This is a genomic window from Streptomyces arenae, from assembly GCF_022343545.1.
Taxonomy (GTDB): Bacteria; Actinomycetota; Actinomycetes; order Streptomycetales; family Streptomycetaceae; genus Streptomyces; species Streptomyces humi.
This window is the reverse complement of the sequence record NZ_JAKQYH010000026.1, coordinates 1-41,772: the sequence shown is the minus strand read 5'-3', so window position 1 is coordinate 41,772 and position 41,772 is coordinate 1. Positions and strand designations below refer to the sequence as shown.

Genomic DNA, 41,772 nt, shown 5'->3' with positions numbered 1-41,772 from the left:
TGGGTGGCCACGGACTTGGAGCTGTCGGAGCCGGAGTCGGAACCGCCGCAGGCGGTCAGAGCGAACGCCAGCACGGCGATGGGAGCGGCGAGCAGGGCACGACGGGGCAGAACACGCATCAGGGGTGTCTCCAAACACGGGGCATCACTGGAGAGTTCGCAGAACCGTGGGGCCCGCTCTCCGGGGGACGACAACAACCCTAGAAACCCGCTGTCGAGAGGCAGACCAGCAGATGGACAGAGGCAGACCAGCAGGGCACCAATGTTTCGCCACCGACACACCGCCCACCCACAGCGCCACACCCACCCCGGATGAACTCCAGGACCAGCGAAGACACCGGCCTCGTCCAGAGAAGTCACCACGCCAAAGCTGATCGCACCCGCCCAGACACTCCGAGGTGGTCAGCCAGTGGGATCGGGAGAGCTTGCCCACCCCATGGCGGTCCCCGCAAGCAGACATCTGCTGCCAGGGGTGCTGTCTGCGGCCCGCATGCATCCAGCTGCGTCAACGGGGTAGAGGCATCCGGCTGGGGCTGTGCTTGAGGGAAGCCGGACGGGCCGGATGGACTACAGAGCGGGGGACGACGAGCGGAAATCACTGGTCGGCGAGTTCATCTCGGTTTCCGAGGCGTTCGAGGGCAGTGCGGACATCGCTGCCGCCCGTGCCCTCGCCCGGTCCTTCCTGACCGACGTGCAGGCCGTTCACGGGCTCCCGGTGTCCGGCCGCGCCATGGGCATGGTGCAGCTGGTGGTGAGCGAACTGGTGACCAACGCCCGCAAGTACGCGCCCAGGCCGTGTCTGCTGACCCTGGACATCAGGAACGGCGCCGTCGAGGTGAGCGTCTGGGACAGCAGCACCGCCATGCCCGCCGTCCTGGGCCCCGACCCCGCCCGGGTCGGCCAGCACGGACTGGAGATCGTCATGGCCGTCTCCCAGAGCTTTAAGATCCACCGCGAGCCGGTGGGCAAGCGGATCACCGCGGCCCTCCAACTCGCCGACGACCCGGGCGGAGACCCGGCCGGCCGCCAGCCCTGAGCTTGTCTCTTAACGCCTCGAAGGCGGCTGCGGTCGACGAGGCTCTCAGAACGTCTGCCCGTTTGCCCACGTCGTAGCGGGTCGCGGGCTTGCCCAGTAGCCTCACGGCATGGTCTCGGACACGGTCGCCGTCGGCATTCTTACCTTCATCGGTACCGGGTTAGCCACGGTCGCTGGGCTGTGGCAGTGGCAACGAGCTCAGGCCCGCGACACACGCGCGACCTTTCGCGCCCAGCGGGTGGAGGCGCTGAGGGAGGTATGGGAGGCGTTGTCCGCCCTTGAGGAAGCCCAGCGCACCTCGATCGCTCGCCGAGACCCCTCTGCCGCGCCTGGGGCGAACAAGGTGACGCAGGTCAATCTGCTCCTTCTCCGCCGGTCCCCCTTCCTCCGCCCAGAGGAGCAGGAGTGGGCACAGGCTTTTGCGCAGCACGTCGTACAAATTGACACTTTGATCCGGTCGGCACGGAATAGCCGCCTTGATCGAACTTGGTGGGAAGACTCCAGGGTTCAGCCCGACTCAACGCACCTTGCAGCTACCGCCGCGCATCAACTCAGGGTGCTGCGAACCAAGTTAGGCGAGCGTTACGCGGCAGTCGTGCGAGGAGACAGCGAATGAGCGCACGTGGTCGGCTACCCGACGGCCGCTTACTCGAATCACACCCGAACATGATCGCTCGTACGGGGATTTCAGAGAGGTGAACACGGTCTTCGCCTGATCATGTACTCCGACCAAGGTGCACCGATCGAGACGAAAGCCGTGAAGATGGGTCGGCTGCCTGACGCCGGTCCCGGGGAAGCGTTCGCGAAAGCGCCACGTTTCCGGGAGAACTTATTCGACTGCCTGGCCGCGCACGGGGACGAACTGTTCGAACTCGTGGACGCGCTGCTGTGTGCGGACGGACCGCGAGCTGCCGACGGGCGCCTGGTCCTCGCGGTCGACGTCAGCAACTGGCTCCGCCCCGACGTGCCGACCGGCGCGGATCGCCTGTTCTGCCACGTCTACGGGCGCAGCGGACAGTCCTCGGACCAGTTCATCCCCGGCTGGCCGTACTCCTTCGTCGCTGCCCTCGAATCAGGCCGGACGTCCTGGTGCCAGCTGCCGGACGCCGTCCGTCTCGGGCCCGGCGACGACGTCGCCGAGGCCACTGCCACCCAACTCCGCCGTGTGGTCACGGACCTGATCGAGATGGGCCGCTGGCACGTCGGCGACCGCGACATCCTCATCGTCTTCGACGCCGGCTACGACGCACCGCGCATGGCCCACCTCCTGGCCGACCTCCCGGTCGAGGTACTCGGACGGATGCGCTCCGACCGCGTCATGCGACGGCCGACACCCACGCTCAAGGAGTAGGCCCTGGCCTATCCCCAGGGCGGTCGCCCAAGCACGGAAAGGAGCTCCGCTTCGCCAAGCCGGACACCTGGAGGAAGCCGGACGAGGCCACCGTGCAGGTCACCGACCGGTACGGCACCGCCCGCGCGATGGCCTGGGACCGCATCCACCCACGCCTGACCACCCGCTGCGCCTGGATCGACCACACCGGCGAACTCCCCATCATCGAAGGCACGCTGATCCGCCTCCAGGTCGACCGCCTGCCCGGCGGAGGCGACCCGCTCCCGCTCTGGCTCTGGTCGTCCGCCACCGGCCTGAACAGCGAGGACGTCGACGTGCGCTGGCAGGCGTTCCTGAGGAGGTCCGACATCGAGCACCTCTCCAGGCTGATGAAACAGACCCTCGGGTGGACCCATCCGAAGCTGCGAACCCCCGAGGCCGGCGAGCGCTGGACCTGGCTGATCATCGCCGCGCACACCCAGATCCGCCTTCTGCGCGGGGCCGTCGCCGACTTGCGGCAGCCGTGGGAGAAGCCCGCCGAGCCCGGCCGACTGACCCCGGCCCGAGTCCGCCGGGGGTTTCGCAACCTCCGCCCGCACCTGCACTGTCCGGCCCGTGCACCGAAACCCTCAACTCCCGGACCTGGATAGCCACCTGGCTCGAAGAACCGGCGGCCTGCCACCCGCTACGACGTGGGCAAGGCCGCGAAACGACCCGAGAGCATCATCGAACGAAACCGACTCAGCCCATAAGGAACAAGCTGAGCGCGGCCCGGCATCCGCACGCGTGCAGCCGTCAGCCCTCCCGTGGGGAGACCGGGAGGGACGGCGAGCCCCGCCGTCACATGAGCGGGACGGCAGGGCCCAACAGGGGCCCTCACCTGGGGGATTGGATCGCGCCCGCCTGCACACCATGCACCACAAACCGGCCATGCGGATAGATCCCTGACCGAAAGCATTCGATCCGGCTGCACCAACTCGGACGGGTGAACTCCCCCAATCTGTCAAATTTATTGACTGGTTCGCGCTACGGTGGGCGCATGACCGTATCCACCGAGAACTCCCCTGATCTGATCGCCGGGGACCTCGCCGTCGCCATCCATCGGGGGTCCATCCGTGACGGGGAACGGCTCCCGTCGCAGGCCAAGCTGGCGCAGTCCTACGGGGTGTCGTCGGGCACCGCGGCCGCCGCGCTGGCCAAGCTCGCGGCCGCCGGCCTCATCCGGACCGCGCCGGGCAGCGGCACCTACGCCACCGCGCGCCCGGAGGCGTCCGAGCCGAACCCGGTCTTGGACGTCATGGCGGCGGCCTCGGTCTGCCGGACGCTCGCAGGCCGGGAGTTCGCCCCCGGCGAACCCGACCCGCCGACCCTTCCCGTCGGCGGCAGCCCGCGCTGGGGGACGGTGTGGGAGGACGAGGAGACCATGCCGCCCCGCCGGCTCGACGTCGGCGTCCTGACCGTGCTCGACCGGCACGTCCTGCGCTGGATGAGCGAGGCGTACCTGTCCGCCGCCCGCCGCCTGGTGGCGCACGGCGTGAGCGATGCCGACCGGCACCTGATCGAGTCGGCCCGCGCGATCCTCCGCGACGGCGGCCGGCGCCCCGAGGGCCAGCCCGGCATCGCCCTGTCCGGCGGCCCGACACCGGCCGAGGAGGACGTGACCCTGCGGATCTGGCCCGAACGCGGCGAGCCCCGCGACCCGGACGGCCCGCCGTTCTAGCCCCCGCCCGGCATGTCCCTGCTGGGCGGCCGTCCACTTCCCGGCGCACGGCCGCCCACCCACCCAGTCACCAGAGCAACCGAGACCAGGAGGACCCCCATCGTGACCGTCACTCTCCGCCCGCATCAAGTCGAAGCCGTCGACGCGGTCCTGCGCCATCTCTCCGAACAGCCCGGACGGGGCATTCCGCCCGACGGGCTGCGCACCCAGGTCATCGCCGCTACCGGGTCTGGGAAGACGCTGATCGGGGTGGCGGCAGCCGGCCGTCTGTCCGCGCGCCGGGTGCTGGTCCTGGTCCCGACCCTGGACCTGCTCTTGCAGATGGCCACCGCGTGGCGGGCGGGTGGCCGGCGCGGCGCGATGATCGGTGTCTGCTCGCTGCGGGGCGCGGACAGCCAGGAACTGCCGTGCACGACCGACCCGGACGAACTGATCGCCTGGACCGCCGGCCCCGAGACCGTCACCGTGTTCGCGACCTACGCGTCGGTCGGCATGGGCACCCTCCAGCGCGCGCACGCCGCCGGGCTCAGGGTGTGGGACCTGATGGTGGTGGACGAAGCCCACCGGGTCAGCGGCGACGGTATGAAGCCGTGGGCGGCCGTGCACGACCAGACCCAAGTCCCCGCCGTGCGGCGGCTGTACATGACCGCCACCGCGCGCATCTGGGAGACCGACGGAGAGGGGGAGCGGCCGCGGCTGGTGGCCTCCATGGACGACGACTCCGAGGTCTTCGGGCCGGTCGCCTACAAGCTCAAGCTCAGCGAAGCGATCCGCATGGGGCTGGTGGCGCCGTACCAGGTGCTGTGCCTGGACATCCGCGACCCCGAGCTGTACGCCGCGATGACGACCGAGGCGACCGGCTCCGACGCTGTACGCGGGGCGCGGCTGGCGGCCGTGCAGACCGGACTCATGCGCGCCGCGGTTGAGGAGCGGTTCCGGCGGGTGCTCAGCTTCCACAGCCGCGTCGGGGAGGCGGAGGCCATGGCGGCCGCCGTGCCGGTGACGGCGGCCCGCCTCGCCGAGGACGACCCCGAGACGTTCCCGCCGCCGGCGCAGGTGTGGTCGGCATGGCTATACGGCGAGCACCCTCCCGCCCACCGTCGGGCCGTGCTGGAAGAGTTCGCCTCCGACTACCTCGGGAGTCCCGGCCTGGACGGGACGGACGTGCGCGCCGAGCTGCGGGTGCTGTCCTCGGTCCGGGTGCTGGGTGAGGGCGTCGACACGGCCGAGTGCGACGCTGTGCTGTTCGCGGATGCCCGCGGTTCGATGGTGGACATCGTGCAGATGGTCGGGCGCGCGCTGCGGATCCGGCCCGGGGTCGGCAAGCTCGCCACACTGATCGTGCCGGTGTTCCTCGGGGAGGACGAGGACGCGAACGAACTGCTCACCTCCGACGCCTACGGCACCCTCGCCAAGATCCTCGGAGCACTGAGGGCCCAGGACACGGACACGATCGAAGCACTCGCCGACCCCCGTATCCGCAACGCCCGACCGGCACCGGACACGGACATCGACCACGACCAGGACCAGAACGACGACGGCCAGGACCAGGACGTCGTCCAGGTCGGCGCCGCGGCGGCCGGGGTGCTCAGGTTCAGCGAGGAACGCGACCCCGCCGCCCTCGCCCAGTTCGTCCGGCTGCGGGTCATCGACCCCGAAGCCGCGTACTGGCTGCGCGGCATCGAAGCCGCCACCCGGTGGCTGCGCGAGACCGGCAACACCGAACTGCGCGTGCCCTACACGTACGTCACGCCGGAAGACTGGGGCGCGGCCGGCTCGCATCCGCTGGGGGTGTGGGTCGCGGATCAGCGCCGGTACTACGCGGCCGGGACGCTGGAGGCGGCGCGCGTCGAGCAGCTGGAGACGCTCGGGATGGTGTGGTCCGTACAGGCGTCCGCGTGGGAGGCCGGCCTCGCCGTCGCCCGCGCCTACGCCGACACACACGGCCACCTCCTCCCGCCCACCACCGCCGTCTTCGGCGGGGACAACTTCCCCATCGGGGTGTGGCTGAAGAACCAGCGCGCAGCGGCCCGGAAGGCGACGGAGAACGCCGAACGGCGCGCTGCCGGGGAAACGGGCGTCTCCTATGCCGGAGAGCTGTCACAGGCCCGTATGGAGGCTCTGGCCGACCTGGACCCGGGATGGTGCCCGGTGTGGGACATCTCCTGGCAACGCTGCCTGCGCCTCACCCTCGCCCACGTGAAAGCCGGAGACGCACTCCCAGTCCGACCGGGCGAACTCATCGTCCAAGGCGAAGACCTCGGGGTGTGGGTGGCTGGCCAGCGGGCCGGGTGGGACAAGCTCATGCCCACGCAGCAGTGGCTCCTGGAGTCGATGGGGATCGTGCCCCCGGCCGAGGGCGAGCCGACGGCGGGTGCGCCCCGGTCACAGGACGCCCGGTGGGCTATCAACCTCACCGCCGCCCGCCAGTTCCACGCACGGGAGGGACATCTCCAGGTACCCCGGCAACACATCGAGATCACTGGGAACGGCGACGGGAGCCACGGGCCAGCGGCCGTGAAGCTCGGGGCATGGCTCGACAACACCCGGCGCAGGGCCGCCAAGCTCAGCCCGGAACGCCGCGCGGCGCTCGACCAGCTGGGGATGCGCTGGTCCTAGACCGGCCGTACGCGGACGGCCCGCCCCGAGATCGGGACGGGCCGTCGACATGTGCGTGGCCGTGAAGGGGCGGTCGCCTACGCGGCGAAAGACTCCACGAGGCATCGCCGAACGATCACCCTCATGAGCAATAGGTGAGGCCCAGGGACACCGTCCGTACCTTCTCTTCGTGGGTCTGAACTGATCTTTCGTAGGACCGGTGGGCCCAGGAACCCTGGGTATGGCTGTCACTGTCGTGCCGCTGTCGTGGCTTGAGGGGAATGGCCGCCCAGGGTTCCGCGACGACTCGGCCACTCCTCGGCTGCGGTCACCGCCGCGTCCGCGCCGTTCCTGGAAGACCAGAATCGAAACCCCGAGCGGGCCCCGCGTCTGTTTCGAGGCCCGCATCGAACGGAAGAACAGGAAGCCACTGGTGGCCCGGTTCGGTGGAATACCCCTCCAGCGGCAGCGGTCGGCGAAAGTCACCGATCGACGGCCTGTTCGGGTGGACTGTCCACACAAGGAGCTGATTACTCGGCTCTTGGCGGACACCTGCGAGATCTGTGGAGCCACGGGCGATGTCCAGGTACATCACATCCGTGCCCTCGCCGACCTCGCACATGCCGGACAGCCGCCGTCCGACCGGGCACGAGTCATGCTGGATCGGCGCCGCAAGACCGTCGTGGCCTGCGACGCCTGCCATGACCGCATCCATGAAGCGCAGACGGCCAGATCATTCACGCCGTGATCACGCCGTGATCACGGGAGAGCCGGATGACCGGGAAACCGTCATGTCCGGTTCGGCGACCCAGCCTCCTGGCTGATGCACCACCGCCGTCTCGCCCGCGACTACGAGACTCACCCGCACCGATCAGAGGCCATGATCCACGTCGCGATGATCGACAGCCCTCAAAGAAAACTGGCGCGTGCTGAAAGAGCGTTTGTCCCGGCGAGGTTGTTTGGTTCGAGGTTCAGGTGGCGCGCCGGTTCGGGGTGGATTCGCTCGTGAGTCGTCGGCTTATGAACTCAAGGCCCGGATCAACGGGGGACGCCGTGCTGACGCCGGCGGCCGACATCGATCCGGCGTCGGCCCGCCGGTGAGCGGCGAGTTCGTGCTGTTCCAGCAGCCCGGCTACTGACGGCATCCGCGACCTCCCGGGGGGGCGACGACACGGTACGCCGCCACTCCCACTGGATCACCGACCCTGCGCCTGACCGGCGAAAACGCCGTCCGCGGATTCGGAACGGCAACGGCCGCCGAGTCGACATCACCGGATCAGGGTCGCGTCCCGAGATGAAACAACGGGTGAAAAGGACCCGCCTCTCAGAGCAGTTGGGGCTCCGCCGGGTGAGAGGCCTCGTTGTCCGGGTCGTGCAGGGGCGGGATGAACAGGGAGAGCAGCAGGGCTGCCGCGGTGACCAGGGATCCGAGCCAGAAGATCCAGGTGTAGCCGGTGTCGAGGTAGAAGGCGGTGCCGTCGACGACCGTGCTGTCCGCGGCGAGGATGGCGTAGGCGCCGGCGGTGACGACGGCTCCGAACAGGCTGATGAGCATGTTGAGCATGCCGCTGCCCAGGCCCTGTTCGTCGCGTGAGACGACGCCGACCACGAGTGCCGGGGCTCCCGCGACGACGATGCCCGCGCCGACGTTGGCGATGCAGGAGGTGACGATGAGTTGGAGTTCGTTGCCGTGGTAGACGCCGACGAGGCCGTAGCCGATGGCCATCACGGCCAGGCCGGCGCACCAGATTCTGCGTACGTCGAGGTGGCGCAGGCTGCGGCTGATGAGCAGGCCGGTGCCGAACATCACGAGGTTCCAGCTGACGCTGACGACGGCGTTGTGGTGTGCCGTCCAGCCCAGGCCGGCCGATACGCCGGGGATGTGCGGGTAGAGGGCGAGCAGGATGGCCAGGCCGGGCATCGTGAAGGCGACGGTCTGAGCGAGTCCGCCCGCGGTCAGCGCGAGGGCGACCGGGCGGCGACGCAGCACACTCAGGTCGAGGATGGGGTGGTCACTGGCGCGTTCCACGAAGAAGAAGGCGGTCAGGGCGATGGCACCGGCCAGGAGCCAGCCCAGGGTTCGTATGTCCGTCCAGCCCCAGCTCTGCGCCTGGCTGACGGCGTAGACCACGGAGGTCAGGCCGCCGCCGAGGACGAGGCCGCCCAGCCAGTCGAAGCCGGAGTCGGAGGCGTGCCGTGGTGTCTCCGGGATCAGGAACGCGATCAGGGTGAAGGCGAGGGCGGTGGCCGCGGCGAGGAACCACAGCACGCCGCGGTAGCCCCAGTGGTCGACGAGCCAGCCCGCGAGGAACGGGGAGATGAGGGCGACCAGCCCGACGCTGCTGCCCATGATGCCGCTGGCGGGTTTGACCAGCCGGGAAGGGAAGACGTCGCGCACCGCGGCGAAGGACAGGGCTCCGAACGGTCCGTAGCAGCCGGCCACCGCGCGGCCGGCGAGCACGAGCCAGAAGCTCCCGGCCAGGGCTGCGAGGGTCTCGCCGAGCGCCCCCAGGGCGGTCATCGCGAGCATGACGCGCCTCTTGCCGTAGAGGTCACCCAGCTTGATCACGAAGGGCGTGAGGAGCGTGGACACCAGTGTCAGAGTCAGTCCGAACCAGACCACCTGGGTGGTGTGGAACGCCTGAGCGACGCCGGCGGTGGCGTTGGCGCCGAGGATGCCGCCGGCGGCCAGGAGCTGGGTCGGCCAGGCGAGTGCGACCAGCAGCAGCACGAGGCGGGGAGTCCACCGCCCGTCCGCGGGGGCCCGGACTGCGCGGTCGGCTGAGGGGCTTGATGACATCGGCGTCATGCCAGCCCTCCTTTCACGGAGGTACCGAGGGAGGAGAGAGAAGCGCGGGGGGTGTACGCAGGAGGGAGGGTCGGCGTAACGCGCATCTCATATGGACGTGACCGCGCGGCAACCCGTCATCGCGTGACGTCGATGATGACCCGAATACCTAGTACTCGCTAGGTATCCGGGTTATGACCCACGTCACACAGAGAAACCACAGGCGGACAGTGGCCGGCGGCCCTCACGCGGGTCGCCGGTACTGTTCTGGCATGGCGACACCCAGGGGGCCGCGCGGCCACTACACGGCGGGCCGGGCGCGGCGGACGCAGATCCTGGAAGCGGCCCTGCTCCGCTTCGGCCAGGACGGCTACCGCAAGACGCCGCTGGCCCGCATCGCACGCGACGCCGGTGTCACCGACGCCGGGCTCCTGCACCACTTCCGTGACAAGCAGCAGCTGCTGCTCGCGGTGATCGAGTTCTGGCACGAACGCATGGATGTGCGATGGGAGCGCGTCTCGGACTCCGTACGGGACGCCTTCCGCTGCCACCTGGAGGACACGGCCGAGACACTGGCCATGCCCGGCATGGTCGAACTCGCCGTCGTCCTCACCGCCGAGGCCACCGCGCCCGACCATCCGGCCCACACGCACTTCACCACCTGGCAGGAGAAGGGCGTGGCGGAACTCGCCGACCGCCTGCGGGCCGGAAGCCGCAACGGTGAGCTGCAACCCGATCTGGACCACGAGAGCATCGCCCGCGAGTGCGCCGCGCTGGATGCGGGGCTGATGCAGCAGTGGCTGGCCGGAGGGCGGTCCTTCGACCTCATCGCCGTCATGCGCGGCCACCTCGACCGCCTCCTGCGGGCCATCTCCACCGACGGGCAGGGGCTGTAATCCGACCGGCCTTCACGCTCCGGTCCTCACGCTCCGGCCTTCACGTTTGCCGTACCGAGCACGCCGCTGCTTGTCATGCGCATGACATTCACCTCGCGGCATCCACATCCGCGTGACGCATGTCACCCACCTCAATGCCTAGTAATCACTAAGTGTTCGCCGCATGATCGAGCCTGCTCACCCCCGGCGCTGAGAAAGGCCGCCCATGCATCACCGCTGGACCGCACACGTCGTCAGCCCCCGCCTCGCCACCCCCGCCGAAGGACCCCGCCCGGCCGCACTGCTGCGCGGCGAGTTCACGGTGCGGGCGCCCGTGCGGTCGGCCCGGCTCCTGGTCACCGCGCTCGGCGTCTACGAACCGGAGCTCAACGGCACCCCGGTCGGCGACCACGTCCTGGCCCCGGGCTGGACGAGTTACCGCCACCGGCACCGCTACCAGTCCTTCGACGTCACCTCCCAGGTCCGCCAGGGCCGCAACGCCTGGGGTGCCCACCTGGCCGACGGCTGGTACCGGGGGCTGCTCGGCTTCAACGGCGGCACCCGGGACATCTACGGCGAACGCACCGGGCTCCTGGCCGAGCTGCGCATCGACTACGCCGACGGCACCACCGAAACCGTCACGACCGGGGACGACTGGCGCTGGAGTCCCGGGCCCGTCCTCGCCTGCGGCCTGTACGAGGGCGAGGAGTACGACGCCCGCCGCGAGCAGGCGGACTTCAGCACGGCCGGCTTCGACGACTCGGCATGGCAGCCCGTCGACATCCTCGACTTCGACACCGCCGTCCTCTTCCCGGCCGACAGCCCGCCGGTGCGCCGCACCCGGCGCATCGCACCCGTCGCCGTGACCGCCTCCCCCACCGGCCGCACGGTCCTCGACTTCGGCCAGAACCTCGTCGGACGACTGCGCATCCGCGTGCGCGGCGCGGCCGGTGACACCGTCACCCTCCGCCACGCCGAGGCCCTCCAGGACGGCGACCTCTGCACACGTCCGCTGCGGCACGCCGCCGCCACCGACCGCTACGTCCTGCGCGGCGACCCGGCGGGCGAGGAGTGGGAACCCCGCTTCACCTTCCACGGCTTCCGCCACGCCGACGTCGAGGCCCGGCCCGGCGTCCTCGATCCCGCCGATGTCACCGCCGTGGTCCTCCACAGCGATCTGCGCCGCACGGGCTGGTTCTCCTGTTCCGACGCCTCCTTGAACCGCCTGCACGAGAACGTGGTGTGGGGCATGCGCGGCAACTTCGTCGACGTGCCCACCGACTGCCCGCAACGCGACGAACGGCTCGGCTGGACCGGCGACGTCCAGGTCTTCGCCCCGACCGCCGCCTTCCTCTACGACGTGCGGGACTTCCTGCGCTCCTGGCTGCGCGACCTCGCCGCCGACCAGAGCGTCGACGAACGCCGTATACCCCCGGTGTTCAGCCCCGACATCCCCGTCATCACCCCGGTGCCCCTTCCGCCCGGCAACCCGCCGATGGCCGGCTGGTGCGACGCCGCCGTCATCGTGCCCTGGGTGCTGTACGAGCGCTACGGCGACACCGACGTGCTGCGCGACCAGTACCCCTCCATGCGGGCCTGGGTCGAGGCCGTCGACCGCCTCGCCGGACCCGACCGGATCTGGGGCGAGGGGTTCCAGTTCGGCGACTGGCTGGACCCGACGGCGCCGGCGGACGACCCCGGGCGCGCGACGACCTCGTCCGCCCTGGTCGCCACCGCCTACTTCGCGCACGCCGCACGCCTGCTGGCCCGCACCGCGGAGGTCCTGGACGACCACACCGAGGCCGCGCGCCACCACGCCCTGGCCGACGCGGTCCGCGACGCGTTCCGCGCCCGTTTCCACACCGGCGGCGGGCGCCTGTCGCAGGACACACAGACCGCCTACGCCCTCGCCCTGTGCTTCCGGCTCCTCGACGACGACGCCGAGCGCGCGGCAGCCGGACGCCGGCTGGCGGGCCTCGTGGCCGACCGCGGCCATCGCATCGGCACCGGCTTCCTCGGCACCCCCCTGGTCTGCGACGCGCTGACCGACACCGGGCACGTGGACACCGCCTACCGGCTGCTCACCCAGCGGTCCTGCCCGTCCTGGCTGTACCAGGTCGACATGGGCGCCACCACCGTGTGGGAACGCTGGGACAGCATGCTTCCCGACGGCACCGTCAACCCCGGCGAGATGACCTCCTTCAACCACTACGCCCTCGGCGCCGTCGCCGACTGGATCCACCGCACCGTCGCCGGCCTCGCCCCCGCGGAGCCCGGCTACCGTCGGCTCCTCGTCCGCCCCCGTCCCGGCGGCGGCCTCACCTGGGCCCGGGCCGAGCACGACACTCCGTACGGCCGTGCCGAGACCGCCTGGCGCATCGAAGGCAAGTCGCTGCGCGTCGACCTCCTCGTACCCCCACAGGCCACCGCACTGGTCGACCTGCCGGGGGCGCGGAACAAGGAAGTCGGCCCCGGCCGTCACACCTTCTTCACCCCGTTGCCCGCAGCCACGCGCTGACACCCGGCCGGCCCCGCAGAAACACCCCCCTCACCGCATGCCTCTTCAGCTCAAGGAACACACATGACACACTTCAGGCTGCCCGACACCTTCCTGTGGGGCGTCGCCACCGCGGGACACCAGAACGAGGGCGGCAACAGCGCCAGCGACACCTGGTTCCTGGAACACACCGCCCCCTCCCTGTTCCGTGAGCCGAGCGGACAGGCCTGCCGCGGCTACGAGCACTGGGCGGCGGACCTCGATCTGGCCGCCGGGCTCGGTCTCAACGCCTTCCGGTTCTCCGTCGAATGGGCGCGCGTCGAACCCGAGCGCGGGGTCGTCGACCCGGACTCCCTCGACCACTACGAACGCATGGTCGACGGCTGCCTGGAGCGGGGGCTCTCGCCCCTCGTGACGTTCAATCACTTCACCGCACCGCACTGGTTCGCCGCCGGCGGCTCCTGGACCGCGGCCGACGCACCGGCCCGATTCGCCGAACAGTGCGATCGTGTCATGGCGCGCTTCGGCGACCGCATCGCGTATGCCGTCACCCTCAACGAACCCAACCTCGAACAGCTGCTCCAGGCCGGTGCGAAACTCCCGGCCGAGGCCGAGGCACTCAAGGTCCAGATGCTGGCAGCCGCGGCACGCGCCGCCGGCAGCGACACCTACGCCAGTGCCAACGTCATCCCGGCCGACCGGCAGGACGAGTTCCAGGCGGCGTTCACCCGTGCCCACCGCGCGGCCCGCGAGGCGATCAAGGCCCGCCGCGGGGACCTTCCCGTAGGCGTCTCGATCGCCATCGCCGACGAAGTGGCCCTCCCCGGCGGTGAAGAACGCCGGGACGCCAAGCGTGCCGCCGTGTACGACCACTGGCTGCGCGAGGCACGCCACGACGACTTCATCGGCGTACAGAACTACGAGCGAATCGTCCACGGTCCCGACGGCGAGGTGGCCGTCGAGGGCGAACGCAACGGCATGGGCACCGCCATCGCACCCGGCTCACTCGCGGGCGCGGTGCGCTACGCCCACGAGGTGTCCCAGGTGCCCGTGCTCGTCACCGAGCACGGCATCCAGACCGCCGACGACACCCAGCGGGCCGCCTTCGTCCCGGCCGCCGTCCAGGAGCTCGCGGCCGAGGCCGGCGCGGGCACGCCCGTACTGGGCTACTGCCACTGGACACTGCTGGACAACTTCGAGTGGATCTTCGGATACGGCGCCCAGCTCGGGCTCCACACCGTCGACCGCGAGACCTTCCAGCGCCACCCGAAACCGAGCGCGAAGGCCTACGCGAAGGTGGTGCGAAGCCACCGGGAGGCCATGGCCGGACCCGGCAGCAGCTGACCGGCCCCAGAAAACCGCGGCACACCACGGTGTGCCCACCCGGCCTCGCGCACGGGCATGCGCCGCCGGCTCCACACCATGCACGGAGCCCGTCAGCTCACAGACGGTCCCCTCCCCCCCGTTGGTCCACCAAAGCCCCGACGGCCCCTCTGTCCCGTGGAACCGCAGGCGGCCGCCCCGATCCGATCCTGGACCTGCGCATGCCGGGACGCCGGCCGCCGGCCGCCGTGCTGCTCGGCTCCTGCGTCCCCCAGGCTGCCCTCTCCGCCTCGCAGGCGACCCTGAGGCGTCTCCGTCTTCGCCGGTGGTGGGAGGTGCGGCCCGCCCCGGCCGTCCGGGCCATCCGGCCCGTCCGGGCCGTCCGGCCCGTCCGGGCCGTCCGGGCCGTCCGGGGCGGAAGCGCCGTCACGACCGGACGGGTGCGGGACGGGTAAGTGCGGGCCTGGCGTGGCCAGCGCGGCCAGGGAAGCAGGGGTGCGCCAGCCGGCCGGGGGGCGCCGCGGGCGGGATGAGGCCGGCATCGCGAGCTGCGCGAGGTTGGTGTCGGCACTCTGGGCGAGTTCGGCCTCGGCCTGCGCGGTGGTCAGCGCGCCGAGCCACTGGGGTGCGCCAGTCTGGTTCACGGCGGCGTAGCGCTCGCACTTGACCGCCTGAAGGTCCTTCTTCAGGCGGCGGGAGCGGGCCGCCCGCGCCCACCGTACGGCGCTGATCTGTTCGCCAGTCGCCTGGCCGGCCAGGTCCGCACAGCCCAGGTAGCGGCCGGTGGCCGGGTGGCAGGCCTCAATGCGGTGATCGTGGCGGGGCATGAAACGGACACGGACACGGACCTGGATCCCGGCCTGGCCTGGTCATCCACGCACCCGCATCGTCGCGTTTCCGGAAGCGGATACCGCGGGTGGTCAGCGTGCGGATGCCGGCGTCCTGCAGGGTGAACGTCCACAGATCCGCCGCGGGCACACCCCGCAGCGGGGGGGATCGTCCTGCCACGCCCGGTCGGACGACTCCAGCGGGGCCCGCGGCCTGGGCTCCAGGCGGCCCTCCGTCCGCGCCGCATCCAGCCAACGCCACACCGTGCGCACATTCACCCCGCCGACCCGGGCGCCCGCACGCACATGCGCCGTCGTCAACGCCCCCGCCGCATCCAGCTCCAGCAACCGCGCAACCAACACCGGCCGGGACATCCTCAACCCGGCCGTGATCTCATCCCACGCACCCGGCTCCCCCACCCCACACCCCTCCGGACGCGCACCACCGACACCGACCGCCGCGCCGCCACCTCCCCCCGGGAAGAATCAGAAGTGCCGTTCCCGAGACAGCGCAGTGCAGCGCAGCGCAGCGGGGTATACCGGCCCCACGACAGCCGCGACCGCCACATACACCGCCCCACGACAGCGACCGCACCCCCACTCGACACCCCACCAGCGGCAACAACCCGACCTGACCAGCCGTCACCGACACCAACCCGCTGACCCCGACCCGGCACATCGCAATGTGGCACTTCACCGTCACCCGGATCCGCATCTCCCCGATGCGCCGGCCTCACCTGCGCCGGCCCGAAGCCGCCCGAAGCCGCAACTGCGCTTCATGACGGCAGGCTTGGGCGTGCCGGCCATGTGGGCCACGACCTACGCCCCGCCGCTTTTCCACTGAGTTCCCTACCGAAGAGCACCCTTGCGGGGCCGCCGAGCTTCTGCCCGGTGACCCCGCCGCATTCGGGTGTCTTCCGGACTTGGCCAGCGGCCCCGGCCAGGGCCTGCGCGCCTTCCGTGACCCCTACGCCGCCGAGGACGATGCGCAAGAGGCCTGACGTCCTGGGCGTATCGGGGGCGTCAGGCCCTTCGTTCGCTGCTTGTCACCGGGCCCCGGGACCGGGGGCGGGCGGGGTGCGCGGCCGCAGGCGCTCTCCCTGCGGCCCGAACATGATCAGGTACTCGACCGGGCCGCCTGGGCCGGCGTTCGCGACCCCGTGGGGACTGCGGGTGTCGAACTCGGCGACGTCCCCGGCACTCAGGACGAGGTCCTGGCCGCCGAGTGCGAGCCACAGCCGCCCGTACAGGACGCACAGCCATTCCCAGCCGTCGTGGGAGACCTGCCGGGGCCGCGCGGGCGGCTCCCCGACGGCGGGCAGGACGTGTTTGTGGGCGTGCAGGCCCCCGACGTACCGGGTCAGCGGCAGCACCGCCTTGTCGTCGCCGAAACGCCGGAGCGCGGAGGTGCGGGGCTCGGCGGCGAAAGCGGTGCCGGCCAGTTCGTCCAGGGAGACGCCGTACTCCTTCGCCAACTGCAGCACCACTTCCAGGGTGGGCTTGCGCCGGCCGGTCTCGATCCGCGACAGCGTGCTCGGGGAGATGCCGGTCGCGCAGCTGACGGCGGTGAGCGTGGAGCCGCGGTGTTCGCGTGCGGCCCGCAGCCGGGGGCCCATCGCCGCCAGCGTGTCGGCCACGGTTTCGCCTGTCACCCGCTCTGCCCCCCTTGCGGACGTGCCGCTGCGCCATCCTGTCCTGCACGTTTGCCAGAGTGGCAAGGGTAGTCGCGGTGGACGGCCGCCGCGCCGCATGATCGATGCGTGCCTGTGTCCACCCGCGAACCGGGAGAAGAGCCCATGCAGAGCGAGCCGTCCGCCGCACTCCGCCACCGCACCGTCGAGGCCCCTGCCGGGCGCCTGCACCTGGTCGAGCAGGGCACCGGCCCGCTGGTCCTGCTCGTGCACGGCTTCCCCGAGTCCTGGTACTCCTGGCGCCGCCAGCTCCCGGCCCTCGCCGCGGCCGGCTACCGGGCGGTGGCGATCGACGTGCGCGGCTACGGCCGCTCCTCCAAGCCTGCGCAGAGCGATGCCTACCGGATGCTGGACCTGGTGGCGGACAACGTCGCCCTCGTGCACGCCCTCGGTGAGGAGAACGCGGTGGTCGTCGGCCACGACTGGGGCTCCAACATCGCCGCCACCTCCGCCCTGCTCCACCCCGAGGTCTTTTGGGCCGTCGCGCTGCTGAGCGTCCCCTACGCGCCGCCCGGCGGCCCCCGCCCCACCGACATCTTCGGCCGGATCGGCGGCCCCGAGCAGGAGTTCTACGTCTCCTACTTCCAGGAGCCCGGCCGCGCCGAGACGGAGATCGAGCCCGACGTGCGGGGCTGGCTCGCGGGCTTCTACGCCGCCCTGTCCGCCGACACCATGCCCGCCCCGGGCGAGCCCGACCCCCACTTCGTCGCCCACGGCGGCCGGCTGCGTGACCGATTTCCCGCCGGCATCCTCCCGGCCTGGCTGACCGAGGACGACCTCGACGTCTACGCCGGAGAGTTCGAGCGCACGGGCCTGACGGGCGCCCTCAACCGCTATCGCACCATGGACCGCGACTGGGAGGACCTCGCTCCCCACCGCGGCGCCCCGATCAAGCAGCCGTCCCTGTTCATCGGCGGCGCCCTGGACGCCTCCACCACCTGGATGTCCGACGCCATCGACGCCTTCCCCACCACCCTCCCCGGCCTGACCGCCTCCCACCTCGTCGAGGGCTGCGGCCACTGGATCCAGCAGGAACGCCCCGAGGAGATCAACCGCCTGCTGACCGGCTGGCTCGACACCCTCACGGGCTGAACCGCCCGGCGCGGCCGGGGCCCCCGCACACGGAACAGTTCGGCCCACGTACCCGAGCGCAGCGGCTACGGCCGGATGCCACGCGATTCTCACAAATGACCAGTAATGACCAGTAACGACCAGGTGCGGGAGGTCTGCGAACACACCGGTGCCGCTCACGAATCCACCGGTGGCCGTTCGCAGAACCCCTCTCACAAACCGGCATGCTGGGCGAGACAGTTCTGACAGAGGGTGGCCCCGACGCCCGATCAAGCAGCGAACGCGGTAGAACGAAACGACTGCCCGAAGTGTGCAGCCCCGGGCGGGCAACGCCTGCCGCACTCGGAACGGGAAATACGCAACGAAATACCACACCGCCCGCTTCATCCTCGTCCCCGCGCTCCGCGAGGAACGGGAGGTGCCGTCCCCGGGGACCGCGACCCGGGGCGGCCGTGGAAGGCGGGCCTGCCCGTCGAAGCCCCGCCGGCCGCCGCGACGGCCCTGCCGACCCGGACCGGGTACGCCCGCTGTTCGACCGCCCAGCAGGAACTCGCCTCCCAACTCGCCGCGCTCGAACCGGTCCGCAAGCGGATCTCCCCCGAGAAGGTCCCCACCCGGATCAGGATGCGGCCGGACCAGGAAGCGGCCGCTGCTGGATGCGGCCGCTGCTGGATGCGGCCGCAGCTGGAGAAGGCGTCGAAGCCCGCGTACGACACCAAGGAGGCCGCCCCCGACCAGGAGGACATCCAGGTCGTCCTCACCGTCCACGAACTCAAGGCGCCCTTGCCCGCACCGCCGCCGCGCCGATGACCCCCTCCGGCCGGCCTCAGGACGCCGGCGTCCAGCTCGAACTCCGCACCGGCCCGCTCGCCGGCATCTGCGACCCCGACGGCAAGGGCGCGGTGTCCTTCGCCGTACCCGCCGTCGCCGCCCAGCTCGACCGTAACTGCATCCGGGACAAGACCCTGAAGGGCCTGCAGACCGCCGCTGCCGAAGGCAACCACGGCGGACGTCCCAAGGCCGTCGACGGCGACCCGCTCACCTTCACCGCGGCGCCGAAGAACAAGGGTGTCCCCGACCCCGGCATCGCGAAGAAGCCGACGATCAAGGCGGGCAGGAACGCGGGACGCCACCCCTTGGCCGCCTCGCTGTACCGGGCGCTCGCCGAAGCCGAAGAAGCCGACACGTCCGACGACGACGCACAGGTCATCGGCCCCCGGCCGCCCGGTCCGCGCCCGCATCACCGGCCGCGGAACCGGCACCGGACCGGAGCTGACGGATCGGCTCACCGCACAAGTCCTGGACGGCGCCACCGTGAGCCTCCGCCACCTTGAAGACGCAGGTCAAAGGGCTGGCGTGACGGCCGCCCCCGGCTCTCACGCCGGTCGCAGGCGGCAGTGTCCGAAGTGGATCGCCTGTCAGCGGTCGACTCCCGCCCGGAACCGGTCCCGATGTTCTGCCCGTGCTTGTTCTTCAGGGCCGGTGACCCGGCACCGGCGTCTCAAGACCAGGCGATCTCGCCATGGCGGTCGACGAAGCGTCCGGTGCCGGCCCCAGGCCCCTCGGTGGCGAGGGCGACGATCGCGTCCGTGCCCTCGGTGACGCTCTGGAAGCCGCTGTGACCGTTGATGTCGGTCGCGGTGTAGCCGGGGTCGGCGGCGTTGACGCGAATGCCCTTGAGCCCCTTGGCGTACTGCGTGGTCAACATCGTCAGCGCCGCCTTCGAGGCGGCGTACAGCGGCACGGCGACGAGCGACTCGGACCGGCCGGGGTCATGGGTGAAGGCGAGGGAGCCCATACCGCTGCTGACGTTGATGATCACAGGGTCGTCCGAACGGCGCAGCAGCGGCAGGAACGCGGCGGTGGTGCGGACCACGCCGATGACGTTGACGTCGAGGACGGCGCGGGCGTCGGCGGCGGTGAGGTCGCCGGGATCACCGAAGGGACCCTGTACACCCGCGTTGTTGACCAGGACGTCGATCCTGCCCTCGTGCTCGGCGACGTCCGCGGCGGCGGCGGCCACCGACGCGTCGTCGGTCACGTCGACGGGGACGAAGCGCGCGCCCAGCGCGGCGGCTGCCTCCTCACCCCGCTCACGGTCACGCGCTCCCAGGACAACGGTGTGACCGCACGCGATGAGGCGGCGGGCGGTCTCGCGGCCGATGCCCTTGTTGGCTCCGGTGATGAAAGTGATCGTCATGCCTTCGATGGTCGCCCGGACGAGGGAGCCGGACCAGGGACGCCTCGACGGTGGGAAGACCAGTACCACCCTCGCGCCCCCGCATGTGATCAGGGACGCGGGAGGATGAAGAGCATGACGACGACACCCCACCAGGCCGGACTGGGCGCGATGATCCGCACGTGGCGCAACCGGCTGCCCCCGTCGGCCGCCGGGCTGCCGGTCGTCCGCAAGCGCCGGACGGTCGGGCTGCGGCGCGAGGAACTGGCCGACCTGGCCGGAGTGTCGGTCGACTACGTCGTACGTCTGGAGCAGGGACGGGCCACGACACCCTCGGCGTCGGTCGTGGCGTCCCTGGCACGCGCCCTCCAACTGTCCACCGCCGAGCGGGACCACCTCTACCGGCTGGCCCGGATCGTGCCGCCGACGGACGGCACGATCAGCGACCATCTCCCGCCCGGTATGCAACGAGTGCTCGTCCGCCTCGCAGACGCACCCGTTGCCGTGTTCGCGGCGGACTGGCAACTGGTGCGGTGGAACCACAGGTGGGCCGCCCTGCTGGGCGACCCCTTGGCCTCGCCGCCACGGATGCGCAACTTCGCCCGCGACAGGTTCCCGGTGGGCACCGATCACACCCCCCCTCGTGCTGTGGCCAGTCACCGATACGGACCCCGACACCACCAACGCCGCCCTCGTCTGCGACCTGCGCCGCGCCACCGGCCGCTTCCCCCGTGACAGCCGCCTGGCCGCGCTGGTCCGCGACCTGAACGCAGGCAACAAAAAGTTCGCCGAGCTGTGGGCGAAGGGAGAGGTGACCGCGCACCGCGAGGTCCGCAAAACCGTCGACCACCCATCGACGGGACCGGTCACCGTCGACTGCGATGTCCTGACCGACGGCGACACCGAACTCAAGATCGTCATCATGACCGCCGCGCCGGACAGTGAGGACGAGACCAGACTCCAGCTCACCACCGTCGTCGGCCCACCAGCCGGCACGCGCAACTGAACCGCCCCACACCGTCGGCCGACCGACACCTCACAACTCCCTGTCACATCCCCCCACCTCACGGCGAAACACCTCAAACAACCAACCCCACGAAGAAACCGGCAACGGCACACACCGCGACGACACGCCAGACTCAGCACCACACCGATGACGTCATGACCCAGCCGCCCTCGGAACAAATCCAGCTGTCTTTCTTTCCCACGTACGTGGGAGTCTGTCCGCGGGGCCGCTGGCGAGCGCAGCCTCTACCCGGTACCCGCCGCGCGTGCGGGGGTCAGTCCCAGCACCTCAACACCGCGCCAGCCCCGCTGTCGTCTTCCCTACACCCGTAGGGGTTCATCGTTCCAGGACTGGGCGCGCCTGACCGCCCAAAGGCATCCTCCTCAGTCACATGAGGGCCTGTCCGGGCCAGACGACACCGCACTGACGCGCCGACCGCCGCTCCCATGTGACGTGCTTGGGCTACCGTCGAGTTCCGCGTCCTACCGTGTGACTGGCGCTGCCCTTCGTCCGACCAGCAAGGAGCCCCAGGCTGTGAACGTCGAGATTCCCCCGCACGTGCGGGACACCGCCTTACAGTTCGGCGCCGGCGTGCCCTATGCCCTGAAGGTTCTGGCCGGTCAACTCGTCGACAGCCCGGACTTGGGCAGTCCCTCGCGGTTGCCTGGCATCCTCACCGTGTTGATCGACGGCGATCTGTTCGAGGACTGTCCCGCCCTGGCTGTCGGCTACATTCGCGAGAGCGACCGGATCGAGATCCGGTACGTGAACCTGGCACCCCACACCGAACCCGCCGCGGACGACGCCCAGGACGAGGATCGGAGCCAGGACCAGGGCGACCTTGCCGCAGCGTGCGCTGAGGAGGTCACGGGACGACAGATCGCCGACGCGTGGCAGCGCATCACCCGCTGGCTCCGGCAGCACGCCCCGGAATCCCATGCCGCACTCCGTCCCGGAGCGAGCCTGTCGCTCCTCACCGGCCTGGAGCAGGGGCTCGGCGTTCGGATACCTGCCGACCTGCGCGCCCTGTGGTCTCTGGCTGCGGGTGACGACGGGGTCGACGGCGCGGGATGCCTGCCCGGCAATCAGGCTCTGATGGCCCTGGACGACGTAGCGGATTTCCACCGGCAGCAGATGGACGCCCAGGTACATGAGGACACCCTCAACGTCCGGCGCCCCGAGTACGACCGGATCACCGTGTGGACGGCTGCCTGGATTCCCGTGATCTCCTATGGCGTGGCCGACCGCACCTCGGGCCTGTATCTGGACACCGTAAGCGGCTACTTGGGGCGTTGGTCCCGTTACAACGAAGGCCCCGGCGAGGAACTCGACACGCTGGCGACCTACCTGGAAGAGGCCGCGGACATGCTGGAGACCCCTGCTCTGGCGACACGGGACAAGCCCGGTCTGGTGGGCGGGGCACTGGTGTGGGGCAGCAGGCTCGATCCGGCGCAGGAAGAGCGGTGGCAACCTCTGACCGGATGACCTCCTCGCGCGCGCGAGAGAGGGCCGGTCCTTTTTACCCCGCCCTCTCCGCACTTCGCCTGCCGGCGTGCTGCTGCGTCAGCTGATCTTGCTCCATGTGCAGGTGGTGGCAACCGACGTGCAGTGCTCGAAGCCGGGAAGCGTCACGAAGAAACCGTCACCGTCCAGCATCCGCCACGAGGGAGCGGGGAACCCGGTGAACGCCCGCTGATTCTGCACGCTCGGGATGGCTGCACGTCCGCACCGCTCCGTACCGGCCGGCCCGTTCGTGGCCGTGCGGGTGTCCGCGAGGATGCCGAAGTTCGCCGAGCCGTCGCCCATTTTGTCGGTGAACAACTGGGCGCACTTGCTGCCCGACGTCACCAGGTTCACGCTGTTGGGGAAGCCGCCGGACTCGTGCGTCGAGGCCATCGCGAACTCATCGCAGTCGACCGACCCCACCGACGTGTCGGACTTGTGCACACTCCAGGTGCTGTCGCACACGCGGGTTCGGCTGTTGTCCGACGTCCATGTGCCGCCCGCGCTGTTCTTCACCGTGGTGTCCGGACCCAGGTAGTGCATCAGTGAGTCCCACCGCCTGGAGCCGGCATGATCGGGCATCACCTGCTGCATGTACCAGTAGTACGCGCCGGCGGCCGGGTAGAGGTTGGTGTCCACCGTCCAGTCCAACTTGAAGAAGGGCAGTACGCAGCCCGGTGCCGACGGTTTGAGTATGTCATCGCAGCGCGGGGCCAGTTCTCTCATCGCCTCCGTCCCGGAGGAACCGAAGTTCGCCGTGGCGATCGCCGTGGCACTGGCGTCCACGGTCGCCGTCACCGACCAGCCCAGGTCGATGGTCTCCTTCCCGGTGCCGGACCATGTGGTCTGGATGGTCCCCCACCGGCCGCTGAACTGGGTCGCGTCGTCGGCGTTCCAATGGGCCGTGTCGCCGGCGTTGTTGTTCTGGTTGTCGGCCCAGCGGATCTTCGAGGTCACACACGACGAGCACGTCGACTGCGCGTTCCACTTCATCGTCACGCCCTGCAGGGCCTGGTCGATGGAGACCGGCACGATGACGATCTGCTGGTCGAACTCCGCGAAGTCCGAGCCGGATGCGCCCTTGTTCGGGTACGCCTTGATCCGCTGCTCGAAGTCGAAGGTGGCGAAGCCGATCTCCACCTCGTCCGTATCGACGAACACCAGCCTTCCCGACCCGATGCTCTTCAGGCACGCATCGGTGCGGGTCATGTAGTCCTTTCCGGCGGGTTTGTCGTAGCACCAGTCGACCAGTTCCACCGCAGGTGCGACGGTCGCTGCGGCGGCCACAGAGGACTTGCCGGCTCTGCGTTCGCTGGTCTCCTCCGCCTTGCGCAGCGCCTCGGCACGCTTGTCGGCACGGGCCTTGGACTGCGCGGTAGGCGGGGACAGCTCCATACAGAGCTTGCGGCCCTCGGCGTCCGGCTTTCCACAGGTACGTTTCTGCGTCGCCTCTCGCTTCACCGCACCGTTCGCGTCGAAGGTCGGCAGGGCCGGCCCCGGATTCGACCGGGTGAACTCGTCGATCTCCTGCGCCGTCGGGTCGATCATCGATGTCGTCTGGGCCACAGGGAACTTCACGTACGGCTCGATCCTGAAGTCGGCCCAGGGCGACCAACTCGTCTCGTACAGGCTGCCGTCATAGGCGGAGGTACGGAACTTGTACAGCACACCGGGCTTCAGGATGCCGTACGGCACCGTGACCTTCGCGGTGCCGCCCGACGCCACGTACGGCGACACCAGTACCCCGAATTCACCCGATCCGTCGAGGTCGACCTGCGCCTTGGGGGTGCCGTCCGCGTTCGTGGTGTACACCTGGAACGTCAGGTTCGCGGTGTCACCGTCCGCGTCGGTCACCGTGTTGCGCAGCACCACTTCCGGAGTGACGACCCGCCAGACGGTGCCCGACTTGGAGAACTTGGGTCCGGCCGACGGTGTCCTGCCCGACACCGGGCGCTCACCCCCAGCGGCGATCACCGACACATCCTGCGGCCCGGCTGCTGCCACTGCCGCGGGCGATGCCCCCAGGCCGGGCGCAGGCGCAGTGGGCGCCGCGGTGGCGGTGCCCACCCCTGTCAGCAGCGCCAGTACGGCACCGGCAGCAGTACGCCGCCACGCGGACGCGCGTAAGAGTCTCACTTGCTCAATCCCCCTTGCGAGTACGTGACTTGTACACAACAGTCCGGAACCCCATCACGCCCACGTTCAAAGCAATATGATCGAAAACACGGTTTGAAAGCCCGTAACTGATTCCGGTCACAAGAGGGCGCCGCGCAACCCCCTGTCCCATTCCACATAGGACGTGATGGCGGCCGCCATCACGCAACAGAGGTCGGAGCGCCCAGGCCTGAAAGAGGCCGACGGTCGCCTGAGAAGGGCCTGAAATGACTCATAAGATACGGCGGTGGAATCCAAGGGTTCGTCAAGTCGGCTGAGGCATCTTCCTGCTTTGCCGACCGCGAAAGTTGGCCGCCCCTGTCGCCACGACCACGGGATCATTGCGGACTTCCTTCCCGGGACGAGCGTCTCGACCTGCCCAAAGCTTGGGCACGGAGCGTGAGTTGGACTGTGCAGGCCGAGCAGGATTCCGACATGGGCAACGACTTGCCGTAGCCCGCCCAAGTAGTCACATAAGGAAAAGAAGTCGCAAAATGCCAGAGGAGGAAATTAGAAAGCCGACGGTCTCCGTACCGAGAAGGTGGACCTGAGATGAAAAATCTCCAGGGGCAGGAGTACTTGTCCTCCTTCCACTTGAGGGCGAGAAAGCACTAACACTGCACTCACACTTCAGCGGGAACCAATAAGCTGATCGCACTCGATGCCCCCAGGGGACCGGCGCATTCTCCCGTGCACGATTGATTGAGCGGCGCAACACCGTCAACGGCGTGCTGCATACCGCCAGCAGCCATCTGGGCCGCATCGAAAGGCTGTCCCGTAAATGATCTTTGAGTCGCCGGGAGTGGGGTCGGTCGCGGTGCGATCCGCTCGCCTGTCCGGCGAGGGCGAGGTTGTGCATGCGGGCGATGCCGAGCATGGCGTGGTGGACCCCGTCGCCTTTGAGGCGGCAGTTTCGGAGGATCTTCCAGGTCTTCATTCGGGCGAAGACGTGCTCGACACGGGCGCGGACCCGTTTGCGGGACTTGTTGTGCGCCTTCTTCCAGTCGGGCAGGTCTTCGCCCTCGCGCCGACGATGGGGCATGACGAGTCCCGTGCCCGGATAGCCGCCGTCGGCGATCGTGAGTGTCCTGCCGACGGCGGCTTTGGCGCCGGATTCCTCCCACGCCTTGCAGTCGTTACGGTTCCCGGGCAGCGGTTGGCCGACCACGACGACGAGTCGGGTGTCGGCGTCTGTGACGACCTGGTGGTTGGTGGAGTATCGGCAGTTCTTCGACTGCTCGGCGATGGTGTGATCGCGAGTAGGCACCAGGGTGCCGTCCACGATGAGCACGGCATCCTTGGCAAACCGCTTGCGGGGCTGGAGCGCGAGCAGCGGTCCGAGGTGGTCGATGATGCGGTCTGCTGCCGACTTGGACACCCCGAAGAGCGGAGCGAGCTGACGCATTGTCAGGTTTGTGCGCCGGTACGCCGCGACCAGCAATGCCCGGTCCTCCAGGGGCAGGCCCCATGGCCGACCTTTGCGGACCGCGTCCGCGCCTTCGCGCCGCAGCATGGTCACCAGCTTCCCGAAGGCACGCGGGCTCAGCCCGGTGAACAGGGTTATCCGGGACGGCTCCGAGACCGTGCCACACCAGCCACGCCGGGATCATCGCACCGCAGCGTGCCCCGCCAGCAGGCCTCCCCACCTCAGTGGAACTCGTGGACCACCTGGATCTCGCCGATGATGTGGGCGTTGAAGTCGTCCAGCTCCTCGGCCGGAACCCAGAACTCGAGGATTGTCTGCCCACCGGCCTGCTGGATGGGATACCGACTCAAGAACTCCGACTCGACCTCAAAACGAGTGACGAAGCCGGCGCCATCGTGCTTCACGTTCCAGTCCCGCGCGATCCTGACCGCGTAGTCCTCGTTGAGGACCGGGTAGAAGATCGGCTGCTCGAGCAGCCGGGGTGGGTTCGTTGCCGATGCGTTCGGGTCGTTACCGCGGCGGGATCAGCGGCGGTGGGGCGAGTGCTATCTGCGGGGCCTGATGCTCGACGGCCGGCGCAAGTCGGTCCAGCCGATGGCCGAGCGGCTGCCGGTCCGGCAGCGGATCGCCGAGCGGCTGTCCGCAGTGGTCAGGCCCGAGGCGTGGGTGATCGACGACGTGTCGTTCCCCAAGTGCGGCAAGGCGTCGGTCGGGGTGGCCCGCCAGTACTGCGGAGCGGTCGGCAAACGGGCGAACTGCCAGGTAGCGGTCAGTGTCCATGCCGCCACCGAGACTGCCTCGTGCCCGTTGGAGTGGCAGTTGTATCTGCCGCGTGAGTGGACGGACGAGCGGGACCGATGCCGCGGGGCAGGAGTCCCCGACGACGTGGTGCACCAGGAGAAGTGGCGTCTCGGGCTCGGCCTGCTGGACACACTCACCGAGTGGCAGCTGAAGGCGCCGGTGGTGGTCGCCGACGCCGGCTACGGCGTCAGCACCCCCCTTCCGGCTCGGTCTCCAGGAGCGAGGGCTGTCCTATGTCCTCGCCCTGAACGGGAACGAAGTCGCCCACCCGGAGGATGTCGAGCCGCACCAGCCTGCTCATGGCGGGCTCGGACTACCCGCCCTTCCCCGCTACCGCGCACCACCGCGAGCCGTCTGTGTCCTCGCAGCGGAGGCGGGTGCGGAGCGGTTCACCGAGGTGACCTGGAGGCAGGGCAGCAAAGGCGCGATGACCTCGCGGTTCGCGGTGCTGACAGTGCGGCCCGCGGGCAAGCAGTCCCTGGCCGCAGCTCAGCAGGCGGGCGGCGGGCGCAACCGGTGGGACGGCGTCTCGCCCGTCCAGACACTCCTCGTCGAATGGCCGGACGGCCAGGACACTCCGACGGAGTACTGGATATCGAACCTGCCCGCCACCACACAGGCCGCTGACCTGGTGCGATGGGCCAAGATGCGCTGGCGGATCGAACACGACTACCGCGACCTCAAACACGGCCTGGGACTCAACCACTTCGAAGGCCGAACCTGGCGCGGCTGGCACCACCACGTCACCCTCGTCACCGCCGCACAGGCCTTCCTCACCTTCAGGCGGCTCGACCCAAAAGTCCGCACACCGGCCTGACCCTCTACCAGGTCCTCGATGCTGAGGTGCTGGACCGGTACCTGCACCACCTGCGGACGCCCCCTGCCCAGCCCTCGGGGCATCAGCAGACAGCCCAGAACCTAACGAAGCACTACTAGGCCGTGTACCGAAAGTGGATCTTGGGTTGTGAATGATCACGGTTCATGGGTCGGGGAGATCTCACGGACGAGCAGTGGGCAGCGCTGGAGCCGCTGTTGCCGAAGGGTGTCAGGGCGGGACGGCCGCCCGTCTGGTCTCGGCGGCATCTGATCGACGGCATACGGTTCCGGGTCCGGACCGGAGTTCCGTGGCGGGACATCCCCGTCGAATACGGGCCGTGGAACCGGGTCTACGACCTGTTCCGCCGGTGGCAGTGGAACGGCACCTGGCAGCGGATCCTCACCCGGCTCCAGTCCCTGGCCGACGCGAAGGGCGCGATCGTCTGGGACCTGAGTGCCGACTCCACGGTCTGTCGCGCCCATCAGCACGCGGCCGGGGCCCACAAGTAGGGCGACCTGCAGAAGGAACCACCGGGCGGCATCTTCACCGAACCCCATGATCACGGACTGGGACGGTCGCGCGGCCGATTCACCACCAAGCTACACCTGGCCGTCGAACAAGGTCAGAAACCCATGTCGATCGTGGTGACGGCAGGCCAGCGCGGGGACTCGCCGCAGTTCGAACCCGTGCTGGAGAAGGTCCGCGTGCCCCGCATCGGGCCGGGCCGACCGCGCGTCCGTCCTGATCGGGTGCGGGCCGACAAGGCGTACGCCTCCCGCAGAAACCGCGCCTACCTACGCCGCCGCGGGATCCGCTGCACCATCCCCAACAAGGCCGACCAAGCGCGCAGCCGCCAGAATCGTGGCTCCCGCGGCGGCCGGCCTCCGTACTTCGACCCAGCCGACTACCGCGAGCGCCACGCGGTCGAGTGCGGGATCAACCGTCTCAAGAGACATCGCGCCGTCGCCACCCGGTACGACAAGCTCCCCGTCCGCTACGAAGCTACTGTGCTGGTCGCGGCGATCAACGAATGGATATGAGTAGCTCCGGCGTACTCGTGATCGATAGCTTCACCGGCTATGAAGCAGCGCAAGCAGAAGAAGCTCTCCCACCACCTCTTCGAAGCAGTGCTGGCAGGCGACGCCATGCGCACGAAGGCTCTGTTGCGCAGTGGAGCAAGTCCGGAGAGACCGAACAGAGACGGCGCTACTCCGCTGTACCTGGCTTCAGTACAGGGCGAGGCCGAGATAGCTCGTTTGCTCATGGAAGCCGGAGCTTCTCCCGACACCGAAAGTAGCGGCCCCGGCTCGGAGGGCACACCGCTGTGCGCAGCCGCCTGCTGGGGGCACACCGAAACGATCCGACAGTTGTTGGCGCATGGTGCCGATCCCAACCTTCGCGAAGACCACGGCACAGGCAAATCCCCGCTGGACTGGACGAACAACGGACCTCACCCCAACACTGCCGGGATCCTCCAGGCAGCGGGGGCGCAACCAACAGCGCACACAGCTTCCTAGCCAGTACTACCTCAGCGCTCGCTTTCGTAACAGGCCCTAGGCCCCGTCGCGGTGGTCCCGCGTGCCGCCGTGGTCGGCGGGTGCGGCGGCACCGCCGTGGTCAGCGGGTGCTCCACTTCTGGTTGTCCTGCCCGTTGCAGTCCCAGAGCTGGATCCGGGTACCGTTGCCTGTCTTCTGGTCCTTGACGTCCACGCACTTGTTGGACTGCGGATTGACCAGGTCGTTGCTGGAGTTGAGACGGAACTGCTGGGCCGGGTTGCCGCTGCACACCGCGATCTGGATCACCGCACCGTTCGCCGACGAGCCCCAGGCGACGTCCATGCACAGGCCCATCGAGCGGATCGTGCCGTCCGAACGGAAGTCCCACTTCTGCCAGTTCGCGCCGGTGCAGCTGTTGATCTGCAGCGGCGAGCCGTCGGCGCCCTTGTGACCCACCATCTCGATGCACTTGTTGGAGGCGTGGCTGTAGATGGTGGTGCCGGGGGCGCTGATCACCGTCTTGGTGGCAGTGACCTTGGGCGTGGTGGACTTCTTCGTCGAACTCTTCCCGGAGGACGCCTTCTTGGGGGCCTCGGCGGAACTGCCCGCGACCACCCCGGCACCGGAGCCCGCACCGGCCGCCGCCGCTCCCGCGCCGCTCTTCACCTTGTTCTTGCCGCCGGACGGGTGCGAGGGGGTCGCCTTCGGGGTGGTCGGGTCAGGGCTCGCCGAACCGTAGGCGCCCGCGCCACTGTCCGTCGTCGCCCCGTTCAACACCGTTCCGGCGTCGGCCACTTGGTCGGACGGCTTGCTGTCCGAGCTCGACTTGCCGAGCAGCCCCGACACCAGGAACGGCACCCCGATCAGGAGTGCGCCGGCTATCGCGGCACCGGCGAGGAGACCCCGTGAGGGACGGCCGAAGGCGGGGGCGGCGGTGGCGGTGTCCTCACCGGTTCCCAAACCGGCTCCGGCGAGGGCTTCGGGAGCAGGGGCGGGGGCAGGGTCGGCGTGAGCCTGGGCGTCGGGGCCGGCTTCAGGGGTGGCGCCCCCGTCGCCGGCTGCGCCGGTGCCGACATCGGTTCCCGCATCAGTGCCTACGGCGGCTTCCGCTCCCGGGAGTTGCGCCGCTGCGGCGGGCCGCACGGGAGGTGTCGGCGCCGCCTCCGCCTTCGCCGCGGTCTCCGGAGCGCCGGTGGCAGCAGTGCGGCCGCTCTCCGACTCGCCGCTCGTGGGTGGGAGTTCGCTGCCGGACTCGGGGGCGCCGCTCGCGGTGGTGTCCGGGGCCGGAGTGGGCTCCGCCCCGCCCGTCGCTGCCTGGTGCTGCGGGCTGTTCTTGCCGGACATGCTGGTCCTTCCAGAAAGGGGATCGGGTGACGACCGGTCAGTCGTTGTCCGGCGCGGGCGGGTTGACCGTGAACCGGTTGTCGTCAAAATACAAGGTCAGCGGGGCGCCCTCGGCCGGGCCGAAGCGCTGGGTGAGTTCACCGGGGCCGAGCAGCACGACCGGCCGCCCGGTGTCCCGTGCGACCAGGGCCGCGAGGGTGGCCGCGTAGGCGGCGCCGTCCGGGCGGGCCAGCACCAGGGCGAGGCGCGCGGTGTCGTCGAGACCGGCCTCGCGGACGGTCACCGTGCCGCTCTGCAAAATCGCCTGGGCGCGCAACTCCTCCGTGAGCGCGCCGATTTCGGCCAGTACGTCGGTCGGCACCGGGGTCTCCTGGGTCGGGAGCGGGGCGCCGTCCGGGGCGCCGTGAGCCGCCACGTCGGCCCGGGCCCAGGCGAGGAGGGCGGTGTGGGGGTCTTGGGCACGGGTCCAGACGGGGGTGGGGGCGGGGTCGATGGTACCGGGAGCCGAGAGGAGACGGGCCAGTGCGTGGGCGAACGTCTCGGGTCCTTGTTCCGGCGCCGGGGCGTGGGAGGCGGGCCAGATGAGATCGGTGTCGGTGGGGATGGGGGTGGTGTCGGGGTTCTGGGCCGGGATGGTGCTCTGGTCCTGGCCTGTGTGGTCGTGGAGTTGGGGCCCGGACGCCGTGACGTCCTCGATGATGCGGAGGTAGCGCTGCGGGATGTGGACCGGGCCCTGGGTGGTCGCCATCAGCCCGGTCGTGCGGACCGTGGTGCTGTTGGCGTGGTTACGCAGAAGGAAGTCGTTGTCGCGTTGCTCGTCCGGCAGGCCGAGGTAGTGCAGGACCTCGTGCAGCAGATCCTCGTCGGAGTGGTTGACGTCCAGGTGGAGTTGGTCGGCCCGGCCCGGCTCCCGGGAGTCGGTGAGCGTCACCGCCTCGGGATGGGCGGGGTTGCTGATCAGGTTCAGGTTGATGTGCAGCTGGTCACCTGACGCGGGCAGTGCCAGACCGGAGTTGAGGTGCGTGTCCAGAAGACGGGTGATCCGGTCGTTCAACTGCTGCGCGCGGGCGGGGTCATTGGCCGTGACCGGCAGGTTGACCGTGTAGTCGCGTATCCACTGGCCGTTGGGCGCCTGGATACGACGGACCTGGGTGCGGATGAGGGTGGTCGCACCGCTGAGGGTGCCCGGGCGGGGCGGATTGGACTGATCCGCGTGCGGATCGAACCGCTCGGCGGAGTGCACGGCGGGACGCGCATACGGGCGCAAACCGTGCCAACTGTCCTTCGATACCGGGTTGTTGACGTGCGTTGCGGGCTGGTCGTCGGACACGTCACGCACCGGCTCGGGACGGTGACGGCCATCCGGCTGAACACTCTCGGCGTCCCCGGGGGCCCGGGGTGCCTTCGACGTGGTGATGGTCGGCGGGGCGGCCACGGCGTTCACGTTGCTCGCGCTGTAGTGGTTGAGGCCCGTGTAATGGACCTCCAGCGCGGGGACGCTGGTGCTCGGCCCGTACGGCAGGACGATGCCTCGGGGGCCGCCGGTCGCGGTGGTGCCGGCGAGTGCGGCGGGCATCGGCTGGAAGACGTGGATGGGCGCGCCGAGGGTGTCGGCGAGCAGCGGCAGGAAGGCGTCGCCGACGCGGTTCGCCCACTGGGTCGACCAGTTGCGCACCGCATGGTCGAGTACGGCCGCCTCGGGCGCGGTGATCGGGGCGGTGCTCTCGTGGTAGCCGGCGACCAGCAGGGCCCGGCGCTCGTCCGGTGTCATGGTGGCGACCGTCGGCAGCGCGTTCAACGCGCGGAGGTACGCGAACATCCGTGCGTTGCTCGGCGGGGTGCCGGCCGGTGCGGGTGGCGCGCCCGGCGCCGAGACGGCCAGTAGGTAGCGGGCCTGGAGGTCGGCCGGGTCCATCTGCTCGGCGCGGGTCGGGCCCTGGATGCCGTAGAGGGCGAGTTGGGTGTCGACGGTGGCGTTGTTCATGTTCTGGACGGCCGTCGCGAACCGGCCGACGAGGACGCCTCGGAGCTGGCCCAGTACCTGGGGCGGGAGCGGGTGGGTGTTGTTGCGTGCGGCAGTGAGGCGGGCCAGCACCAGGTTCTGCAGGCCGCGGCGGGTGGCCCGGAGGTGGGCGGTTCCCTGGTTGATGGTCTGCGGGTGCTGCGCGAGGGTGGTGAGGGCCTGCCGGACGAGGTGGGGCTGCCCGAGCCAGGCGTCGGTGCCCGCGTCGAAGGTCGGGTCAGCCTGGCGCAGCCGGGTGGCGACATGGCCGGGAGCGCTGCCGATGACGGCGTACAGGAGGCAGTTGCCGTCGCCGGGGGTCTGGACGGCGTTGCCCGTGGGGGCGACGTAGGGGGACAGCGGGGCGGGCGGGGTGGCGGTGGTGCCCGCTGCCGGGTTCTGGGTGGTGGCCGTGGTCGTGGTCGTGGTCGTGCCGGGTTTGGGCGCGGGTCCGGTCTTCGTCTTGGTCTTGTCGGTGCCTGTGGTCTTCGTCTTGGTCTTGTCGGTGCCTGTGGTCTTCGTCTTGGTCTTGTCGGTGCCCGTGGTCTTCGTCTTGCTCGTGCCGGCGCTCTTGCCGTTGGCCGGCTGCTTGCCCTTGTCCTTGCCCTTGTCCTTGTCGGGCTTGGACAGCGTGGTCTTCTTCGGCGGCGTGTGCGTGGTCGTCGTGGTGGGGTTCGGCACCGTCGTCGTGGTGGCCGGGGGCGGCGTGTGGGTCTGGCCCGCGGCCGGGAGGGGGGTGGGGCGGCCGTCGGGGTCGGGCCAGCGGGGCGGGGTGGTGGCGAAGGTGGTGCGCGGGGACTGTTCCGGGGTCGGCGCGTTGTCCTGGACGTCGGCGGACACGCCGGGCAGTGCTGCGGTGGCCGCCACCTGGTCTGTGGCGGCTTGGAGTTGGGCAGTGACGGCGGTGGCGAGCTGGCCGTTGCGGCGGGCGATCCTGGCCTGGGCGCGGGGTATGCGGCGCTGGGCGCGGGCTTCGCGGAACCTGGCGATCCGGACGTTCTCGGCCCGGCGGACGACGGCGCGCGCGTCCTCGTTCGCCTCCTCCGCGGCTTCCTCGCGCCGCTCCTCCGCCTGGCCGATGCGCTCGGGGGCGATGCTGACGATGTGCTGGGCGCGGGTCAACCTTGTCCTGTCGGCGACGAGTTGGGTGGTGGCGCGCTGGATCGTGTCGTCGAGCGCGGTGATCTCGTCGACCACGGTCTGCACGCGGGGGTCGTCGGCGACGTCGGCCGCGGGGTCCTTGGTGCGCGCCGCGTTGGGTGTGACGGGGGCCTGCGGGGTCGGTGCGGCCGTCGACTGCCCACCCTGTGCGCCCTGTTGGGCTGCCGCGCGTGCGGCGGCGCGTTCGGCGCGCACGGTGTTCTCGGTCTGGGTGAGCCGGGCCAGGGCCGTCCGGCGTTCGCTGCGGGCTCGGGTCTCGTCCCGTTCGTGCTGCGCGATCCGCGGCGGCAGGGTGGTGACGGTCCGCTGGGCGTCGGCGTAGTCCCGCTTCAGCCGTTCGACCAGGGCCGCGGCCTCGGTCGCCGCCTTGGCGGAGGCGGCGGCGTCGAGCACGGCGCCGCGGTGGGCGGTGACCGCGGCGGCGACCGCGCGATGGGCCCGCGCGTGGGCGTCGACGGCGTCCGTGTGCGCCCGGTTGCGGTGCTGGAGGGAGGCGGTGAGGCGGTTCAGCCGCTGCGGGGTGTCCGCGAGGGTGTCGGTGGCGTCGTGCAGCCGTACGGCCTCAGTGTGGAAGGCGGTCCACGCGGTGGTGAGGTCGGGGTCCGAGGTGACGAGGGCGCCGTCGGGGGCGAACTCCCAGCGGCGGATGCCCTGCGGGTCGCGGGTCATCAGTTCCAGCGGGCGGTTGCCCAGCACGGCCGTGCGGGACGCGGCGTAGAGGGCCCGGCCCAGGTGCTCGCCGTGCGGGTCGGCGCCGAGGGCCGCCCAGACCTGGACGCCGTGACTGCCCGCGGGGATCGCGGAGTTGAGGCGTTCGGGCAGCGTGTGCGGTTCCGCGGTGGCCCAGTCGGGGACGAGCGCGGGCAGGTCGTGGATGTTCGGCGGGGCCTCGGCCGGCGTGATCAGGCCGTGCCCGAGGAGGTCGCGTTCCTCCACGCGGAGGGTGACCGTGCCGGTGACGTGACGGGTGCCCTGCGGTCCCTCGACCAGGAGGTGGACATCGGCGTCCACGACGTAACTCCGTGTCCCGCGCGCCCCGTTGGCGGGTGCGGAGGTGCTGCCGGACTTGAGCCAGTCGCGGCGGCTGCCGGTGGTGGTGCCGCCGAAGGTGGAGGGCTGCGTCTGCCGCTGCGCGAGCGGGACGCTGACCCCGGCGAGCTGGCGGTTGTCGTCGTCGCCGCTGAGGAGTTCCGTGAACGCGGTGGAGAAGGAGTGGTCGGCGCCGGCGGCGGTGCTCACCGTGTCGGTCGTGTTGTGGAGCTGGTCGAGGGTGACGTCGTCGGCGTGGGTGGAGCGGCGCGGGTTGTAGAGCGTGACCGCGATGGTGGGGGGCTGGGCCGGTGCTCCCTCGAAGGGGGTGGTGCCGGGCAGCTTGCGGGTGAGGTCGGCGGCGAGCCTGGGGCGGTCGAGGGAGACACGGCCGGCCTGGATCAACTGGCCGAGCCGGACGGCCTGTCCCTCCACCGACACGGAGGTGATCTGCGCGTGCCAGCCGCGCCCGCCGCGTGGCGCCACCGCGTCGAGGGCGGTCTCCAGGTGCGCCCAGCCGTCGAAGAAGAACGCCGGGGTGGGCCCGACCGGGTGGAACATCTGCGCGTCGGCGAGGTACGGCGTGGGGGCGGGGCCGGGCAGCACGGTGTTGCGCGGGTCGGCGCCGGAGACGACCGACGGGGCGGTGACCGTCGCGGGCCGCGTCGGCGCGTTGGTCTCGGTGCCGGTGAACCGCAGACTCAGCCGGACGGGGACCGTGCGGGTGCGCGGGTTGCCTCGGGCCAGCAGTTCGTCCACCCAGCGGCGTACGTCGTGGTCCGCGTCGGACCAGGCGATGACCCCGTTCTGGAGGAGACCGCCGATGACGTTGGGCGGCCAGTCGGCGACCAGCGCGGAGCGCACGGACAGGACGTAGTCGTACTGGAGACCGTCGAAGTCGGCGCCGTTGTCGGTGCGCAGCCAGAACCGGTTGTCGGCGGTGGTCGCCCGGCGGGCGGACCTGCTGGTGGCCGACTGCGGGGTGAACACCGGTGCCGCGCGGTCCGTCCGCTTCGGGTCGGGTCCCTGGTCGGGGCGGCGGTAGCGGGTGGTCAGGGTGACCGGGAGCTGCTTCTGCCGGACCGACGCGCGGGTGGTGGTGCGGCCCGCGGCGGTGTGCGACTGCCATTGTTCGAGGCCGGAGCCGGGCGTGGACGAACCCCGGATGGCGGCCAGGTTCTGGGTCCGCCTCGGCACCGCCGTGAGCGTGACCTCGATCAGCCGCTCGCCGCCGTGGCCGTGGTGGCGGAAGTGGAAGCGGGTGGTGGCGCGGCGCGGGGTGCCGTCCGGGCCGCGGCCCGGCAGTGAGCGCAGTCCGGGCGTCGAGGTGAGCTGCGCGATCCGGCTGTGCACACCGGCCTGGTAACCGGCGTGGCCCGGGGTGACCGCGCCGGGTGCCTCCGCCTCCACCAACTCCAGCAGTTCGCGGCGGACCTGGCCGCGCCGCTCCCTCGGGTTGACCGGCCCCAGCGGGACCTGCCCGGCGGCGGGTCCGGTCGCGGGCACGGGGGCGGCCACGGGACGGTCGTACTCGATGACCGAGAGGACACCGCCGAGACCGAGTTCGCGGTTGCGGGTGTACGGCGTCGGGAGGGGGGCCGTCAGGGTCGGCGCGGGGGCCGGGGTGAGGCCCTGGACGGAGCCCATCCACCGTGCGTCGCGGGCGAGTTGGCCCTGTGTCATGAGGAACTGGAGGCCGTCGGGGACGTCGACGGCGAAGGTGACGGGGGCGACGGTGCCGGGCTCGCCGACGCCGTTGAGCAGGGTGCGGGAGCCGGCCCTGACCGTGACCAGGTAGGTGACGTCGGCGACCACGCGGTGCAGGGTGCCGCTCTCGGTGGGGGTGCGGTTGACGCCCGTGCTGGCGGAGAGGGTGTCGGCGGTGTCCGTGCGGGAGACGTAGCCGAGCCGTGCCGAGGGGTTGAAGAGTCCCTTGAACGGCTTGCCCTTGCTTTGGGCGGTGGAGACCGAACCGTCCGACTCGGGGCCGGTGTTGCCCTGCCCGGCCGCGTTCTCGGGGCCGCTCGGCTGCGTGGGCGGATTCTGGGTGAGGACTCCGGTGCCGCCGAACTGGTGGGACTTTCCGAGGGACTTGGCCTGCTGGGCGCTGTCGGTGGCGGAGACGCCCGTCTCCAGGTACTGCCGGGTGGTGTCCAGCAGCCGGGGGTGGTGCGCGACGGCCTGGATCTCCAGGGAGTACTGCCCGTCCGCGAACGTCCCCGGCAGGCTGAGGCCCTCCACCACATAGGAGTTCTTGAAGACTTCGTGGCCGTGGGCGACGAGGCTGCCGGGGGTGATCGCCGCGTGCCGGGTCTCGGCGGCGCGCGTCGTGCTGTCGGTCAGCCCGTGCCCGGCGAGCGGCGAGATGCCGTCGCGCTGCGGTGCGGCGGCCGGCGCGGGTGCCGTGACGGGCAGGATCGGGCCGGTGGCCGGGGTGGCGGGCGTCGGCTGGGCCTGGTTGCGGATGTCGGCGGCGGCACGCTGGAAGGCCGACTCGATGGCGGCGGAGCCGCGCACGGTGTCGATCAGCGCGTCGTCCGGTATCCGCACCAGCTCCGGACGCGGGGTCCCGGACGCGTCGGTCCCGTCCAGCCGGGCCCGGTCGACCGCGTTGGCCGGGCGCGGCGCCCCGTCGACGCGCGCGGCGGGCGGCGCGGCGACTGCCGGGGGTACGTGGGTACGGCCGTCCGGCACCGCGAGCCGCAGCGCGCCGGAGACGGTCGGCGCGACCGGCGGCGCAGGAACAACAGGATTTGCTCCAGAGCCAGTTGGGGCCGGTGGCGGGGCAGCGGCCTGGTTGACGTTCCGTCCGAAACGCTCGCTGGGCTGGTCGCCGTCGTCCGCGTACAGGTCGAGCGCCAGCCGCACCGGCACGGTGAAGGCGTGGCTGTCCTGGCCGGACGCGATGAAGAACTGGTCGTGTCCGGTGGCGCCGCCCACGGTGTCGCCATGGGTGACCTGCTGGCCGTACTGGTAGTCGGCCCCGAAGCCGATGGACCCCCAGCCGCCGAGCGGCCCGCTGACGCTGCCCATCGGCCCGAGCGCGCCGCCGTAGGACTCGCCGCGCTGCTCGGCGTCGCTGCCCGCCATCTGGGCGAGGCCCATGACCTGGATGCCCGGGAGGACCAGGCGGTGGGTACTGGCCTGGGTGTGGTCACGGACGGCGGTGAGGAGCAGCCGGACGCGGCGGACGCCGGTGTCGGTGCTGTTGGGCACCTCGAAGTGGAGGGCGTGGCCGCCGTCGACCATGGCGTCGGTGGCGGCACGCAGGCCGGTGCGGGAGCGGGCCTCGCGCAGTCGGCGGAGGTTGTTGAGCTGGGCGTGCAGCCGGATCTGGTGCTCGGGTTCGTGGTCCCGTGCCGCCTGCTTCAGTCGGGCCGCAACTCCGGTGGGGGCGGGCGCCGTTGGGCTCGGCGGCAGGAAGCCCTCGCGGCGCAGCCAGGTCTCGGCCTCGTCGAAAAGGCCGTCCGTGCCGGTGACGTCGAGGGGTGCGGCACTCAGTCCGATGCCGTCCAACCGCTCCAGGGAGTCGGGGAGTTCGCGTACCTCAGCGGGCGTCGGCGGGTGCCCGTTGGCATCCGCCTGGCTGAGCACGCGCAGGTCCATGCCCCGGGTCTGGGTGAGCGGGGGCGCCGCCGTCTCGGTGCCGTCGGGGCGGATCAGGGTGACCTGGTAGGTGGTGCCCGAAGGGGTGAGGAGGTGGCCCCGGTTGGTGCGGATGGCGTGCATCGTGCCGGCGGAACTGCTCGCGCTGTACGTGTTGGTGACGGTCGCCTGCGTCTGCCCGCGCAGACCGACGCTGCCCCCGATCACGCTCGACGCATTCGGATGCCCCTGCGCATGGTCACCGGTGAGCGCGGCGGCACCGCTGCCGCTGATGCCGATCCCGCTCGTGTAACGCGAGGAGAGATCCACCTTGGCGGTGTTGACGAGATGGCTCTCCAGGTTGATCTGGCCCGGGGTGCTCTGCCGCAACGGGGTACCGACGTTCGGCACGGTGACCAGGTGCAGCATGCCGACAGCGTTGCCGTCGGCGTCCGTGATCACCGGCGAGTAGATACCGCCGTCGATCTGCATCGGCAGTGTGCCGCGCAGCACCTGCTCGGAGAGGAAGTCCGAGACCTGCCCGGCCGCGGTCTCGTCGAGGTCGGCGTGGAAGGACTGGTGGACGTGCTCGTACAGCGCCCTCGGATCGAGCACCGAGTCGACGCCGTAGAGCGGGAGATCGGCCGGAGCGGCGGGCGCGGGCAGGGAGCCCGGCGCGGGGTCGGCGGTGGTGAGGTGCCGGGGGAACCAGATCGTGGTCGGCCCGTGCGACTCCGCGGTGCCCCAGCCATCGGCGGCCGGCGCGGTACCGGTGGTCGGCGCGGTGACGGCGGGGGCGTCGACGCGCACCCGCCAGCGGGTGGTGAACTCCACGGGATCGGAGGGCTCGTTGGAGCGCTGCGCGGACGTCGTCTGCACGGCCTGTGTGACCGTTGTGGCGTCACTCGCCTGGTTGTGCGTGACGGCGGCCGTCACCGAACCGTCCACCGCCCGCACCGCGGTCGCCGCCTCGATCGGCCAGGACCCCGTCCACGGCACCTGGAACGTCCGGTACGTCCCGGACGGCTGACTGGAGAAGTTCTCCCGCGTGCCGAACCCGCGCCGCTCGACGTGCTTGTCCGGGTCCCGCGGATCGAACCGCCCCTGCCGCAGCGAGGCCCGGGCATCGGACAGCGTCAGCTGTACGTCGACGGTGTGGTCGCGTCCGTCGACCGTCACGGTGATCCGGTGACCGCCGTTCGACCGCAGATACGGCAACTGGAGCCCGAGGTTGTCGCGGTTGAGCGCACCCCGCACCTGCTCGCGCACGGACTCCGGTGGATCGTCGGGGTCCAGCCCGAGCGCCTCGTAGACCTGCCCGTGCAGCCCCTCGATCACCTCGTCCGAGAACGGCTCCGCGTACACCAGGCCGACGGACCCGTCCGGGAGCGAGCCGTACGTGTTCACGTAGGACGAGGGGAGTTGAGCCGGGGCGGGGGTCGGGGCGGTCGGGGCGTGGGAGGCGGGCCAGGTGAGGGGAGCGTCGGTGGGGATGGGGGTGGTGTCGGGGTTTTCGGCCGGGGTGGTCTCGTCCTGGTCTGTGTGGTCGTGGAGTTGGGGCCCGGACGCCGTGACGTCCTCGATGATGCGGAGGTAGCGCTGCGGGATGTGGACCGGGCCCTGGGTGGTCGCCATCAGCCCCGTCGTGCGGACCGTGGTGCTGTTGGCGTGGTTACGCAGAAGGAAGTCGTTGTCGCGCTGTTCGTCCGGCAGGCCGAGGTAGTGCAGGACCTCGTGCAGCAGATCCTCGTCGGAGTGGTTGACGTCCAGGTGGAGTTGATCGGCCCGGCCCGGCTCCTCGGAGTCGGTGAGCGTCACCACCTCGGGATGGGCGGGGTCGCTGATCAGGTTCAGGCTGATGTGCAGCTGGTCACCTGACGCGGGCAGTGCCAGACCGGAGTTGAGGTGCGTGTCCAGAAGACGGGTGATGCGCGCGTTGAGCCGGGTGGCAACGGCAGGGTCGGTCGTGCTCACCGGCAGGTTCACCGTGTAGTCGCGTATCCACTGGCCGTTCGGCGCCTGGATACGACGGACCTGCGTACGGATCAGGGTCGTCGCACCACTGAGCACCCCCGCGCGAGGCGGGCTGGACTGGTCCGCGTGCGGATCGAACCGCTCGGCGGAGTGCACGGAGGGACGCGCATACGGGCGCAGGCCGTGCCAACTGTTCTTCGGTGCCACGTTGTTGACGTGCGTTGCGGGCTGGTCGTCGGACGCTTCACGCACCGGCTCGGGACGGTGACGGCCGTCCGGCTGAACACTCTCGGCGTCCTGGGGACCCCGGGGCGCCTTCGACGTAATGATGGTCGGGCCGCCCGCGCCCTGGGTCGCGTCGCTCGCGCTGTAGTGGTTGAGGCCCGTGTAATGGACCTCCAGCGCGGGGGTGTTGGTGCTCGGGCCGTAGCGCAGCACGATGCCCTGGGGGCCGGTGGGTGTGGCGGTGACCGGCTCGAAGACGTGGATCGGGGCACCGAGGGTGTCGGCGAGCAGCGGCAGGAAGGTGTCACCGACCGGGTCGGCCCAGGCGTTCGACCAGTTCCGTACCGCGCGGTCGATGGTGGCCGCCTCGCGTGCGGTGAGTGCGGCGGTGCTGCGGTGGTAGGCGGCGGTGAGCAGGGCCCGGCGTTCGTCCGGTGTCATGGTGTTGAGCGTGGGCAGGGCGTTCACCGCACGGAGGTAGGCGAACATGCGCCGGTTGCTCGGGGCGGTGCCGGTCGGTGCGGGCGCGGTACCGAGCGAGACGGCCTGCAGGTAGCGGGTCTGGATGTCGGCCGGGTCGAGATCCTCGGCCTGGGTCATGCCCTGGATGCCGTACAGGGTCAGGTTGTTGGTGACGTCCGTGTCGGACATGTTCTCGACCGTGGTCGCGAACATGTCGGCGAGTACACCCCGGAGCTGGCCGAGTACCTGCGGGGGCAGCGGGCGGCTGTCGTCGCGGGCCGCCGCCAGCCGGTTCACGACCAGGTTCTGCAACTCCCGCCGGGCGGAACGCAGATGGCCGGACCCCTGGGTCACGGTCTGCGGATGTTGCGTCATCGTCGTGAGGGTCTGCCGTACGGCGTCGGGCCGGCCGAGCCACTGGGCGAGACCCGGGTCGAGGGCCGGGTCGGCCGCCAGCAGACGGGTGCGGACCAGGGCGGGCGCGCTGCCGATGACGGCGTAGAGGAGGCAGTTGCCGTCGCCCGGGGTCGGGACCGCGTTGCCCGTGGGGGCGACGTACGGGGACAGGGGTGCGGCCGGGGTCGTGCCGGACGGCGGTGTCACGAGCGGGGCCTTGCTCTTGACGGCGCCCTTGCCCTTGGTGGGTGCCGTGCTCTTGTCCGGGCCCGTGGGCTTGACTGTGGCCGGCTTCTTGCCCTTGGCCGACTTGCCGCCGCTGGTGCCGGACTTGGGCGGCGCGGCCTTCTTCGGCTTCAGCGCGGTCGTCTTGGGGAGCGTGCCGGTGGTGGTGGCCGGGGGCGGGGTGTGGGTCTGGCCGCCGGCCGGGAGGGGGGCGGCCGGGCCGTCGGGGGT

The 41,772-nt window shown here is 70.6% G+C and carries 17 protein-coding genes and 8 pseudogenes; 17 read left to right on the top strand and 8 right to left on the bottom strand.

Annotation, left to right across the window (positions count from 1 at the left end):
• The first annotated feature begins 561 nt into the window (after positions 1-561).
• The 6 genes and pseudogenes from MB828_RS13590 to MB828_RS13565 form a co-directional block, all read left to right on the top strand.
• Positions 562-1,035 carry an ATP-binding protein gene (locus MB828_RS13590; RefSeq protein WP_301648362.1) on the top strand — a complete coding sequence of 158 codons (474 nt, stop codon included), beginning with the start codon at positions 562-564 and terminating at the stop codon, positions 1,033-1,035.
• A gap of 763 nt (positions 1,036-1,798) precedes the next feature.
• A pseudogene (locus MB828_RS13585) lies at positions 1,799-3,117 on the top strand (transposase).
• Positions 3,118-3,404: 287 nt separating this feature from the next.
• Positions 3,405-4,085: a GntR family transcriptional regulator gene (locus MB828_RS13580; RefSeq protein WP_301648361.1), complete on the top strand. Its 681-nt coding sequence runs from the start codon at positions 3,405-3,407 to the stop codon at positions 4,083-4,085.
• Positions 4,086-4,187: 102 nt separating this feature from the next.
• Positions 4,188-6,704 carry a Helicase associated domain protein gene (locus tag MB828_RS13575; RefSeq protein WP_430381373.1) on the top strand — a complete coding sequence of 839 codons (2,517 nt, stop codon included), beginning with the start codon at positions 4,188-4,190 and terminating at the stop codon, positions 6,702-6,704.
• A gap of 220 nt (positions 6,705-6,924) precedes the next feature.
• Positions 6,925-7,431, top strand: a complete 507-nt coding sequence (locus tag MB828_RS46660) for a hypothetical protein (RefSeq protein ID WP_343236165.1) — start codon at positions 6,925-6,927, stop codon at positions 7,429-7,431.
• A gap of 69 nt (positions 7,432-7,500) precedes the next feature.
• Positions 7,501-7,692, top strand: a pseudogene (locus MB828_RS13565) (hypothetical protein); the annotation flags it as partial.
• 315 nt (positions 7,693-8,007) lie between these two features.
• On the opposite strand, the gene MB828_RS13560 reads toward MB828_RS13565, so the two are convergent.
• Positions 8,008-9,492 carry an MFS transporter gene (locus tag MB828_RS13560; protein WP_301648359.1) on the bottom strand — a complete coding sequence of 495 codons (1,485 nt, stop codon included), beginning with the start codon at positions 9,490-9,492 and terminating at the stop codon, positions 8,008-8,010.
• 251 nt (positions 9,493-9,743) lie between these two features.
• Here MB828_RS13560 and MB828_RS13555 point away from each other — a divergent pair, with 251 nt between their 5' ends.
• The 3 genes from MB828_RS13555 to MB828_RS13545 all read left to right on the top strand — a co-directional run bounded on the left by MB828_RS13555 (position 9,744) and on the right by MB828_RS13545 (position 14,187).
• The gene (locus MB828_RS13555) at positions 9,744-10,367 is read left to right on the top strand and encodes a TetR/AcrR family transcriptional regulator (RefSeq protein ID WP_301648358.1); all 624 of its coding nucleotides are present in this window, start codon (positions 9,744-9,746) and stop codon (positions 10,365-10,367) included.
• Positions 10,368-10,572: 205 nt separating this feature from the next.
• On the top strand, positions 10,573-12,864 hold the full coding sequence (locus tag MB828_RS13550; protein WP_301648357.1) for a glycoside hydrolase family 78 protein: 2,292 nt from the start codon (positions 10,573-10,575) through the stop codon (positions 12,862-12,864).
• 63 nt (positions 12,865-12,927) lie between these two features.
• Complete coding sequence (locus MB828_RS13545) at positions 12,928-14,187, top strand: family 1 glycosylhydrolase (protein ID WP_301648356.1); 1,260 nt, start codon at positions 12,928-12,930, stop codon at positions 14,185-14,187.
• A 1,852-nt stretch (positions 14,188-16,039) separates the two neighbouring features.
• Here MB828_RS13545 and MB828_RS13540 read toward each other — a convergent pair.
• A complete protein-coding gene (locus MB828_RS13540) occupies positions 16,040-16,609 on the bottom strand; it encodes a helix-turn-helix domain-containing protein (protein WP_430381374.1) in 570 nt (189 codons plus the stop codon).
• Positions 16,610-16,789: 180 nt separating this feature from the next.
• Here MB828_RS13540 and MB828_RS13535 point away from each other — a divergent pair, with 180 nt between their 5' ends.
• From MB828_RS13535 to MB828_RS13525, 3 genes are all read left to right on the top strand, one after another.
• Positions 16,790-17,776 carry an alpha/beta fold hydrolase gene (locus MB828_RS13535; RefSeq protein WP_301648363.1) on the top strand — a complete coding sequence of 329 codons (987 nt, stop codon included), beginning with the start codon at positions 16,790-16,792 and terminating at the stop codon, positions 17,774-17,776.
• 603 nt (positions 17,777-18,379) lie between these two features.
• Positions 18,380-18,565 (top strand): hypothetical protein, encoded by a 186-nt coding sequence (locus MB828_RS13530; RefSeq protein ID WP_301648354.1) that lies wholly within the window; start codon positions 18,380-18,382, stop codon positions 18,563-18,565.
• Complete coding sequence (locus tag MB828_RS13525; protein ID WP_301648353.1) at positions 18,562-19,089, top strand: hypothetical protein; 528 nt, start codon at positions 18,562-18,564, stop codon at positions 19,087-19,089. The genes MB828_RS13530 and MB828_RS13525 overlap by 4 nt, the downstream gene beginning before the upstream one ends.
• Before the next feature lie 167 nt (positions 19,090-19,256).
• Here the strand turns inward: MB828_RS13525 and MB828_RS13520 are convergent, their stop codons facing one another.
• Positions 19,257-19,955: an SDR family NAD(P)-dependent oxidoreductase gene (locus MB828_RS13520; protein WP_301648352.1), complete on the bottom strand. Its 699-nt coding sequence runs from the start codon at positions 19,953-19,955 to the stop codon at positions 19,257-19,259.
• A 114-nt stretch (positions 19,956-20,069) separates the two neighbouring features.
• Between MB828_RS13520 and MB828_RS13515 the strand changes: the two are divergent.
• Together MB828_RS13515 and MB828_RS13510 are read left to right on the top strand one after the other, a co-directional pair.
• Positions 20,070-20,940 (top strand): annotated as a pseudogene (locus MB828_RS13515) (helix-turn-helix transcriptional regulator).
• Between the two features lie 534 nt (positions 20,941-21,474).
• Complete coding sequence (locus tag MB828_RS13510; protein ID WP_301648351.1) at positions 21,475-22,425, top strand: hypothetical protein; 951 nt, start codon at positions 21,475-21,477, stop codon at positions 22,423-22,425.
• A gap of 78 nt (positions 22,426-22,503) precedes the next feature.
• Here the strand turns inward: MB828_RS13510 and MB828_RS13505 are convergent, their stop codons facing one another.
• From MB828_RS13505 to MB828_RS13495, 3 genes and pseudogenes are all read right to left on the bottom strand, one after another.
• Positions 22,504-24,417 (bottom strand): hypothetical protein, encoded by a 1,914-nt coding sequence (locus MB828_RS13505; protein ID WP_301648350.1) that lies wholly within the window; start codon positions 24,415-24,417, stop codon positions 22,504-22,506.
• A gap of 1,015 nt (positions 24,418-25,432) precedes the next feature.
• Positions 25,433-26,161 (bottom strand): annotated as a pseudogene (locus MB828_RS13500) (transposase); the annotation flags it as partial.
• 83 nt (positions 26,162-26,244) lie between these two features.
• Positions 26,245-26,508, bottom strand: a pseudogene (locus MB828_RS13495) (hypothetical protein); the annotation flags it as partial.
• Here MB828_RS13495 and MB828_RS13490 point away from each other — a divergent pair.
• From MB828_RS13490 to MB828_RS13480, 3 genes and pseudogenes are all read left to right on the top strand, one after another.
• Positions 26,483-27,641 (top strand): annotated as a pseudogene (locus tag MB828_RS13490) (IS701 family transposase). The pseudogenes MB828_RS13495 and MB828_RS13490 sit on opposite strands and share 26 nt — an antisense overlap.
• Before the next feature lie 164 nt (positions 27,642-27,805).
• Positions 27,806-28,681: pseudogene (locus tag MB828_RS13485) on the top strand (IS5 family transposase).
• Positions 28,682-28,720: 39 nt separating this feature from the next.
• A complete protein-coding gene (locus MB828_RS13480; RefSeq protein ID WP_301648349.1) occupies positions 28,721-29,158 on the top strand; it encodes an ankyrin repeat domain-containing protein in 438 nt (145 codons plus the stop codon).
• Positions 29,159-29,258: 100 nt separating this feature from the next.
• Here the strand turns inward: MB828_RS13480 and MB828_RS13475 are convergent, their stop codons facing one another.
• Both MB828_RS13475 and MB828_RS13470 read right to left on the bottom strand, forming a co-directional pair.
• Positions 29,259-30,482 (bottom strand): ricin-type beta-trefoil lectin domain protein, encoded by a 1,224-nt coding sequence (locus tag MB828_RS13475; RefSeq protein WP_301648348.1) that lies wholly within the window; start codon positions 30,480-30,482, stop codon positions 29,259-29,261.
• A gap of 37 nt (positions 30,483-30,519) precedes the next feature.
• Positions 30,520-41,772 (bottom strand): annotated as a pseudogene (locus MB828_RS13470) (OTU domain-containing protein); the annotation flags it as partial.

Excerpts from the sequence above, each read along its gene's own strand:
- MB828_RS13590 (WP_301648362.1), top strand. The coding sequence starts at position 562 with ATGGACTACAGAGCGGGGGACGACGAGCGGAAATCACTGGTCGGCGAG.
- MB828_RS13580 (WP_301648361.1), top strand. The coding sequence starts at position 3,405 with ATGACCGTATCCACCGAGAACTCCCCTGATCTGATCGCCGGGGACCTC.
- MB828_RS46660 (WP_343236165.1), top strand. The coding sequence starts at position 6,925 with ATGGCTGTCACTGTCGTGCCGCTGTCGTGGCTTGAGGGGAATGGCCGC.
- MB828_RS13560 (WP_301648359.1), bottom strand. The coding sequence starts at position 9,492 with ATGACGCCGATGTCATCAAGCCCCTCAGCCGACCGCGCAGTCCGGGCC.
- MB828_RS13555 (WP_301648358.1), top strand. The coding sequence starts at position 9,744 with ATGGCGACACCCAGGGGGCCGCGCGGCCACTACACGGCGGGCCGGGCG.
- MB828_RS13550 (WP_301648357.1), top strand. The coding sequence starts at position 10,573 with ATGCATCACCGCTGGACCGCACACGTCGTCAGCCCCCGCCTCGCCACC.
- MB828_RS13545 (WP_301648356.1), top strand. The coding sequence starts at position 12,928 with ATGACACACTTCAGGCTGCCCGACACCTTCCTGTGGGGCGTCGCCACC.
- MB828_RS13540 (WP_430381374.1), bottom strand. The coding sequence starts at position 16,609 with ATGGGCCCCCGGCTGCGGGCCGCACGCGAACACCGCGGCTCCACGCTC.
- MB828_RS13535 (WP_301648363.1), top strand. The coding sequence starts at position 16,790 with ATGCAGAGCGAGCCGTCCGCCGCACTCCGCCACCGCACCGTCGAGGCC.
- MB828_RS13530 (WP_301648354.1), top strand. The coding sequence starts at position 18,380 with ATGCGGCCGGACCAGGAAGCGGCCGCTGCTGGATGCGGCCGCTGCTGG.
- MB828_RS13525 (WP_301648353.1), top strand. The coding sequence starts at position 18,562 with ATGACCCCCTCCGGCCGGCCTCAGGACGCCGGCGTCCAGCTCGAACTC.
- MB828_RS13520 (WP_301648352.1), bottom strand. The coding sequence starts at position 19,955 with ATGACGATCACTTTCATCACCGGAGCCAACAAGGGCATCGGCCGCGAG.
- MB828_RS13480 (WP_301648349.1), top strand. The coding sequence starts at position 28,721 with ATGAAGCAGCGCAAGCAGAAGAAGCTCTCCCACCACCTCTTCGAAGCA.
- MB828_RS13475 (WP_301648348.1), bottom strand. The coding sequence starts at position 30,482 with ATGTCCGGCAAGAACAGCCCGCAGCACCAGGCAGCGACGGGCGGGGCG.